The sequence below is a fragment of the Pseudarthrobacter leeuwenhoeki genome, assembly GCF_055412885.1.
The window spans coordinates 1-55225 of the sequence record NZ_JBVAYY010000009.1; the positions used below are offsets into that span (position 1 = coordinate 1).

Annotated in this window: 54 protein-coding genes and 3 tRNA genes (1 of these 57 cut by a window edge); 35 read left to right on the forward strand and 22 right to left on the reverse strand. The window is 66.8% G+C overall.

The window, feature by feature from the left end:
- Positions 1–121: 121 nt before the first annotated feature.
- Positions 122–715 carry a copper resistance CopC family protein gene (locus ACZYX4_RS09435; protein WP_463875323.1) on the forward strand — a complete coding sequence of 198 codons (594 nt, stop codon included), beginning with the start codon at positions 122–124 and terminating at the stop codon, positions 713–715.
- A gap of 134 nt (positions 716–849) precedes the next feature.
- On the opposite strand, the gene ACZYX4_RS09440 is transcribed toward ACZYX4_RS09435, so the two are convergent.
- A complete protein-coding gene (locus ACZYX4_RS09440) occupies positions 850–1476 on the reverse strand; it encodes an FAD-binding protein (protein WP_463875563.1) in 627 nt (208 codons plus the stop codon).
- A 481-nt stretch (positions 1477–1957) separates the two neighbouring features.
- Here ACZYX4_RS09440 and ACZYX4_RS09445 point away from each other — a divergent pair, with 481 nt between their 5' ends.
- The 4 genes from ACZYX4_RS09445 to ACZYX4_RS09460 all read left to right on the forward strand — a co-directional run bounded on the left by ACZYX4_RS09445 (position 1958) and on the right by ACZYX4_RS09460 (position 6252).
- Positions 1958–2995 (forward strand): universal stress protein, encoded by a 1038-nt coding sequence (locus ACZYX4_RS09445; protein ID WP_463875565.1) that lies wholly within the window; start codon positions 1958–1960, stop codon positions 2993–2995.
- A gap of 180 nt (positions 2996–3175) precedes the next feature.
- Positions 3176–4336, forward strand: a complete 1161-nt coding sequence (locus ACZYX4_RS09450) for a LolA family protein (RefSeq protein WP_463875324.1) — start codon at positions 3176–3178, stop codon at positions 4334–4336.
- A gap of 19 nt (positions 4337–4355) precedes the next feature.
- The gene (locus ACZYX4_RS09455; RefSeq protein ID WP_463875325.1) at positions 4356–5327 is read left to right on the forward strand and encodes an ABC transporter ATP-binding protein; all 972 of its coding nucleotides are present in this window, start codon (positions 4356–4358) and stop codon (positions 5325–5327) included.
- 175 nt (positions 5328–5502) lie between these two features.
- Complete coding sequence (locus ACZYX4_RS09460; protein WP_463875567.1) at positions 5503–6252, forward strand: ABC transporter permease; 750 nt, start codon at positions 5503–5505, stop codon at positions 6250–6252.
- A 28-nt stretch (positions 6253–6280) separates the two neighbouring features.
- On the opposite strand, the gene ACZYX4_RS09465 is transcribed toward ACZYX4_RS09460, so the two are convergent.
- The 4 genes from ACZYX4_RS09465 to ACZYX4_RS09480 form a co-directional block, all read right to left on the reverse strand.
- On the reverse strand, positions 6281–7195 hold the full coding sequence (locus tag ACZYX4_RS09465; RefSeq protein ID WP_463875326.1) for a cation diffusion facilitator family transporter: 915 nt from the start codon (positions 7193–7195) through the stop codon (positions 6281–6283).
- Between the two features lie 10 nt (positions 7196–7205).
- Positions 7206–7667 (reverse strand): metallopeptidase family protein, encoded by a 462-nt coding sequence (locus ACZYX4_RS09470; protein WP_463875327.1) that lies wholly within the window; start codon positions 7665–7667, stop codon positions 7206–7208.
- 21 nt (positions 7668–7688) lie between these two features.
- Positions 7689–8681: a DMT family transporter gene (locus ACZYX4_RS09475; RefSeq protein ID WP_463875328.1), complete on the reverse strand. Its 993-nt coding sequence runs from the start codon at positions 8679–8681 to the stop codon at positions 7689–7691.
- Positions 8682–8779: 98 nt separating this feature from the next.
- Entirely contained in the window at positions 8780–9661 is an 882-nt protein-coding gene (locus tag ACZYX4_RS09480) for an ArgP/LysG family DNA-binding transcriptional regulator (protein WP_463875329.1), read from the reverse strand.
- A 69-nt stretch (positions 9662–9730) separates the two neighbouring features.
- Here ACZYX4_RS09480 and ACZYX4_RS09485 point away from each other — a divergent pair, with 69 nt between their 5' ends.
- The 15 genes from ACZYX4_RS09485 to ACZYX4_RS09555 all read left to right on the forward strand — a co-directional run bounded on the left by ACZYX4_RS09485 (position 9731) and on the right by ACZYX4_RS09555 (position 19003).
- Entirely contained in the window at positions 9731–10333 is a 603-nt protein-coding gene (locus tag ACZYX4_RS09485) for a LysE/ArgO family amino acid transporter (protein WP_463875330.1), read from the forward strand.
- 56 nt (positions 10334–10389) lie between these two features.
- Positions 10390–11028: an FMN-binding negative transcriptional regulator gene (locus ACZYX4_RS09490; RefSeq protein ID WP_463875331.1), complete on the forward strand. Its 639-nt coding sequence runs from the start codon at positions 10390–10392 to the stop codon at positions 11026–11028.
- A 158-nt stretch (positions 11029–11186) separates the two neighbouring features.
- Positions 11187–11259: transfer RNA gene (locus ACZYX4_RS09495), tRNA-Glu, on the forward strand.
- A 96-nt stretch (positions 11260–11355) separates the two neighbouring features.
- Positions 11356–11429: transfer RNA gene (locus tag ACZYX4_RS09500), tRNA-Asp, on the forward strand.
- A gap of 48 nt (positions 11430–11477) precedes the next feature.
- Positions 11478–11553: transfer RNA gene (locus ACZYX4_RS09505), tRNA-Phe, on the forward strand.
- Between the two features lie 206 nt (positions 11554–11759).
- Complete coding sequence (locus tag ACZYX4_RS09510; protein ID WP_463875332.1) at positions 11760–12224, forward strand: Asp23/Gls24 family envelope stress response protein; 465 nt, start codon at positions 11760–11762, stop codon at positions 12222–12224.
- Positions 12221–12412, forward strand: coding sequence for a hypothetical protein (locus ACZYX4_RS09515; protein ID WP_463875333.1), 192 nt, complete (start codon positions 12221–12223; stop codon positions 12410–12412). The genes ACZYX4_RS09510 and ACZYX4_RS09515 overlap by 4 nt, the downstream gene beginning before the upstream one ends.
- A complete protein-coding gene (locus tag ACZYX4_RS09520; protein ID WP_463875334.1) occupies positions 12409–12789 on the forward strand; it encodes a hypothetical protein in 381 nt (126 codons plus the stop codon). The genes ACZYX4_RS09515 and ACZYX4_RS09520 overlap by 4 nt, the downstream gene beginning before the upstream one ends.
- A 107-nt stretch (positions 12790–12896) precedes the next feature.
- On the forward strand, positions 12897–13460 hold the full coding sequence (locus ACZYX4_RS09525; RefSeq protein WP_463875569.1) for a DUF6286 domain-containing protein: 564 nt from the start codon (positions 12897–12899) through the stop codon (positions 13458–13460).
- A complete protein-coding gene (locus ACZYX4_RS09530) occupies positions 13457–14068 on the forward strand; it encodes a hypothetical protein (RefSeq protein ID WP_463875335.1) in 612 nt (203 codons plus the stop codon). Before ACZYX4_RS09525 ends, ACZYX4_RS09530 begins: the two co-directional genes overlap by 4 nt.
- Positions 14069–14302: 234 nt before the next feature.
- Positions 14303–15586 (forward strand): ABC transporter substrate-binding protein, encoded by a 1284-nt coding sequence (locus ACZYX4_RS09535; RefSeq protein ID WP_463875336.1) that lies wholly within the window; start codon positions 14303–14305, stop codon positions 15584–15586.
- A gap of 7 nt (positions 15587–15593) precedes the next feature.
- Entirely contained in the window at positions 15594–16631 is a 1038-nt protein-coding gene (locus ACZYX4_RS09540) for a carbohydrate ABC transporter permease (protein ID WP_463875337.1), read from the forward strand.
- Positions 16628–17515, forward strand: coding sequence for a carbohydrate ABC transporter permease (locus tag ACZYX4_RS09545; protein ID WP_463875338.1), 888 nt, complete (start codon positions 16628–16630; stop codon positions 17513–17515). The genes ACZYX4_RS09540 and ACZYX4_RS09545 overlap by 4 nt, the downstream gene beginning before the upstream one ends.
- Positions 17516–17525: 10 nt before the next feature.
- Entirely contained in the window at positions 17526–17780 is a 255-nt protein-coding gene (locus ACZYX4_RS09550) for a hypothetical protein (RefSeq protein WP_463875339.1), read from the forward strand.
- A gap of 155 nt (positions 17781–17935) precedes the next feature.
- A complete protein-coding gene (locus ACZYX4_RS09555; RefSeq protein WP_463875340.1) occupies positions 17936–19003 on the forward strand; it encodes a LacI family DNA-binding transcriptional regulator in 1068 nt (355 codons plus the stop codon).
- A 73-nt stretch (positions 19004–19076) separates the two neighbouring features.
- Here ACZYX4_RS09555 and ACZYX4_RS09560 read toward each other — a convergent pair whose 3' ends face one another.
- Both ACZYX4_RS09560 and ACZYX4_RS09565 read right to left on the reverse strand, forming a co-directional pair.
- The gene (locus ACZYX4_RS09560) at positions 19077–20018 is read right to left on the reverse strand and encodes a DUF8083 family protein (protein ID WP_463875341.1); all 942 of its coding nucleotides are present in this window, start codon (positions 20016–20018) and stop codon (positions 19077–19079) included.
- Positions 20019–20049: 31 nt separating this feature from the next.
- On the reverse strand, positions 20050–20856 hold the full coding sequence (locus ACZYX4_RS09565; protein ID WP_463875342.1) for an exodeoxyribonuclease III: 807 nt from the start codon (positions 20854–20856) through the stop codon (positions 20050–20052).
- Between the two features lie 163 nt (positions 20857–21019).
- On the opposite strand from ACZYX4_RS09565, the gene ACZYX4_RS09570 reads away from it, so the two are divergent.
- The 5 genes from ACZYX4_RS09570 to ACZYX4_RS09590 all read left to right on the forward strand — a co-directional run bounded on the left by ACZYX4_RS09570 (position 21020) and on the right by ACZYX4_RS09590 (position 27041).
- Entirely contained in the window at positions 21020–22519 is a 1500-nt protein-coding gene (locus tag ACZYX4_RS09570) for a CoA-acylating methylmalonate-semialdehyde dehydrogenase (protein WP_463875343.1), read from the forward strand.
- Positions 22519–23592, forward strand: a complete 1074-nt coding sequence (locus tag ACZYX4_RS09575; protein ID WP_463875344.1) for an enoyl-CoA hydratase/isomerase family protein — start codon at positions 22519–22521, stop codon at positions 23590–23592. The genes ACZYX4_RS09570 and ACZYX4_RS09575 overlap by 1 nt, the downstream gene beginning before the upstream one ends.
- Positions 23585–24562 carry a 3-hydroxyisobutyrate dehydrogenase gene (mmsB, locus tag ACZYX4_RS09580; RefSeq protein WP_463875345.1) on the forward strand — a complete coding sequence of 326 codons (978 nt, stop codon included), beginning with the start codon at positions 23585–23587 and terminating at the stop codon, positions 24560–24562. The genes ACZYX4_RS09575 and mmsB overlap by 8 nt, the downstream gene beginning before the upstream one ends.
- A gap of 63 nt (positions 24563–24625) precedes the next feature.
- Entirely contained in the window at positions 24626–25405 is a 780-nt protein-coding gene (locus ACZYX4_RS09585; RefSeq protein WP_463875346.1) for an enoyl-CoA hydratase, read from the forward strand.
- A gap of 238 nt (positions 25406–25643) precedes the next feature.
- A complete protein-coding gene (locus tag ACZYX4_RS09590) occupies positions 25644–27041 on the forward strand; it encodes an MFS transporter (protein ID WP_463875347.1) in 1398 nt (465 codons plus the stop codon).
- A gap of 95 nt (positions 27042–27136) precedes the next feature.
- Here the strand turns inward: ACZYX4_RS09590 and ACZYX4_RS09595 are convergent, their stop codons facing one another.
- From ACZYX4_RS09595 to ACZYX4_RS09605, 3 genes are all read right to left on the reverse strand, one after another.
- Positions 27137–27991, reverse strand: coding sequence for a LuxR C-terminal-related transcriptional regulator (locus ACZYX4_RS09595; RefSeq protein ID WP_463875348.1), 855 nt, complete (start codon positions 27989–27991; stop codon positions 27137–27139).
- Positions 27992–28066: 75 nt separating this feature from the next.
- A complete protein-coding gene (locus ACZYX4_RS09600) occupies positions 28067–28573 on the reverse strand; it encodes a MarR family winged helix-turn-helix transcriptional regulator (RefSeq protein WP_463875349.1) in 507 nt (168 codons plus the stop codon).
- Between the two features lie 41 nt (positions 28574–28614).
- Positions 28615–30357 (reverse strand): AMP-binding protein, encoded by a 1743-nt coding sequence (locus ACZYX4_RS09605; RefSeq protein ID WP_463875350.1) that lies wholly within the window; start codon positions 30355–30357, stop codon positions 28615–28617.
- 265 nt (positions 30358–30622) lie between these two features.
- On the opposite strand from ACZYX4_RS09605, the gene ACZYX4_RS09610 reads away from it, so the two are divergent.
- Positions 30623–31756, forward strand: a complete 1134-nt coding sequence (locus ACZYX4_RS09610; protein ID WP_463875571.1) for an acyl-CoA dehydrogenase family protein — start codon at positions 30623–30625, stop codon at positions 31754–31756.
- On the opposite strand, the gene ACZYX4_RS09615 is transcribed toward ACZYX4_RS09610, so the two are convergent.
- Both ACZYX4_RS09615 and ACZYX4_RS09620 read right to left on the reverse strand, forming a co-directional pair.
- Positions 31753–32106, reverse strand: coding sequence for a response regulator transcription factor KdpE (locus tag ACZYX4_RS09615; protein WP_463875351.1), 354 nt, complete (start codon positions 32104–32106; stop codon positions 31753–31755). The genes ACZYX4_RS09610 and ACZYX4_RS09615 overlap by 4 nt on opposite strands.
- A 138-nt stretch (positions 32107–32244) precedes the next feature.
- A complete protein-coding gene (locus ACZYX4_RS09620; RefSeq protein WP_013599688.1) occupies positions 32245–32448 on the reverse strand; it encodes a cold-shock protein in 204 nt (67 codons plus the stop codon).
- A 158-nt stretch (positions 32449–32606) separates the two neighbouring features.
- On the opposite strand from ACZYX4_RS09620, the gene ACZYX4_RS09625 reads away from it, so the two are divergent.
- On the forward strand, positions 32607–33290 hold the full coding sequence (locus tag ACZYX4_RS09625; RefSeq protein WP_463875352.1) for a glycosyltransferase family A protein: 684 nt from the start codon (positions 32607–32609) through the stop codon (positions 33288–33290).
- Here the strand turns inward: ACZYX4_RS09625 and ACZYX4_RS09630 are convergent.
- The 4 genes from ACZYX4_RS09630 to ACZYX4_RS09645 form a co-directional block, all read right to left on the reverse strand.
- Entirely contained in the window at positions 33287–33520 is a 234-nt protein-coding gene (locus ACZYX4_RS09630) for a hypothetical protein (RefSeq protein ID WP_463875353.1), read from the reverse strand. The genes ACZYX4_RS09625 and ACZYX4_RS09630 overlap by 4 nt on opposite strands.
- Before the next feature lie 356 nt (positions 33521–33876).
- Positions 33877–36582: a PEP/pyruvate-binding domain-containing protein gene (locus ACZYX4_RS09635; RefSeq protein ID WP_463875354.1), complete on the reverse strand. Its 2706-nt coding sequence runs from the start codon at positions 36580–36582 to the stop codon at positions 33877–33879.
- Positions 36583–36591: 9 nt separating this feature from the next.
- Entirely contained in the window at positions 36592–36783 is a 192-nt protein-coding gene (locus tag ACZYX4_RS09640) for a hypothetical protein (RefSeq protein ID WP_463875355.1), read from the reverse strand.
- Between the two features lie 191 nt (positions 36784–36974).
- On the reverse strand, positions 36975–38030 hold the full coding sequence (locus ACZYX4_RS09645) for a zinc-dependent alcohol dehydrogenase family protein (RefSeq protein WP_463875356.1): 1056 nt from the start codon (positions 38028–38030) through the stop codon (positions 36975–36977).
- 334 nt (positions 38031–38364) lie between these two features.
- On the opposite strand from ACZYX4_RS09645, the gene ACZYX4_RS09650 reads away from it, so the two are divergent.
- On the forward strand, positions 38365–38820 hold the full coding sequence (locus ACZYX4_RS09650) for a 3-hydroxyacyl-CoA dehydrogenase family protein (protein WP_463875357.1): 456 nt from the start codon (positions 38365–38367) through the stop codon (positions 38818–38820).
- A 65-nt stretch (positions 38821–38885) separates the two neighbouring features.
- Here the strand turns inward: ACZYX4_RS09650 and ACZYX4_RS09655 are convergent, their stop codons facing one another.
- The gene (locus ACZYX4_RS09655; protein WP_463875358.1) at positions 38886–39215 is read right to left on the reverse strand and encodes an SDR family oxidoreductase; all 330 of its coding nucleotides are present in this window, start codon (positions 39213–39215) and stop codon (positions 38886–38888) included.
- Positions 39216–39381: 166 nt separating this feature from the next.
- On the opposite strand from ACZYX4_RS09655, the gene ACZYX4_RS09660 reads away from it, so the two are divergent.
- The 5 genes from ACZYX4_RS09660 (at position 39382) to ACZYX4_RS09680 (ending at position 47312) form a co-directional block, all read left to right on the forward strand.
- On the forward strand, positions 39382–41304 hold the full coding sequence (locus ACZYX4_RS09660; protein WP_463875359.1) for a hydantoinase/oxoprolinase family protein: 1923 nt from the start codon (positions 39382–39384) through the stop codon (positions 41302–41304).
- A 49-nt stretch (positions 41305–41353) separates the two neighbouring features.
- Positions 41354–41794: an acetone carboxylase subunit gamma gene (locus ACZYX4_RS09665; protein ID WP_463875360.1), complete on the forward strand. Its 441-nt coding sequence runs from the start codon at positions 41354–41356 to the stop codon at positions 41792–41794.
- A 27-nt stretch (positions 41795–41821) separates the two neighbouring features.
- Positions 41822–43948: a hydantoinase/oxoprolinase family protein gene (locus ACZYX4_RS09670; protein ID WP_463875361.1), complete on the forward strand. Its 2127-nt coding sequence runs from the start codon at positions 41822–41824 to the stop codon at positions 43946–43948.
- Between the two features lie 64 nt (positions 43949–44012).
- On the forward strand, positions 44013–46367 hold the full coding sequence (locus ACZYX4_RS09675) for a hydantoinase B/oxoprolinase family protein (RefSeq protein WP_463875362.1): 2355 nt from the start codon (positions 44013–44015) through the stop codon (positions 46365–46367).
- A 123-nt stretch (positions 46368–46490) separates the two neighbouring features.
- Complete coding sequence (locus tag ACZYX4_RS09680) at positions 46491–47312, forward strand: hypothetical protein (RefSeq protein WP_463875363.1); 822 nt, start codon at positions 46491–46493, stop codon at positions 47310–47312.
- Positions 47313–47323: 11 nt separating this feature from the next.
- Here ACZYX4_RS09680 and ACZYX4_RS09685 read toward each other — a convergent pair whose 3' ends face one another.
- The 4 genes from ACZYX4_RS09685 to ACZYX4_RS09700 form a co-directional block, all read right to left on the reverse strand.
- Entirely contained in the window at positions 47324–50137 is a 2814-nt protein-coding gene (locus ACZYX4_RS09685; RefSeq protein ID WP_463875364.1) for a LuxR C-terminal-related transcriptional regulator, read from the reverse strand.
- 213 nt (positions 50138–50350) lie between these two features.
- On the reverse strand, positions 50351–51547 hold the full coding sequence (locus tag ACZYX4_RS09690) for an acetyl-CoA acetyltransferase (RefSeq protein WP_463875365.1): 1197 nt from the start codon (positions 51545–51547) through the stop codon (positions 50351–50353).
- Positions 51544–52230 (reverse strand): CoA transferase subunit B, encoded by a 687-nt coding sequence (locus tag ACZYX4_RS09695; RefSeq protein WP_463875366.1) that lies wholly within the window; start codon positions 52228–52230, stop codon positions 51544–51546. The genes ACZYX4_RS09690 and ACZYX4_RS09695 overlap by 4 nt, the downstream gene beginning before the upstream one ends.
- 33 nt (positions 52231–52263) lie before the next feature.
- Entirely contained in the window at positions 52264–53016 is a 753-nt protein-coding gene (locus ACZYX4_RS09700) for a CoA transferase subunit A (protein WP_463875367.1), read from the reverse strand.
- Between the two features lie 197 nt (positions 53017–53213).
- Between ACZYX4_RS09700 and ACZYX4_RS09705 the strand changes: the two genes are divergently transcribed.
- Positions 53214–53990, forward strand: coding sequence for an IclR family transcriptional regulator (locus ACZYX4_RS09705; RefSeq protein WP_463875368.1), 777 nt, complete (start codon positions 53214–53216; stop codon positions 53988–53990).
- Between the two features lie 75 nt (positions 53991–54065).
- On the opposite strand, the gene nadE is transcribed toward ACZYX4_RS09705, so the two are convergent.
- The gene (gene nadE / locus ACZYX4_RS09710; protein WP_463875369.1) at positions 54066–54887 is read right to left on the reverse strand and encodes an ammonia-dependent NAD(+) synthetase; all 822 of its coding nucleotides are present in this window, start codon (positions 54885–54887) and stop codon (positions 54066–54068) included.
- A gap of 198 nt (positions 54888–55085) precedes the next feature.
- Between nadE and ACZYX4_RS09715 the strand changes: the two genes are divergently transcribed.
- Positions 55086–55225, forward strand: the 5' end (the start) of a protein-coding gene (locus ACZYX4_RS09715) for an FAD-dependent oxidoreductase (protein ID WP_463875370.1). 1102 nt of this gene lie beyond the right edge of the window; 140 of the gene's 1242 nt are visible here — the first part of the coding sequence; its start codon is at positions 55086–55088; its stop codon lies off the right edge, out of view.

A 55225-nucleotide genomic window follows, 5' to 3' on the forward strand; every position in this document is an offset into this window, starting at 1 on the left:
TCAGCCGGTGGAACAGTGCGTCAACAACACTATTTTCCCAGCTCAGAAGCACCTTTCGTTGCTTTAACACACCCGACCGGCCCCACCCTCATGAAAACCCCGGGCTAGGAGCAGCTTTTCCATGCGCCTCATCCGACAGCTGTTAAGTGCCCTTCTGGGCGCCGCGATCCTCGCCGCCGCCCTGCTGGGCGCGGCTGCTCCAGCCTCGGCGCACGATGCCGCCGCATCCACCAGCCCGGCCTCCGGCGCAACGGTGGCGGCGCCGCCGGAGCAGGTATCGGTTACCTTCAACAAGAGTCCGCTCGCGCTGGGGGCGCAGATGCAGGTAAATGATGCAGCCGGCACCAACTGGTCCGACGGCGCCGTCGACATCGTCGACAACGTCGCCTCGCAGAAGCTCAAGTCCGGCGCCCCGGCCGGGGCCTACACCGTGGTGTGGCGCGTCGTCGGCTCGGATTCACACCCGATTGAAGGCAGCTTCACGTTCACGGCCACAGCCGGAGCCGCAGGCGCGACGGCGGCTGCCGCGGCTCCCACGATGGGAACCGCCCAGCCGGGCATCACGCAGGCGCCGGCGCAGCCGGCCAGCTCCGCGGAACCGTTCCCCTGGAGCATTGTGGTCTTTGTGGGAACGGCCGTCGGCATCCTGGTGGTCCTGGGCCTGATGGCAAAGAGCAGGCTCAAATCGGGCTCCGGCAGGGATGCCCGAAGCTGACCGGAAGCAACGCGGGGTCACTCCGGGCCCATCCGGCGCCCTTTGATGGGCCGTAACTGACCCCGCGTTGCTTCCGGTCGCCGCGTGACTTCGAGGCGGTGCGCCCAGCCTTGATCCGAGCCGTGATCCGAGCCTTAGGCCGGCGCGGCGACGGTGTAGCACCCCGGGAGGACGGCGGGAAAGCCGTCGGGGTAGACCTTGGCGGAGATCGCCTGGCCAACAACCTTCGCCTGGCGCAGCACTTCCTTGGGCGTCGGCGTGATGGGCTCGCCCACGCCCACGAGGTACATCCCCAGGGCGTGCATGGCCACCATCAGGTTTTCCCCCGCGGTCAGACCCAGCTCGGAGAGCAACCGGCGCAGCTGGCTGTGGGCACAGCGGGTCAGGACGAGGTGATCCGCCAGGAGGACGCCGCCTGGGGTACGGACGGCCCAGCGCTGGGTGGGTCCGGTGGCGCCGGCGTCAACGTGGTCCAGCTGCAGGGCCCGGATAGTGTTCCGGACGTCCAGCTTGTGGCTGGCAGCGTAGTTTCGCAGGTGACGGAGAATCTCGTTGCGCTCCCGCAGGCTGGCGGCGTCGGCAGCGTCGCAGCGTTGCAGGGAGGAAGTGTTGGCCGGATTCCCGGCGCCCAGCAGATCGAGTCCGTCCACAATGATGGAGTCCACGCCACGCCGCCGCAGCTCGCTGGCAACCGCCAGCCCGGACAGGCCGGTGCCGATGACGACGGCTGCGGTCCGTTCGATACCACCGGACATAGGCATGGTCGACACTGCAGGGTCCCTCCTCGAATGGTGCCAGCCGCGGGGCCGATGCCCCGGACGCATTCCGCTGCCCGCCCCCCAACACCTGCTCTCAACGCATCATAAGCAGCATCCGCGTTCTGAAACACGAGTCTCGGTTCAGCAACGCCTCGTAGACTACCTAACATTTCCTGCCTTGGATAGAGCAGACGCCACATGGGCGGCCCCGGAATTCCTGGGCTTTTCGGGCGGCCCCGAGGGCTTCCAGCACGGCCTCCGGGGCCGCCGGAGGCCGTGTCAACACTGGGTGAAACATGCATGACGATTGTCATCCCAGAGCTCCTCCCGCGCGCTTGCCAGTTCCCCGGAAACCGAGAATAGTTGTAAAGACCAGGGGTTCCAGCCGCAGATTCTTAGGGCGCGTCGCCAATGGACGCTGCACGCGCACACGTCTGGCAGAATGGCCGCAACATCAGGCAAGAATCGCGAGGAGGCGGACCCCATGGGCCGAGAACAGGTGCATCCGGATCCGGCAGGGGACACCCCCGGCGGATCGGCAGCTCCCCGGGGGATCGTGGTCGGCGTCGACGGTTCAGACCACAGCAAGTGCGCCCTGGTGTGGGCCGCCCGCGAAGCCGAACGCCGCAATCGCCCGTTGCACATCGTGACTGCCTATTCCGTTCCGATCTTCGCGGCGTCAGGGCTCGACGGCGGTTACGCCACCGTTGATGATTCGGTGATCCGCGAAGGCGCGGAGGCGATCCTGAAGCAGGCCGTGAACAAGGTCGCCGGATACCTGATCGACGTCGACGCCTCCGTCGAGAACGGCGATGCCTCCGGCGTCCTGCTGGAAATGTCCGAAACCGCGGAGCTGCTGGTCTTCGGCACCCGGGGCCGGGGCGGTTTCGTCGGCCGGCTGCTCGGTTCCGTCAGCAGCGCCCTCCCCGCACACGCCAAATGCCCCACGGTCACCGTGCCCCTGATCTGCGCCGACCGCCTCGGCGAAACCACCGACGACAAGCATGTTCTCGCGGAGCGGGCGAAGTCCGGTCACGTCCCGGTCGACAACGTGGTGGTGGTGGGGGTCGACGGTTCCGAACAGGCACGGGTGGCGGTGTTGGAGGCAGCGACGCAGGCCGAGCGCCTCTCGGCACCGCTGCGGGTGGTGTGCGCCGTCCCGCAGTACAACGGTTCGCTCGCCTGGGTACCCGCGCCGATGGACCGAGACGCGCTTTTCGCCGACATCAGGGTCCAGCTCGAGGCCGGCACTGCCTGGATCAGGAGCCACTTTCCGCACCTCACCGTGGAAACAGAGCTCGTGGATGGCTCACCCGTGGACATCCTCGTCGAGGCCAGCCGGCATGCGGAACTGGTGGTCGTTGGCACCCGCGGCCGTGGCGGCTTCGCCGGGATGCTGCTCGGGTCCACCTCCGACGGGATCCTGCACCACGCCAAGGGCCCCGTCATGGTGGTCCCGGACCGGGATGATCCCCGGCTGGCGGACCGGGTGAACTTTGGACCCATCCTCGGTGATTCATAGCCCGGAGCGGGCCGGGACCCGGCCCCAGACCCGGACCTCGGACGGGAAGGAGCCTGAGGCGCTGCAGGCCGGCACGTCGTGCCCGCCGGCCGCTTGAACCAATCTGCAAGGGAGGGGTGAAATGGGCCGCTTCCGGGCGTAATGTTAAGTCATGAGCTACGAGGTTGGAGCGCTGTCGCAATGACGCGGAAATGGTTGCGTTGGATTCCCGCTGTGGCGGTGCCTGCCGTGATCGCGGCCAGCGCCCTGTCCGGATCCCTTCCCGCGAGCGCCGGGGACCCGCTGCCGGAGAAGTCCCCGCAGCAGGTCTTGCTGATGATCGCCCAGCACGGCGAGAAATCCCTGTCCGGGACGCTGGAACAAAGCTCCGAGATCGGCCTGCCGGAACTTCCGACATCCCGACCCGGTGCGGGATCCCCGGAGACGGCCTGGCTCGAGCTGCTGACCGGACCGCACGCCGCCCGCGTCTACCTGGACGGGAAGGAAAAGGCCCGGGTGCAGATCATGGACCGGATGGCGGAACGGGACGCGGTCCGGAACGGTGACGAGCTCTGGTTCTACAATTCCAAGGACAACACGGCCGCCCACGCCCTGCTGCCCGCCGATGCTGACGGCCGCCACGAAGCCCGCCCCGGAACCGCCGCGACCCCCGAGGACGTGGCCGACAAGCTGCTCGCCAAACTCGACGCGAGCACCGCGGTGACCGTCGGACCGGATGTCCAGGTCGCCGGACGGGCAGCCTACAATCTCATGCTGACCTCGACGTCGGATGCCACCCTGGTTGATTCGGTCGCCATTGCGGTCGACGGCGAAAGCGGACTTCCGCTCGGCGTCGAAGTGATGGCGCGGGGACAGGCCGAGCCGGCCTTCAGCGTCGCCTACACGAGCCTCACACTTGAGGCCCCGGATTCCGCCATCTTCAACTTCACCCCGCCGCCCGGGGCCACCGTGGAGGAGATCCCGCTGCCGGACCACACGGCCGCCGCCATGCCGCCGTCGGACGCTGCCGCGGCGAAGGCTGCGAAGCGGCCCACCGTCACCGGCACGGGGTGGGCCTCGGTGCTCGAATTCCCGGCCGGGGCCATGGCGCTGCCTGGCCAGTCCCCGTCTCAGGATGGAGCCCCGGACCCTGCGGCCGCCAACCCCCTGCGGCCCGGCCCCTCCGACCTGGAAGGAACCCGGTCCGGTGCTGCCGCCCTGCTGGAGCAGGCCGCGGTCGCCGTCCCCGGCGGGCGGCTCGTGTCGACGTCGCTGGTGAATGTGCTGATCCTCGACGATGGGCGTGTCCTCGCCGGTTCCGTGCCGTTGGAGCGGCTGCAGGCCGCGGCCACGCCGCGGTGAACCACCCGGTGACCAACGAGTGACCGCCGCCGCGCCGGCGACAGAACTGAGCATCGAGACCACCGGTCTCAGCAAGCGCTTCGGCCACCAGCTTGCCGTCGACGGCGTTGATTTGGCCGTGCCCAAGGGCTCGGTTTTTGGCTTCCTGGGTCCCAACGGCTCAGGAAAAACCACCACGATCCGGCTCATGCTCGGGCTCGCCGCGCCCACGGGTGGCTCCGTCCGGCTCCTCGGCGAGGAAATGCCGCGGCAACTGCACGGGGTGCTGCCCCGGGTGGGTGCCCTGGTTGAGGGACCGGCCTTTTATCCTTTCCTCTCCGGCGCGGCCAACCTGCACCGTTTCGACGCCGCCGACCAGCATGTTCCCGCCGCCACGCGGAAGGCGCGGGTCCGCTCGGCGCTGGAACGGGTGGGACTGACGCATGCCGCCGACAAAAAGGTCAGGGCCTATTCGCTGGGCATGAAGCAGAGGCTCGGCATCGCCAACGCCCTGCTGGCCCCCCGGGACCTCCTGATCCTGGACGAACCCACCAACGGGCTGGATCCGCAGGGCACCCGCGAGGTCCGAAGCCTGGTCCGCTCGCTCGCGGCCGACGGCGCCACCGTGTTTGTCTCCAGCCACCTGCTGGCCGAGGTGGAACAGATCTGCACACACGCCGCCATCATGAGTGCGGGCCGGCTGGTGGCGCAGGGAACCCTTGCGGAACTGCGGCAGGGCGGGCAGGCGCGGATCCGGGTCTTGACGCCTGACCCGGGGACCGCGGCCGAAGTGCTGGCCCGGTTTGGCCTGAGCACTGCACTCCCCGGCGGCGGCGAAGTGCTCTACGCGCCGCTTCCCGCGGCGGCAGAGAATGGAGCCGTGGCGCCGGAGGCGGTGGTGGCCGCCCTGGTGGCTGCCGGCGTCCGGGTCCGGGGCTTCGCCACCGAGCAGGTCAGCCTCGAGGAACGCTTCGTGGCGCTGACGGGGGAGGGCTTTGACGTTGTCCAGTAAGGAATCCAGTCCCGGCGAATCAGCCCCGGCCGGTGAAAGCAGCTGTGACGGCACCGGCGGAAAACCCGGCGGAAGTCCCGCGGCTGCGTCCGCGTCCACGCCGCGGGGGCAGCGGGGCCGCGGTCTGCTCGCGTCCGAGCTCGGCGTGCTCTTCCGCCGCCGCCGGACCTGGGCCATGCTGTGCGCGCTGGCGGCCATTCCGATCCTGATCGCTGTGGCAGTGCGGCTGTCCTCTGCGGTGCCGCCAGGGCGGGGACCGGCGTTTCTGGACCGAATTTCGCAGAACGGCTTGTTTGTTGGCGTTACCGCCATGCTGGTCTCCGTCCCGCTGTTCCTTCCGCTGACCGTGGGGGTGGTGGCAGGGGATACCGTGGCCGGCGAGGCCGGGCTGGGTACGCTGCGGTACCTGCTGGTGGCGCCCGCGGGCCGGATCCGGCTGCTGCTCGTGAAATACGCCGGGGCCGTGGCCTTCGCCATCGCGGCGCCGCTCGTGGTGGCGCTGGTAGGGGCCGGCATCGGTGCAGCGCTCTTCCCGGTGGGGCCGGTCACGCTGCTCTCCGGGGATTCGATCGGGGCAGCTGAGGCACTGCAGCGTCTGCTGCTGATCGCCGCCTATCTTGCCGTGTCGCTGATGGGACTGTCGGCGATCGGGCTCTTCACGTCCACGCTCACGGACGTCCCCGTGGGTGCGATGGCGTCCACGGTGGTGCTTTCGGTGGTCTCGCAGGTCCTCGACGCCCTGCCGCAGCTGGAATGGCTGCACCCGTGGCTGTTCACCCACTACTGGCTGGACTTCGCGGACCTCCTGCGCCAGCCCATTGCCTGGGATTCCTTCCTCAGCAATGCGCTGTTACAGGGCGGCTACGTCGCCGTGTTCGGTGCGCTCGCCTACGGCCGGTTCATCACCAAGGACGTGCTTTCCTAAATCCGGCCTCCGGCCCGTGATCCAGGGCTCAGGCGTGCTGGTGTGACTCGTGCTCCGCGTGGGAGACCGGCTCCAGCTGGAAGGTGCAGTGTTCGGTGTCGAAGTGGGAGCCCATGCAGCTGACCAGCTTGTCCAGGATCTGGTCGGCGCCGCGGGCACCCAGGGCCGTATCCTCCACCACCACGTGGGCGGAAAACACGGGCACACCGGAGGTGATGGTCCAGATGTGGATGTCGTGCACGGACACCACACCCTCCACGGCAAGGATGTGCTCGCGGATCATCTGCACTTCCACCCCCTTGGGGGTCGCCTCGAGCAGCACGTCCACCACGTCGCGGAGCAGGTGCCAGGCCCGCGGCAGGATCATCAGCGCTATGACGATCGAGGCGATGGTGTCCGCCGCCTGGAAGCCCGTGACCATGATGACCACGGCGGCGGCGATGACGGCGAAGGAACCGAGCAGGTCGCCCAGGACCTCCAGGTACGCGCCGCGGACGTTGAGGCTCTCCTTCTGGGCGCCGCGGAGGATCAGCAGGGACACGAGGTTGGCGACGGCGCCGAGGACGGCGGCGTAAAGCATAACGTCGGTCTGCACCTCGGGGGTGGAGCCAAACCGGCGGATCGCCTCGGTGAAGATGACCACCGAGATCACGATCAGCACCAGGGCGTTGGCCAGGGCAGCCAGCACCTCGGCACGCTGGTAGCCGTAGGTGCGCTGGTCGCTGGCCGGCCGGGCGGCAATCCAGGCGGCCATCAGGGCAATGGACACCCCGGCCGCGTCGGACAGCATGTGGCCGGCGTCGGCCAGCAGGGCCAGGGACCCGGAAACCAGCGCCCCGACGATCTGGATCAGGACGACGGAGAGCGTGATGGCCAGGACGGCGACCAGACGCTTCCGGTGCTTGGCAGTGCCGGTAAGGCCGTGTGAGTGGTCGTGTCCCATGCCTACAAGGCTAGCCCCAGCCGAGCTCGTGCAGGCGATCGTCGCTGATGCCGAAGTGGTGTGCGATCTCGTGGACCACGGTGACGGTCACCTCGTCAATGACGTCCTCACGCGTTTCGCAGATGTCCAGGATCGGCTGGCGGTAGATGGTGATGCGGTCCGGCAGGGAGCCGGCGTCCCACCATGAGTCCCGTTCGGTCAGTGGCACGCCCTCGTAGAGGCCCAGCAGCACGGTGTCCGGATCGTCGCCGGGCTGGGGCGTGTAGTCGTCCTCGATGAAGATGGCCACGTTGTTCATCGTCTTGGCGAGGTCCGGCGGGATCCGGTCCAGGGCGTCGTTGACCGCGGCTTCGAAGTCGGTCTCGGACATCGGGAACGGCGTGATGTCATGGCCGGCGCCGTTCCCGCCGTCGTCCGGGCCGTCCGGGCCGGTCGGAATGATCGGGAGGCCTGGCGGCAGGGAGACGGGCATAGCTGAAACTCTAGCGCCGAATCAGCGGGACCGGCGCCGGGTGAGCCCCACCCCCACGAGGCAGACGGCGCCGCCGACCAGCCCCCAGGCGGTGGGGATCTCGCCGAGCACCAGCCAGGAGATCAGGATGGTGGTGCCGGGCACCAGATAGGTGGTGGCGGCGAGCCGGCCGGCGTCGATCAGCGACAGCGCGTAGGCCCAGGTGGTGAAGGCGATAGCGGTGGGGAAAACGCCGAGGTAGACCAGGCCCAGGGTGGCCGGCAGCGGTGCCGCCTGCAGTTCCGCGATCAGCTGGCCGCTGAAGGGCAGGCAGCAGACGGCGCCGACCATGATCCCGAACCAGGTGGCCTGGGCGGCGGGGATCTTCCGCAGCACCGGCTTCTGCACGATCACACTCACCGCGGCGAGGGCCGCCGCCAGGAGGCACAGCAGCACCCCGGCGACGTCGGCCGCGGACCGCTGGCCGGAGCCCAGGGCGATCACCGCGACCCCGCCAAAAGCCACAAGGCTGCCGATAATCAGCCAGCGCGGGAAGCCCTCCTTGAGGATCACGCCGGCCATGATGGCGACCAGGATCGGGTTGACGTTGATCAGCAGGGCGGCCGTGCCGGCGTCGAGAAGGTGCTCCGCGGCGTTCAGCGCCACGTTGTAGCCGCCGAACCACATCACACCGTAGGCCAGGATGGGCCACCATTCACGGCCCCGGGGGAGGTGGCTGTTCCCCAGAAGTTGCGGCAGCACCACCAGGCCCAGAACGACGGCGGCAATCGCCAGCCGGCCCAGGGTCAGGGAGCCGGGGGAGAAGCTCGGCCCCACGGCCCGGATGCCCACAAAAGCGGACGCCCACAGCACCACGGTGACCACGACGGCGGCGATGCCGAGCCTGCTGATCTGGCCCGGCGGCAGGGTCCTGGGCGGGGGAACGGGGGCGGGAGCGTGCGGCGGCACTTCGTGGGTGCCGTCCGGGTGCGTGCTGTCCGGCTGGGGGGAGCCTGTCTGGGCGGTTGTGGCCATGCTGCCAATCTAGTCCGGACAGCGCCCCGGGGACTGGCGGAAATCGGCCATGTCCAGCCGAGTTCCTGCCAACCGGGGACCCAGCCGCGCCCGGCGGCTCACCGGAGCGGGCGGGCGGCGGCCTGGATTGCGGCTGCGACCTCGTCGAGGGCAGCCGATCCGTGCCGCCACTGCTGCCAGTGGAGCGGCACGTCGACGTGCGCGGCGGGGTCCGGGGAGACCAGTGTGCGGCGCTTCAGTTCCTCCGACACTTCGATTTCGGGGAGCAGCCCCCAGCCCATCGACCAGCGGATGGCCTCGCCGAACTCGTGGGCTGCCGGGACATAATGCCGGGGCGGCTGGAGTGCTGCGCTGCCCACTGACCGCAGGTACCGGTCCTGCAGGTCGTCCTTGCGGTCGAAGATGATGACCGGGGCGGCGGCGAGCGTTTTGGCCGTTGCCCCGCCGGGGAACCACCGGGCTGCGAAGTCCGGGGTGCAGACCGGCAGGTAGCGCATCACACCCAGACGCCGGGAGGAACAGCCCGGCGCCGCCTTCGCCGTGGTGGTGATGGCTGCGGCTGCGGCGCCGCTGCGGAGGAGCTCCAGCGAGTAGTCCTGATCCTCGCGCAGAATCTCCAACTGGACCCTGTCTGCCACCGCGGCCAGCCCGGGCAGCGCCCAGGTGTGCAGGGAATCGCTGTTGATGATCAGGGTCAGCCGGACGCCGGCGTCCCGCGCGCCGGGCTGCAGCTCTTCGGCCAGATCGGCGGAGAGCATGTCCAGCTGCCGGGCGAAGCGCACCACCGCGTGGCCGGAGGAGGTGAGCTCGACGGGGCGGGTCCGTTTCAACACCGGCCGGCCGACGGCCACTTCGAGGGCGCGGACTCGCTGGCTCACCGCCGACGCCGTGACCCGGAGGTGGCCGGCGGCGGCCTCGAAGCTTCCGTGCGCCACGATGGCTGCCAGGGTCCGGGCCTGGTCCGGATGAATATCGATCATTAGCTCATCTTATGTTGGCCAACAATTATTAACTGGTTTCATGGTCCGGGGTTCTCTAGCGTGGAACCCGTGATCCTCTCTCTCCTTTCGGGCCTGGCAAGCGGGCTGTCCCTCATCGTCGCCATCGGTGCGCAGAACGCGTTCGTGCTCCGCCAGGGCGTCCAGCGCTCGCATGTTCTGCTGGTTGTAGCCGTGTGCGCCCTCTCCGACGTCGTGCTGATCGCGCTGGGCGTGGCCGGGGTGGGCGTCCTCATCGAGCTGGCGCCCGGCGTCCTCGAGGTCGTGCGCTGGGCCGGAGCCGCCTTCCTCCTGGCTTACGGGCTGATGGCTGCACTGCGGGCCGTCCGCGGAACGCAGGCGTCCCAGCCGGTGGCCGGGCAAAAGGGGACCTGGGTGGCCGCGCTGGGGACCTGCCTCGCGCTGACCTGGCTCAACCCCCACGTCTACCTGGACACCGTCCTGCTGTTGGGGTCCCTGGCCGGCACCCACGGCGCGGACGGGCGGTGGTGGTTTGCCGGCGGAGCTGGTCTGGGCAGCATCGCGTGGTTCGCCGCGCTCGGCACCGGCGCCCGGTTCCTCGCGCCGGTGTTCGCCCGGCCGGGCAGCTGGCGCGTGCTCGACGGCGGCATCGCCCTGGTCATGGTCGCCCTGGCTGTCATGCTCGTAGCCTGAGCCCGTCAGTCGTCCCGCCCAACAAAGCACAACACAACTCGACAAAGGAAGCTCCCATGTACGTCCCCTCGCATTTCGCCGCCGACCAGGGCGCCATCAACGAACTTCTCGCGAACCCGGGTGCGGCCAACCTGGTGACCTCGACGGAGCGCGGGCTGCTCGCTACGCTGCTGCCGTTCGTCCATGACCCGGAAGCCGGCGACCACGGGGCACTGCTGGGCCATCTTGCCCGCAACAACGACCAGTGGCAGCTGCCGGTACTGGGCGAATCCCTGGTCATCATCCACCGCCCCGATGCGTACATTTCTCCGGCGTGGTATCCGTCCAAGGCCGAACATGGCCGGGTGGTTCCCACCTGGAACTACACCACGGCGCACGTCTATGGCCGTCTGGTCATCCATGACGACCCGGTCTGGGTGGAAGACCTGGTCCGGCGGTTGACCACCATGCATGAAGCAGCGTCGGCAAAGCCCTGGACCGTGGACGATGCGCCGGCGCGATTCATCGCCGGGCAGCTCCGGGCCATTGTCGGCATCGAACTTGCCATCACGCGGGTGGAAGCGAAGCGGAAGCTGAGCCAGAACCGGCCGGCCGCCGATGTTGACGGGGTCATCGCTGGCCTGCGGGCCAAAGGTGATCTCGATTCGGCTCGCGACGTGGAGCGGGCGCAACAGGATCCGGGCCGCCGGAGCTGAACGCCCAGGAGGCGGCAACCGCCGATTTTGGATAATCCGGGGGTCTGCCCTTATAGTTTTATAGTCCAGTTCGGAGGAACCCGAAAGGACAAAAACGATCGGCTTCGGCCCGTGAATTTTTGTTCTTGTTTTCGTGTGTTTACCCGAATGGCGTTCTGGCCCCCATCGTCTAGCGGCCTAGGACACCGCCCTTTCACGGCGGCGGCACGGGTTCGAATCCCGTTGGGGGTACGCAAGGAACTGGTTAGGCCGGATGTGAAAGTCTGGTAGGCTAAAGGCCTTGAAAAATTGCGGTAGCGATACTGCAGCGAAGCAAGAAAACAGTAAGGCCCTGTAGCGCAGTTGGTTAGCGCGCCGCCCTGTCACGGCGGAGGTCGCGGGTTCAAGTCCCGTCAGGGTCGCTCTGATTGCCAGAAGAAATTCCGGCTCTCATGGTGACATGTCACCTCGGCTCTGTAGCTCAGTTGGTAGAGCGTTCGACTGAAAATCGAAAGGTCACCGGATCGACGCCGGTCGGAGCCACCACTGGGAAGCATCAGTTCTTCGGAACTGGTGCTTTTCTTCTTTAACCCCTTCCATTGCTCCGCAGCTGCCCTTCCGGCGGGGCAAAGGGCGTTTATGGAGCAACCGATGCCAGGTCGACGGCGTCGACGGCGGCTAATCCCCCTCCCCAGCGGCCACCTTGTCGGTGGCAGGTACTAGGGTGGTTCCAAAGAGAAGGGGAGTGCCTCATGGAATACCAGAATTCCCAGCCAGCAGCGGCCCCGGTGCCCGGGCTGGCCGCCGACCTGCCGCTGCCCGGTGCCGGCCGCACCGTCATTTCCGACACCGCCGTCGCGAAGGTCGCGGGCATCGCCGCCCGCTCAGTCCCCGGCGTGCACTCCCTGGGGACGGGCCCGTCCCGCGCGCTCGGCGCCTTCCGGGACGCCGTCGGCAGCTCGGACCACGCCGCCGGAGTCCGCGCCGAGGTCGGTGAAACCCAGGTAGCCGTCGACATTGACCTGGTGGCGCTTTACGGCACACCCCTTCACGCACTGGCGGACCAGATCCGCGCCGCCGTGTACACAGCGGTCGAGGAACTCGTCGGGCTCCAGGTCATCGAAGTGAACATCGAGATCAACGACGTCTACGTGCCCGGCCCGGCGAAGCCCGGTGCTCCGGCCGAGACCCGGCCTTCAAGGGAGCCAATCCAGTGAATCTGACGGTTGCGGGAATCGCAATGGGCGCCTTCGTCGCGTTCATGTCCTTCCAGTTCGGCGTATGGGGTTTCCTGGGCGCCCTGCTGTTCATGGGGATCGGGGCCCTGCTGGGCCGCGCCGCGGAAGGGAAACTGGACCTGCGCAGCGTGCTTGATGCCCTCACAGGCCGGCGTTCCTCCTCATGAGCGGGACAGCTGGTGCGGTCCACGCCGCCGCGATGGCTGGACATACCCGGATCAGCACCCAGGCGCTCACCAGCGTGGCCCGGGCCGCCGCGGCAGAAGCCTTGGGCGTCACGCCGCATGAGGTGCGGGCCGAGTGGTCCGACGACGACGGGCTGTTGGCGCTGTCCCTGGTCTCGCCCATCACCCTCCCGCCCCTGACCGCGGTCCTGCGGGACTCCGGACGCGTCGCGGGCTTCGGCGGCTCCGTCTGGGACCGGTCCGTGGCCGCCAAGGCTGAGATCCTGCGCCGCGTGACCGAGCTGAGCGGTGCCCGGCTGAGCCGGGTCGACATCCGGATCAGCGGCGCCAGCGTGAGTGAAGGACGGCGGGTCCATTGAGCCACTCCACCGACCGGCGCTCCAGCGGCGGACACCACGTACCGCCCGCTCCCAGCGCCGCGCCGTCCGCCGGCAACCCGTCAGCTGCCGGGACGGACGTCGAGGGGATGGGCCAGGTCCTCAGACGCGAGACCCACTCCTCCCGGGCCGTGGCCTCGATCATCGCCGCCGTGCTCGTCATTGCGCTGTGTGTCTACGCCCTGCTGGAAACTGCAGTCCGGGCCTTGGGCCAGCCGCCCTGGCTCGTGGATCCGCAGACAGCCGCGGAGCAGGCCGTGGCGCTCCCGAACGGGGTCCGGCCGCTCTTGCTTGGCGTCGTGGGCGCGGTGCTGGTTATGGCAGGGCTGTTCTTCGTCCTGAACGCGGTGCTGCCGGGACGACGTGCCCGCCACCTCCTGCGGGACAACCGCGCCGCCGTCGTCGTGGACGACGAAGTGATAGCCTCCGCGCTCGCGCGGCGGGCACGGCTGGCCGCCAACGTGAGCCAGGAACAGGTGATGGTGACAGTGTCCCGACAGCGGGTCGAAGTCAACGTCCGTCCCACCTCCGGCATCCCGCTGAGACGGGATGCCGTCCTCGCAGCCGTCCAGGATGAGCTCCGGGACATGGGATTGTCGCCGACGCCGGAGGTCCGGATCAACGTGGCCTCGGCTGGGGTGGTCGGCGCATGAACGGCACCCCCAGAACCCTCAACCGGATCCTGATCGGCGTCCTCGGCTTCAAGCTCCTGGCCATCGGAATACTGCTCATCCTGCTGGCGAGCGTGCCCGCGGTCGCCGAATGGTGGCAGGGCTGGGCTGCCGGCGTTTGGAGCATCTGGCGCGACCTTTTTGAGCGCACGCGTTTCCCCGGGCGCGCGGAGAGTTGGCTGTGGATCTTCGTGGTCCTGGTGCTGCTGCTCGTGATTGGTGCCATGGTGGCCTGGGTTGCCCAGCAGGGCAAGGGCCGGGCCAACTTCCTGGTAACGGACGAGGATCCGGGCGAGGTGCCCGGAAGCGTCAGGATCGGCAGTGGAGTAGCCGAGCAGGCACTTCGGGCCGCGCTGGCAGACCGTCCGGACCTGGCCGGCACGAGCGTTGCCACCTATGAATTCCGCGGCGAACCGGCCCTGCGAATCAGGATCCAGCCCCGCCATGGAGTGGCCCCGCACCGGCTCGCAGCCGAGGTGTCCGCCCTTGTGGAGGCGCTCGACGTTGCGCTGGGAAAACGCACCCTGGTACTCATCCATATCGCCTCGGGTGCCCGGTCCAGGTTTGGTCGGGCCGAGCGGGTCCGCTGACCGGCGTGAGCTTCCGGTAGCATTTTTTGCCGGGCACTGTGGGGGCGCCCCGACGTCGGATTCCGTTGAATCGGCGCGGGCTGGCACACAAAACCGGCTGTGGCACAAGAGTCTCCTTCCAGTAAAGGTCCATGTAAACGCTTGCATTTCACGCCGGGTGGTGATTATTGTGATGGGCACCACACGAACGCACGGCCGTTTTATTGTCCGGTACTCAGCGAGGAGCCCCCAAGTATGAAAACACCGAAGTTCTTACTTCCCGTCGCCGCAGCAGGCGTCCTAGCCCTGACTCTCTCCGCCTGTGGCGGCGGAGCAGGCGGCACGACCGCCGCCGGCGCCGACGCCGAGCAGGGCCTCGACAGCCGCGGTCCCATCACCTACGTCCAGGGCAAGGACAACAGCAACGTGGTTCGTCCGCTGATCGAGAAGTGGAACGCGGCCCACCCGGATGAGAAGGTCACGTTCAAGGAGCAGACCGACCAGGCCGACCAGCAGCACGATGACCTCGTCCAGAACTACCAGGCCAAGAACCCCAACTACGACGTCGCAAGCGTCGACGTCGTGTGGACTGCAGAGTTCGCCGCCAAGGGCTGGCTGCAGCCGCTCAAAGACAAGATGGCCGTAGACACGGCGGGCATGCTGGAGCCCACCGTTGACGCAGGCTCCTACAAGGGGACGCTCTACACGGCCCCGGTGTCATCCGACGGCGGCATTCTCTACTACCGCACGGACCTCGTCCCCACGGCTCCCAAGACCTGGGACGAGATGATGGGCATGTGCTCCATCGCCGAGGAGAACGGCATCGGCTGCTTCGCCGGCCAGTACGCCAAGTACGAGGGCCTCACCGTCAACGCCTCCGAGGCCATCAACTCCGCCGGCGGTTCCGTGCTCGACGCGGACGGCAAGCCAAGCCTGAACACCCCCGAGGCCAAGGAAGGCCTCGAAAACCTCGCCACAGCCTACGCGGACGGCAACATCCCCAAGGAGGGCATCACCTTCCAGGAGGAGCAGGGCCGCCAGGCCTTCCAGGACGGCAAGCTCCTCTTCCACCGGAACTGGCCCTACGTCTACAACCTGGCCGCCACGGAAGGATCCTCGCAGGTCAAGGACGTCCTCGGCATGACCGCACTGCCCGGCAAGGACGGCCCCGGCGCCTCGACGCTGGGCGGACACAACGCAGCCATCAGCGTCTACTCGAAGAACAAGGCCACGGCCCTGGACTTCGTAAAGTTCCTCGTCAACGAAGAGAACCAGAAGTTCTTCGCCACCCAGGGCTCACTGGCCCCGGTCCTGGAGTCCCTCTACGCCGACCAGGAACTCGTCACCAAGCTGCCGTACCTCCCGGTGCTGAAGACCTCAATCGAGAACGCCGTGCCGCGTCCGGTCACCCCCTTCTACCCGGCAGTAACCAAGGCCATCCAGGAAAATTCCTACTCGGCCATCAAGGGCGAGAAGACCGTGGACGCGGCTTTGTCCGATATGCAGAAGTCCATCGAGTCCGCGAGCGCGGGACAGTAGCCTAGCCATGGCAACCGAATTGGGCCCGGCGCCGGTCAAGGAACCGGCGTCGGGCGGTACCCCGACCCACCACGCACCCAAGGGCGTGGGGGAGGACAACGCGATTGCGAGCCAGGGCAAGTGGGCCTCCTGGCTCCTGGCGCCCACCATGGTCGCGCTGGCCATTGTGATCGTTTACCCGATCATCAGCGCCATCGTGATGTCTTTCCAGAAGGACGCCGGCCTTGACCCCGACACGGGGCTCTTCACCGCCGGCGGCCCGGCCGGATTCTCGAATTACGTCAACTGGATTTTCCAGCAGTGCGCTGCTCCGGGCGGCGGAACCGTGGCGTGCCCGCCGGGAACCCTCGGTGCGCAGTTCTGGTCCGCCACCGGGACGACCTTCTACTTCACCATCATCACGGTGACGCTGGAGACGATCCTCGGCTTCTGGATGGCGATCATCATGGCGCGGACCTTCCGGGGCCGCAGCCTGGTCCGCGCAGCTGTTCTGGTGCCGTGGGCCATCCCCACCGCCGTCACGGCCCAGCTGTGGCTGTTCATCTTCGCTTTTGAAGGCATTGGCAACAAGCTGTTCAACACCACGATCCTGTGGACGGGCAGCGAAATCCCTGCCCGGTGGGCCGTCATCATCGCCGACACCTGGAAAACGACGCCATTCATGGCACTGCTGATCCTGGCGGGGCTGCAGATGATTCCAGCAGATGTCTACGAAGCGGCCAAGGTCGACGGCGCCTCTGCCTGGCAGCGGTTCCGGATGATCACCCTGCCGCTGGTGAAGCCGGCGCTGATGGTCGCAATCCTTTTCCGGACCCTGGATGCCCTGCGGATGTTCGACCTCCCGTACATCCTGACGGAAGGCTCCAACAACACCACCACGCTTTCCATTCTGGTGGTCAACCAGATCAGGCAAGGCTTCAACGCCGCCGCCGCCCTGTCCACCATCACATTCATCATCATCTTCATGGTGGCCTTCATTTTCGTCCGCTTCCTCGGAGCAAACGTCGTGGAGCAGCAACCCGGCACAGGTAAGGGGAAGAAATGACCGCCGCGACCGAACTCCGGGCCCGGCAGGACCAGGGCCGAAAAGCAGCCCAGAACCGCGAGAAATGGGCGAGCGTCCGCACCTATATCAGTGCGGCCGTCATCCTGATCTGGTGCCTCGCACCGGCGTACTGGATGGTGGTGACGGCGTTCCGCGACGTCGGCTTCACCTACGACACCTCGCTCCTGCCCACCCACGTGACGCTCGACAACTTCGTTACGGCCTTCGATACCTCATTCGGCAACCGGTTCGGCCAGGCGCTCCTGAACAGTGTGTTCATCGGTGTGACGGTGACGCTGATCTCGCTGGTGCTCGGCGTTTTCGCGGCCTATGCCCTGGCCCGGCTGAACTTCCGGTTCAAGTACCTGGTGCTGGGCTTCATCCTGGGGGCGTCCATGTTCCCCGGCGTCGCCCTCATCACCCCGCTGTTCCAGCTGTTCACCAATATCGGCTGGATCGGCACCTACCAGGCACTCATCATTCCGAACATCTCCTTCGTCCTCCCGCTGACGGTCTACACCATGACGTCATTCTTCCGGGAAATGCCGTGGGAGCTTGAGGAAGCGGCCCGGGTGGACGGCTGCACCCAGGGGCAGGCGTTCCGGCGGGTGATCATGCCGCTGGCGGCACCGGCCATCTTCACGACGGCGATCCTGGCGTTCATTTCCTCCTGGAATGAGTTCCTGATTGCCAGCCAGCTCTCCAATGATGCGACCCAGCCGGTGACGGTGGCCATTGCCAACTTTGCCGGGGCCCAGCCGCAGCAGATTCCCTACACGGCGATCATGGCCGCGGGAACGATCGTCACAATTCCGCTGGTCATCCTGGTGCTGGTCTTCCAGCGTAAGATCGTCGCGGGCCTCACCGCCGGCGCTGTGAAGTGACGGCCTGGCCATGAACACCAACCCGGGCCACGGTCTGGTCCGCAACGAACACCGCCGCGTCCGCTCCGCGGAGGATTTCGACATCATCATCGGTCTCCTCGGGTTCTGGGCACTTGTGCTGCTGGTCATCACCGTCTGGATGGAGGTGACCGCCCAGCCTGCGCTTGGCTGGGCTCTGGGCCTGCTGGCCATGGTGCTGGTCCTGTACGGCTTGATCCGGCTGCGCCGCCGCCTGCCGGAAAGGACGGCAACCCGCCGCAAGTGAACGCGGGGTCACTTTGCGCCCATCCCGAGGGGGTTTATGGGCGGCAAGTGACCCCGCGTTGCTTGGGAGGGGCATTTGTTGCCGTGCGGAGGCGGGGTAATGGAGTGCTTCGGAGGCCGTGAGTTGCCTCAGGAGCCAGTCGACAAGGGGACACGGTGGCAAAGGCAGCAGACAGGGCACAGCGCGGAGGACACTCCGGCGTCAGCATCGAGGATGTGGCCGCCGCCGCCGGAGTGTCCACTGCCACCGTGTCCCGCGCCGTCCGCGGCCTGCCCAGGGTTTCGCCGGCAACCCGGGAGAAAATCCTGGGCATCGCCGAGGACCTGGGCTACGTCGCCTCCTCCTCGGCGTCCGGGCTGGCCACCGGGCGCACCAAAACCATCGGCGTGCTGGCCCCCTTCGTCAGCCGCTGGTTCTTCTCCAAGGCCATCGAGGGCGCCGACCGTGAACTGCACGCCCGGCAGTACAACCTCTCGCTCTTCAACCTGGGCGGCCACGGCAGCCACCGTGAGCGGCTCTTCAGCAAGACCATGGTCTACAAGCAGATCGACGCGCTGCTGGTCCTGTGTATGGCGCTGACCCATGAGGAAATCGAACACCTGCAGAAGATCGACATCCCGTTGGTCGTCATCGGCGGCCACGTCGAGGAATGCCCCTACATCGCGATCGACGACTACGCCGCCGCCGCCACGGCCGTGCGGCACCTGATCGACCTCGGCCACACGGACATCGCCCTGCTGCACGGCGACGACGAAACCGACCTCAACTTCGACGTCCCCCGGGTCCGGATCAAGGCCTACCAGGACATCATGGCCGAAACCGGGCTGGACATCCGGGAGGAATGGGACGAACGGGGGGACTTCACGGTCCGCAGCGGCCAGGACGCCTTCCACCGGCTCTGGGACAGGCCCGGACCGAAGCCCACGGCAATCTTCTGCGCCTCGGATGAGATGGCCCTGGGGATCATCTTTGAAGCCACCCGGGCCGGGGTGAAGGTCCCTGAGGACCTCTCCGTCATCGGGATCGACGACCACGACTTTTCCGAGGCCATGGGTCTCACCACGGTCGGGCAGCGCCCGGACGAGCAGGCCGAACTGGGCACGAAAATGCTGCTGGACGAGCTCGACGGGATCGCCGGATCAGTGCGCTCCACGATAGCCCCGCACCAGCTGATTGTCCGAAGCACGACGGCGCCGCCCAGGAGCGCGGGGCGGCAGTCCTGAAGGGTGCCGCGCCGGGGATCCCCACCGTCACGCCGGCCGCCCGTGGCACCCGCCGGCCGGGCCCGGTGGCCTGTCAGGAAGCGCGGGCGAGCTGCCGGATCGGGATCCAGCGCGATGCCAGCCTGCGGTAGGCGGCGGCGGCCCCGGTCATGTCCCCTTCGGCCAGGCACTCAATGCCCAGCCGGACATCCATAGGCGAGTCATCCGGGTAGACCTTGTCCGCCACGCCGCCGTAGTCCAGTTCCACCACGGACTCCGGGTGGAAGAGCTCCAGCCATTCGGTGAGCTGGGTCAGGTCATCGAGCATGTCCAGGTCCGGCGCGGCCAGGGCCAGATGGGCCACAGCGTAGCCGACCCGCTCCAGGGCCTCCCCGATCGTCGCGCGGATGCGCACGGTAAGGATTCGCCCCTCGGATTCCACCACGTCCGTGGGGTCCGATTCCTTGAACAGACAGAACCAGCTGAAGGGGATGCCCCACGTGGACGCCCGGGTGTGCACGCGGCCCAGCCCGGAATGCGCCTGCACTTCATCGATGCGCTCCTGGTGCTTGTCGCGCTGCTCCTCCGGGATGAGCAGCTGGGCCAGCGGCCCGTGGATGCCTTCCATCAGGGCGTTCGCCGCCAGCCCGGCCCGGAGCACCAGCTGGCTGGGGCAGTACAGCAGCCGCTCCGGCGGTCCGGCGTCCGGAGCCCCGGCGTCGGGAGCCCCGGCGTCCGGAGCAGGGCCTGCCTCCGGGGCCGTGCCGCCGGGGGCAGTGCCGTCGCTCCGCGGGACGGCAACGACCCTGACCAGATCCGTCGCCCCGGTGGGGAACGGGTCCCCGCCCGGGCGGGTGATGCGGCCGAGGGAGGCCAGCAGCTCGGCTTTTTCGACGGCAGCCCGGGAAATGCTCCGGTCCCACGCCGCGCGCAGGGCATCGTGCTGGTCCGCCGGAAACGCCTCGAGGGGTTCGTAGACCCGCAGCGTGGAGGAGAACGGCAGCCCGGCCTGGCCGCGGTAGAGGTTTCCCGTCATTGGACCACGTCGCTTCCCTGGGCTGGACCCATCAGTCGCTCAGCTCGACAATCACGGGGGCGTGGTCCGAGGCGCCCTTGCCCTTGCGTTCCTCGCGGTCGATCGCGGCGCCGGTGACCCGGGCGGCCAGTGCGGGCGAGGCCAGGACGAAGTCGATCCGCATGCCTTCCTTTTTCGGAAAGCGCAGCTGCGTGTAGTCCCAGTACGTGTAGACGCCCGGCCCGGGGGTGTGCGGGCGGACAACGTCCTGGAAACCGGCGTTCTCAAACGCGTGAAAGGCCGCCCGTTCCGGTTCGCTCACATGGGTGAGGCCCCCGGTGCGGAAGTAGTCGATGTCCCAGACGTCGTCGTCCTGCGGGGCAATGTTCCAGTCGCCCATCAGGGCAATCTGCGCTTCGGGGTCCTCCTGGAGCCAGCCCTCGGCATGGGACCGCAGGGCATCCAGCCAGCTGAGCTTGTAGGGCATGTGTTCATCGTCGAGGGCCCGGCCGTTGGGAACATAGAGGCTCCAGACCCTGATCCCGCCGCAGGTGGCGCCGATGGCGCGGGCCTCCTGCACGGCGTCCTTGCCGTTCTTGCCGAAGACGGGCTGGTCCAGGAAGGTGCGTTCGACGTCGTCGATCCCCACCCGGGAGGCGATCGCGACGCCGTTCCACTGGCTCAAGCCGAAGTGCGCCACCTCGTAGCCCATGTTCTCGAACAGCTCCCAGGGGAAGTTCTCGTCCTTGCACTTGGTTTCCTGGATGGCCAGGACATCACAGTCGGTGCGCTGAAGCCAGGCTTCAACACGGTCGGCACGGGCGCGGAGCGAGTTCACATTCCAGGTAGCTATCTTCACAATCCCTAACTTACCGAACTTGGCTGCCGGACGAAGCTGCGTGCCGGCGACGCCCCTCTGGAATTTAGTAGGAAGTCCGAGTATATTCGGGAGCAGAAGATGGCGTGGGTCACACGCCCTGCCGTCACTTCGGCAATCACACGGTGCAAAGGAGCATTCCATCATGGTTCGCGAACTATCCCATTACATTGACGGACAGCATGTTGAAGGCACTTCGGGGCGCTTCAGCGATGTCTACGATCCGTGCACCGGCGAGGTCCAGGCGAGGGTTCCCCTGGCCAGTGCCGAGGAAGTCCGCAACGTGGTCTCCAACGCGGAAAAGGGCCAGCTCGAATGGGCGGCCCTGAACCCGCAGCGCCGCGGGCGGATCCTGCTCAAGTTCGTCGACCTGGTCAACCAGAACCTGGACGAACTCGCCACGCTGCTGTCCTCGGAACACGGCAAGACCTTCCTCGACGCGAAGGGTGACATCCAGCGCGGCATCGAGGTCGTGGAATTCGCCGCAGGCGCCCCGCACCTGCTCAAGGGCGAATTCTCGGACAACGCCGGAACCGGCGTCGACGTCCACTCGCTGCGCCAGCCGCTCGGCGTCGTCGCCGGGATCACGCCCTTCAACTTCCCGGCGATGATCCCGCTCTGGAAGTCCGGCCCGGCGCTCGCCGCGGGCAACTCCTTCATTCTCAAGCCGTCCGAGCGGGACCCCTCCGTGCCGCTGCGTCTCGCGGAACTCTTCACCGAGGCGGGGCTGCCCGCCGGTGTCTTCAACGTCGTCAACGGCGACAAGGAAGCGGTCGATGCGCTGCTGGAGGACCCCCGGGTCCAGGCCATCGGCTTCGTCGGCTCCACGCCGATCGCGCAGTACATCTACACCACCGCCGCCGCGAACGGCAAACGCGCCCAGTGCTTTGGCGGGGCCAAGAACCACATGGTCATCATGCCCGACGCCGACCTGGACATGGCCGCGGACGCTCTGATGGGCGCCGGTTTCGGCTCCGCCGGCGAACGCTGCATGGCGATCTCGGTGGCCGTGCCGGTCGGCAAAGCCACCGGTGACGCGCTGGTCGCCAAGCTGGAGGAGCGGATCGCGGACCTCAAGGTCGGCCACAGCCTCGCCAAGGACTCGGACTTCGGCCCCGTCGTGGCGGCCTCCGCCAAGGAACGGATCGAAGGCTACATCCAGGCCGGCATCGACGAGGGCGCCACCCTGCTGGCCGACGGTCGCGGCCTCAAGGTCGAGGGCTACGAGGGCGGCTTCTGGGTCGGCCCCACCCTCTTCGACAACGTCACGAAGGACATGACGATCTACAAGGAAGAAATCTTCGGCCCGGTGCTGAGCGTCCTCCGGGCGGAGGACTACGACGAGGCCCTGCGCCTGTGCAGCGAGCACGAATTCGGCAACGGTGTGGCCATCTTCACCCGCGACGGCGACTCCGCCCGCGACTTCGCCAGCCGGGTCCAGGTGGGCATGGTGGGCATTAACGTCCCCATCCCGGTGCCGATCGCCTACTTCACCTTCGGCGGCTGGAAGGCCTCCGGCTTCGGTGACCTCAACCAGCACGGGGCGGACGCCTTCCGCTTCTACACCAAGACCAAAACGGTCACCACCCGCTGGCCCTCCGGCATCCGCACCGGTGCCAGCTTCGTGATGCCGGAAGGCAGTTGATGACGGGCAGGCATTCCTCCGACGCCACGTCGGAGGAGGTGCTGTTCGAACGGCGCGGCGGCCTCGGTGTGGTCACGCTCAACCGGCCCCAGGCCGTCAACGCGCTCACCGCGGGCATGGCATCGGCCATGCTGGTCCAGCTCACCCTCTGGGCAGATGACGACGCCGTGGCGGCGGTGCTGGTCCGCGGCGCCGGTGACCGGGGGCTGTGCGCCGGCGGCGACATCGTGGCCATTTACCGGGACATGCTCGAGGGCGGCGACGCGACGGCTGACTTCTGGGCCGAGGAATACCGGATGAACGCGCTCATTTCGGGCTACCCGAAGCCGTACGTGGCGTTCATGGACGGACTGGTCCTCGGCGGCGGAGTGGGGATCTCCGCGCACGGCTCGGTCCGGATCGTCACCGAACGGACCCGGATGGGCATGCCGGAGACCACCATCGGGTTTGTGCCCGACGTCGGCGGAACCCTGCTGCTCTCCCGCTCGCCGGGGGAGTCCGGCACCCATGCGGCCCTCACCAGCGCGCACCTGAGCGGCGCCGACGCCCTGTTCCTGGGGCTCGCGGACCACTTCGTTCCGTCCGCGAAGCTCGCGGACCTTGCCGAGGCGCTGGAGAGCGAAGCAGCGGACGACGCCGTCGCGCGCTTCGCCGAGGAGGCCCCGCCCTCCGTCCTCGCAGCCCAGCAGGAATGGATAGACGCCTGCTATTCGAGTGACGACGCCGGGGAGATCGTGCGCCGGCTGCGGGCAGTGGGCGGGGAAGCATCCGATGCCGCCGACACCATCGAAGCCAAGTCGCCGACCGCCGTGAAAGTCGCGCTGGAATCCCTGCGCCGGGTCAGGGGACTGGGCCTCGAGGAAGCCCTGGAACAGGAGTACCGGGTGGGCCTGCGGTTCCTCTCCGGTCCCGACTTCCGCGAAGGCATCCGCGCCCAGGTGGTGGACAAGGACCGCAGCCCGCACTGGCAGCCCGCCACGCTGGCGGACGTCAGCCGCGACGACGTCGAATCCTATTTTGCTCCGCTGGGCGACCGTGAACTGATGCTTTCGAAGGAGCGCAACAATGTCTGAACCATCGACGGCTGAACCGGGCCGGCCCGGGGCGCAGAGCGGCCCCGTCGCCTTCCTCGGCCTGGGCCACATGGGCGGGCCGATGGCCATCAACCTGGTCAAGGCCGGCTACACCGTGACCGGCTTCGACGTGGTGCCGGCCGCCCTGGAAACTGCCCGGGCGCACGGCATCGCCACTACGGACACCGCCGCCGAGGCCGTGGCCGGCGCAACCGTCGTCCTGACCATGCTGCCCAGCGGCAAACACCTGCTGGATGCCTACCGCGGCACCCCGGGACAGCCGGGACAGCACGGCCAGCCGGGCCAGCCCGGCCTGCTCGCCACCGCAGCCCCCGGCACCCTCTTCCTGGACTGCTCCACCATCAACGTGGATGAGGCCCGGGAGGCGGCCGAACTCGCCGTGGCGGCGGGGCACCGTGCCGTCGATGCCCCGGTTTCCGGCGGGGTCGTCGGGGCCGAAGCGGGTACCCTGACCTTCATGGTGGGGGCACTTCCGGCGGACTTCGAGGCGGTCAAGCCGATGCTCGAGGTGATGGGCAAGCGTGTGGTCCACTGCGGGGAACATGGCGCAGGACAGGCTGCGAAGATCTGCAACAACATGATCCTCGGCGTCTCGATGATCGCGGTCAGCGAAGCCTTTGTGCTGGGCGAGAAGCTGGGACTGACCCACCAGGCACTGTTCGACGTCGCCTCCGCGGCCTCGGGCCAGTGCTGGGCGCTGACCACCAACTGCCCCGTGCCAGGGCCGGTGCCGGCGAGCCCCGCCAACCGCGACTACCAGCCCGGCTTCGCCGGGGCCCTCATGGCGAAGGACCTCAAGCTGGCACTCAACGCGCTCCAAAGCACGGGCGTCGCCGCCAGGCTGGGTCCGCTCGCGTCCGAAATCTACGATAGCTTCGCCGCGGACGGCGGGGCGGGCCGGGACTTCTCCGGCATCATCACCGACATCCGGGACAAATCCGGACACTAGCCGGGTCTGATCACCGGGAAGCCGGACACCAAATATTTCTGAACAGCAGCTGAGGGGACAGGCATGACGGAGCAGTACACAAACATTCTGGTGGAGCGCCGTGGCCGGGTGGGGCTCGTGACGCTCAACCGGCCGGAGGCGCTGAACGCCCTCAACAAGGCCACCATGGACGAACTCGTGGCCGCCGTGTCGGCCATGGATGTGGACCCCGGGGTGGGGGCGGTCGTGCTGACCGGCTCCGCCAAGGCCTTCGCGGCCGGGGCGGACATCAAGGAAATGCAGTCCAAGGGCTACATGGACATGTATGCAGAGGACTGGTTCCGCGGCTGGGAAGACTTCACCCGGCTGCGCATCCCGGTGGTCGCGGCCGTGTCCGGGTTCGCCCTGGGCGGCGGTTGTGAGCTCGCGATGATGTGCGATTTCATCATTGCCGGGGACAACGCCAAGTTCGGCCAGCCGGAAATCAACCTGGGCGTGCTGCCCGGCATGGGCGGCTCGCAGCGCCTCACCCGCGCTGTGGGCAAATCCAAGGCGATGGACATGATCCTGACCGGACGCTTCATGGACTCCGCAGAAGCCGAACGCGCAGGCCTCGTGTCCCGTGTGGTGCCGGCCGCCGACGTGGTGGACGAGGCCCTGAAGGCCGCCGCGGTGATTGCCTCCAAGTCCAAGCCGGTGGCGATGGTGGCCAAGGAAGCCGTCAACACCGCCTTCGAGACCGGGCTGGCCCAGGGTGTGCTGTTTGAACGGCGGGTGTTCCACTCGCTGTTCGCCACCGAGGACCAGAAGGAAGGCATGGCAGCCTTCGCGGAGAAGCGCCAGCCGGACTTCACACACCGCTAGCCAGGGACGCACGGACCTTCCTGCGATGCGGGAAGCCGTCCATGATGCGCAAAAGCCCTGCCGCCGCCGGATTCCGGTAGCGGCAGGGCTTTTGCGCGTCGTCAGGCCGGATCCGCCGCGTGCGCCCCGCGCTCTCCGCGGCTACCTCTTTTAGGAGGTAGTTGGATGTCCATGCTTTTCGTTACCGTGAGTTTAGTCACAAATCCGTGCATCGAGGCTGACATCAAAGGAGATAGTTATGACTTCAGTTTCACCGACTTCACCGGCCGGGCCGCAGGCGCCGCCCAGCAAGAAGACGCTGCGCAAGGTTGCCTTCGCCAGCGCCGCCGGAACCACCATCGAGTTCTACGACTTCTTTATCTACGGCACCGCCGCCGCCCTGGTCTTCCCGGTCGTGTTCTTCCCGGCGCTGGGACCCGCGGCCGGCACCATCGCCTCCTTCGGCACGTTCGCCGTCGCCTTCTTCGCCCGTCCCGTCGGCGCGATCATCTTTGGCCACTACGGAGACCGGATTGGCCGGAAGAAAACCCTAATCACCACGCTGCTCATGATGGGCATCGCCACCGTGATGATCGGACTCATTCCGGACGCCAACACCATCGGTGTGGCAGCGCCCATCATGCTGGTGGCGCTCCGCTTCGTGCAGGGCCTCGCTGTTGGTGGCGAATGGGCCGGCGCCACGCTCCTTGTTGCCGAATATGCTCCCGTGGGAAAACGGGGGCTGTTCGGCTCCTTCCCGCAACTCGGCCCCTCGGTTGCCTTCGCCCTGGCCAGCGGCACATTCCTCCTCACCAACCTGACGCTGGGGGACAAGTCCGAAGCCTTCTTGACGATCGGCTGGCGCGTGCCGTTCATCCTCAGCGCAGTGCTCGTCCTCGTGGGCCTGTGGGTGCGGCTGAGCATCGAGGAAACCCCGGTCTTCAAGAATGCCGCCAAGGTCACCAGTACCAGCACCAAGTTGCCCATCTTCGAATCCATCAAGCGCCAGCCGCGAGAAATCCTCCTCGCCGGCGGCTCCTTGACGCTCCTGTTCGCGTTGTTCTACATTGGCACCGCCTACCTCACCAGCTTTGCCACGAGCCCCACCGGCATGGGTCTGAGCCGGGTGGAAGTGCTGAGCACCGGCATCGTCGCATCGCTGTTTGTCGCCGTAGCCACCCTGGCCTCCGGCGTCCTCTCGGACCGCTTCGGCCGCAAGAAGGTCATCGCCACCTCCTGCATCCTGGCCGTGCCGTGGTCCCTCATGCTGTTCCCGATCCTCAGCGCGAACACCGTCTTCGCCTTCGGTCTCGGCCTCACCGTCACCCTGGTGATCTTCGCCATCGCCTACGGCCCCGCCGGGGCTCTTCTGCCGGAGCTCTTTGAGACCCGCTACCGCTACACCGGCGCCGGCATGGGCTACAACCTCGCCGGCGTTATCGGCGGAGGCATTGTCCCCCTCGTGGCGGCCCAGCTCGCCGTCACGACCGGTGCGTGGTCCATCGGGATCCTGCTCGCCGGGATCGGCGTGTTCAGTGTGCTCTGCACCCTGGCCCTGCCCAACCGCGAAAAGCAGGGGCTGGACGACGGCGGTCCGCAGACCTCCTCGAAGCACGTGGAAGAGGCAGCATTTATCGAGCCCGTCGCCGGTCCCTAGGGATCTGAGCCGGGGTCAATCGAGACTGCGGGTTCCGGGTATTGGGGGATCCGCGGGCGGGGGCGGGGTTGCCGGTGAAAACCGGCAGCCCCGCTTTACGGGATGAGTCCGAGCCGGCGGGCCGCGGACACGGCCTCGAGCCGGTTGTGCGCGGAGAGCTTGGCCATCGCGTTTTGCAGGTAGCTCTTGACCGTCACCGCTTTCAGGCCCAGGCGTTCCGCGGTTTCCTGGTAGGAACAGCCCAGCGCCACCTGCGCCAGCACATCAAGTTCACGGCGGGCCAGCGTAGCCGTCGGATGGATGCCGACGGCGGACGGCGGCGCCAGATGACCGCCGATGATGTCCAACTGCCGCGCCAGGTCAGGATCGGACACCGTGCCGGCCAGGGACCGCAGCTCGGCATGGGCTTCCCGGACGTGCTCCAGCCAGATCCGGTCCAAGGCCTGGGCAGGCTCGGCCCGTGCCGTATTGATAATCGAGACCCGCCGGTCCACCTCGTCCCGGACGCGGAGCTCAGCAGCGATCTCGGCGGCCGCCTCCATCGCCTCGCACAAAGCGTTCTCGCCCAGCGGGGCGCTGTCCCTGCTGGCGATGTACAGCACCGCGCGTGACCGGCCCTGGACCACCACAGGGACGGCCGCCATTGAGGTCAGGCGTTCCCGCCGGACGGCGAGGTCGTATTCATGGGTGATTCCCTCGGAGGCGATGTAGTCCTCGACGTGGTAGGGCCGCCGCTGGGTGAAGACGCGGCCGCCGAGGCCCGTGCCGGGGACGACGACGAGCTGTTGCAGGCTGGACGTGGCGGTGCCAAGGAAGTCCGTCAGCTGCAGCAGTTCGCCGCTGGCCAGCCCGGCGAAAAGCACGGCGGGCCGGAACTTGCCGGAGAGCAGGCGCAGGGAGGCGCGGAGCAGCTCCCTGTCATCGGGGCGGGAATAGGCGTTCGGCTGCATGAGTCCTCTCCTGGTGCCGCTAAGCCCGTCACTGCGATGTGGCGGGAAGTCAGTGTTGAGGCCTGCCGGCCCGGGCTAGTCGCTGAAATCGCCGGCGTTGCGGCGGAAGGTGCCCAGGATCCGGATCAGCTGGTCGACATCCTGCGCCGCGAAGCCGGACTGGGCGAAGACCTCGGCGTTCAGTGCCGCCGTCGCCCTTTTAGCCAGCGTACGCCCTTCCTGGGTGAGTTCAATGAGGGTGGTGCGTCCGTCCGTGGGATGCGGCGAGCGGTTCACCAGCCCGGCGCCCTGCAGCCGGTCGACGGCGTTCGTCACCGAGGTGGGATGGACCTGCAGCAGCGCGCTTGCCTTGTTCATGGGCAGCGCGCCGCTGCGGGCGAAGCTCAGCAGGGCGAGCAGTTCGTAGCGGGCAAACGTCAGCCCGAACGGCTTCAGGATGCCCTCGATCCGGGCCAGCAGGATCTGCTGGGTCCGCATGATGGCGGTGATGGCCGCCATCGGTGCGGCGACGTCGGACCAGCCGTGACGTTCCCAGTTCAGCCGGGCGTCAGCGATTGGATCACGCGGCAGCGGCGTTGACACGGAGCCCCCAGCTTCTCATCCTGCATCTCATGGGATTCAGCCTAGCTTCCGGCGGGGCTTTTCAGGCCGGGGAAGTCGGCTTCGGAGTACTCGGTGCCGAGGCCGGCCGGGACGGTCCCGCCGCCGTGGCGCAGTTCTTCGCTGTTGCGCAGCTCGACACGCCGGATCTTGCCCGAGATGGTCTTGGGCAGTTCGGCGAATTCCAGCCGGCGGATCCGCTTGAACGGGGCCAGATGGTCGCGGCAGTACCGCAGGATGTCCTCGGCAAGTTCCGGGCCGGCCTCGTGCCCGGCCGCCAGGACCACAAACGCCTTGGGCACCGAGAGCTTGAGCGGGTCCGGGGAGGGGACGACGGCGGCCTCGGCCACCGCCGGGTGCTCGATCAGCACGCTTTCCAGCTCGAACGGGGACAGCCGGTAATCGGAGGACTTGAAGACGTCGTCGCCGCGGCCCACATAGGTGATGATGCCGCGCTCGTCCCGGCTCGCCATGTCACCGGTGTGGTAATAGCCGTCGCGGAACGCATCCGCCGTCTTTTCGGGATCACCGTAGTACGCCTTCATCAGCCCGACGGGGCGGGGGTCAAGGCGCAGGCACAGCTCGCCGTCGTCGCCCTCCTCACCCGTCGCCGGGTCCACGAGCACGACGTCGTAGCCGGGCAGCGGCTTGCCCATGGCGCCGATCTTGATCGGCTGGCCGGGGGTGTTGGCGATCTGCACCGTGGATTCGGTCTGGCCGAAGCCGTCGCGGATGGTCTGTCCCCAGGCGCGCTGGACCTGGTCGATCACCTCGGCGTTGAGCGGCTCGCCGGCGGAGACCACCTTGGTGGGCGGGTTCTTCAGCAGGGTCAGGTCGGCCTGAATGAGCATGCGCCAGACCGTGGGCGGGGCGCAGAAGCTGGTCACGGACTCGCGGTCCATCTGCTCCATGAGTGCCTTGGCATCGAAGCGTTCGTAGTTGTAGATGAACACACAGGCTTCGGCGATCCAGGGCGTGAAGACGTTGGACCAGGCGTGCTTGGCCCAGCCGGGCGAGGCCACGTTCAGGTGCACATCGCCGGGCTCCATCCCGATCCAGAACATGGTGGACAGGTGGCCCACCGGGTAGGAGGTGTGCGTGTGCTCCACGAGCTTGGCCTTGGAAGTGGTTCCCGAGGTGAAGTAGAGCAGCAGGGTCTCGTCGGCCCGGGTCGGCGCGTCCGGGGTGAAGGCCTCCGGCGCGCCGGAGGATTCGCTGTACTGCAGGTCGGCTTTGTTGACGGCGGTGTTGCCGGGGTCACCGCTGATTTCGATCAGGGTGTAGTCGCCCGGGACCTCGTCGAACTTCTCGATATTGGCACTTCCGACGGCGGCCCAGTTCGCGCCGCCGCGCTCCACCCGGTCCTTGAGGTCCGCCGGCCCCATCAGGGTGGTGGTGGGGATCATAACGATGCCCAGCTTGATGCCGGCGAGCATCAGTTCCCAGAGTTCCACCTGGTTGCCGAGCATGATGATCATGCGGTCACCGCGCCGCACACCCTGGTTGCGCAGCCAGTTTGCCACCTGGGCCGAGCGCCGGGACAGGTCCTCGTAGCTGCGCCGCGTGGCAGAGCCGTCCTGCTCCACGATGACGAGGGCCGGGTTGTTCGCTTTGGCCGGGTCCGCCGCGATCTGGTCGAACCAGTCCAGGGCGAAATTGAAGTGCTCAAAGCGCGGCCACTGGAACTCCCGGCGCGCCGACTCGTAGTCCTTGCGGAGGTCAAGCATGCGGTCGCGTGCTACGCGGAATTCCTCAGTGACTGTCATGGTGCACCTTTCAAAGTCTGGTGGCGCAGCCGCTTCAAGCCCGGCGCCGTTGCCCGGAGATCACGAATTGTCTAGTGATCCCCATCACTGTGCAATATACTAGGACATCCAATGGTTTGGAAGCGCCGACCCGGTTCATGACCGGATCACTACGAAGGGATACATGCCCGTGCAGCCACAAGGACGTGCCAGCGGACAGAGTTTTACTAAGGATGACGCAGCGCCTGAAGGCGTGGCGGCACCGCCCTACCCGGATGCCGATCTGATGTACATCGTCGACCTGCTGCCACCGGAGGAACAGTCCCGTTACCTGGAGATCCGTGACTTCCTCCAGTCCCGGATCCGGGCGGCCTCGATCGATTACTGGAACCGTGAGGAATTCCCTTTTGGGCTGCTCGCCGAGCTTGGCAAGTACGGCCTGGGCAACCTGCAGACGGACGGGTCGTCCAAGCTGTTCAAGGGCCTCATGTACGTCGAGGTGGCCCGCGCCGATGTGTCCCTCTCGGCCCTCGTGGGGATCCACAATGAGCTGATCGTCGGCATCATCGACCAGCTCGGCTCTGAGGAACAGAAAGCGCGCTGGCTCCCGGGGCTTACCGCCCTGACGCAGATCGGCGCCTTTGCCCTGACCGAGCCGGACCACGGCTCGGACATAGCGGGCGGGCTGGCCACCACGGCACGGCTGGAGGGCGGAGAGTGGGTCATCAACGGCGCCAAGCGCTGGATCGGCGCCGGCACCATTGCGGACTTCGCCGTGGTGTGGGCGAGGGACGTCGCGGACCAGCAGATCAAGGGCTTCATCGTCGAGACGGACCGCCCCGGCTACACCGCCACCAAGATCTCGAATAAAATCGGGCTGCGGATCATGCAGAACGCGGATATCGTGCTCGACGAGGTCCGCATCCCGGAGTCCAACCTGCTCCCCGGGGCCACGGACTTCTCCAAGGCCAATGAGCTGTTGCGCGATTCGCGCGCCTGGGTGGGCTGGCAGGCCGCCGGAATCCAGCTGGCCGCGTTCGACGTCGCGCGTTCCTATTCGCTGGAGCGGAAGCAGTTCGGCAAGGAACTGGCGCGCTTCCAGCTGATCCAGCAGCAGCTGGCCGAGATCCTGGGCAACGCATCCTTGTCGCTGTCGCTGATGGCGCAGCTGGCCAGGATCCAGGAGGACGGCAAGCTCGAGATGGTCCAGGCAGCGATGGCCAAGTCCACCACCACCCGGCTGGCCCGGGCATCGGTGGCGATGGGCCGCTCGCTGTTGGGCGGCAACGGGATCAGCAGCGACTACGAGATGGGCAAACTCTTCGGCGATGCCGAGATCCTGTACACGTATGAGGGCAGTTACGAGATCAACTCGCTGATCGTGGCCCGGGCCGTGACGGGGAAGTCCGCGTTCGTCTAACGCAATGAGGTGCCGGCCGGGATGATCCTGACCGGCATCTCAGTGCCGCAGGGTCCCCGGGTCCCGCGGGACCCGGTCAGGGCAGGAACCGATTTCTCCGGATTCCGGACCAGCACCTCCAGCATTTTCCATTCCGTCGGAGTGAGCCGGATGTCTCGGCCGTCGCGGGCGACACGGTGCTTTCCGAGATCCATGGTGAACGCCTCTGTTGTGACGCCCGGTTCCTGGTCCGGGCCGGCGCTGCGGCGCACAAGGCGCGCAGCCGCGCCGGAGTTCATCCAGCCGAAAGGCTTCGTGATGCAGTCGTCGGCGCCGGCGTCCAGGGCGTCCATGGACCCGTCGTCGCGCACACGATCGCATCGTTCCGGCTGACCTCACCGCGCCCCCAAACAACGACAAACGCCCCTCCCGAGGAATCCTCGATCGGGGCGTTTGTGGACTTGGGGAAAGCATGGCGGCCGGCTGGCCGGTGCTGCTATCCGGAGTATTTAGAGCGGGCGGATGTTCTCGGCCTGCGGGCCCTTCGGGCCCTGGGTGACGTCGAACTCGACCTTCTGGTTCTCGTCCAGCGAGCGGTAACCGCTGCTGGCGATTGCCGAGTAATGCGCGAAAACGTCGGCCGACCCGTCATCCGGGGCAATGAAGCCAAAACCCTTTTCAGCGTTGAACCATTTAACTGTGCCTGTAGCCATGCCATATCCTTCTGAAATGCTGCTGATCTCCGGCGGCCCTGAGGCCAACGGCTGCGGAGACATTCGTCCGCTGTTGCCAAACCTACGGGGCCGGGGGCCGCGGTGCAAGGGTCCAACGGGGGCATTTCGTCCCGTCCCGGGACTATAGTCGGGGCAATATGACAACAGTGTCGGTGGTTATCCCGACCCGGAACGACGCCGAGATGCTCGCTGTCTGCCTCGCCGCACTCGCCCGGCAGACCCGGCCGGCCGATGAAATCGTCATCATTGACTACGCCAGCACGGACAACACCGCGGAGCTCTGCGCCGCCGCCGGGGCCCGGCGGATCGCCGTCGAACTCCCGGGTATCGCCGCCTCCACGGCGTACGGATTCGACGAGGCGCGCTTCGAGCCGATTGCCAGGCTGGACACGGACTCGATCCCGCCCGCGGACTGGCTCGAACGGGTCGTAGCCGTCCTGGAAGAGGCAGGCCCGCTGTCCGCCGTGTACATTCCCAGGTATTTCTGGGCCATCGGAGGACTGCTGGGTCATCCTCCGCTGTTCGGCTCGAATTTCGCCCTCCGGTCCGACGTCTGGGACCGGATCCGGGGTTCCGTGCATCGGGGCCTTCCGCCAGTGCACGATGATCTGGACATTTCCTACCAGATCCCGCCCGAAGTCACGGTGGTCGCCGACCCCACCCTGCGCGTGCAGGTCTCGGCCCGGCCGCTGGCGAGCTGGCACTCCTTCGGGCGCCGGCTGTCGATGGCGTGGACCACTTTCGGTGTCGAGCTCAAGCAGGAGGCCCCGTTCCGGCGGCGGCGGCGCCGCCGTCTTTGGGAACGCGACCACCGGCGCTAGGCGGGTCCGTAGTGCGCGATCAGGTCGCGGCTCATCTGGTGCGGCGAGGTCTCACTCGGGCTGCCGCGGTACACCGCGATGCGGGCGCCGATGGACTGCGCGAAGCGACGGTGCAGCGCCAGCGGCCAGAGGTCGTGTTCTCCGACAGCGACGAGCTTCGGCAACGCCGCCGCCGCCAGCACCGCTCCCAGATCCGGCGCGTGCTGCATCAGTCCGACGATGTCGCGCACGGAACTCCGGCGGGTGAAACGCGCCCACGAAGTCGATGTCGTGAAAGTACTCGACGCCGGTAATCGGGTCGACGTTGAAGAGGGAGTTCTCGCTGGCCTTCACCGAGTGCATCAGCACACGCCAAGTCCACACCGGAACCCGCCCCAGGACGTTCCGCGCCCGGCGGGCCACAGCGAAGCTGCCACCCGGTTCTTGCGGCCGGTGCCGGGACAGCTGAAAGGACGGCTGGTGGTGCGTTGGCTGGCGGGCCGGTGGGGTCATATTCCCATTTTATCTGGCACAACTGTGCTACAGCTGTAAGGCGGGCCTGCTCTGGCCCGGGGCCCGGTGCGGGCGGCGGCACGGCATGCCCGGGTCACGGCTCCTCGCGGATGGTGCCGGCCGCGCCGTCGACGGTGACCGTCTGGCCGGTCCGCAGCCGGGTGGTGGCGTCCGGGACGCCCACGACGGCCGGGATGCCGTACTCGCGGGCCACCACGGCCCCGTGGGATATAACCCCGCCCATTTCCATGACGAGCGCGCCGGCCGTGAGGAACAGCGGCGTCCAGCCGGGGTCCGTCGAGGGGGCCACCAGGATTTCGCCGGGTTCCAGGTGGGCGCCCACCGGGTCCATGATCACCCTGACCCGTCCGGTGGCGGTGCCTGCCGAGGCCGGTGTTCCTGCCATGGCCCCGGACTCCGGTGACTTCGCCATCATGGCGGCCTCGACGTCGGTGCCGTCCGAGAGCAGCAGCCGCGGGATGCGCCGGCGTCGCAGTTCAACGTCGTACAGCCGGCGGCGGTCCGCGATGATGCCGTGCAGGTCCGCGCCGCGCAGACCCACACGGATCTCGTCGAAGTCGAGGAAGAATACATCATCGGCGGCGGCGATGGTGCCGGTCGAGGCCATGTCCGCCCCGATCCGCTGCAGCTGCCGGTGCATTTCGCCGAGCACCAGCACGATGTCGAACTTGGGAAGTTCGCGCAGTCCGGCCAGTTGCCGCACGCGGCGCAGGCTGAACTCCAGCGCCCGGGCGCGCCAGGGGCTCCGGGCCCGCGCCTTCTCCACCAGGCTGCGGATCCTGTCCTCCGCATGCTCAGCGGCCCCGGCAAACTGCCGGTCGGGAGCCTGCTCCGGATCCTCGACCCGGAGGTAGTTGGAGATCACGCCGAGGATGTGGTCGGGCTGCTCGGACCAGCGGGGCATGCCGAGGTCTATTTCCGCCACGGCGCGGTGGCCGTAGCGGGCGAGGAAGCCGCGCACCCCGGCCTGGGCCTGGGGCGGCAGCGCGCCGGCGAGATATGCGGCGGACAGCTCCTCGGGGCGCTTCGCCAGGAATTCCCCGCGCGACACCGGGTCATCGCCGATGGCAACGGCGAGCTGCCACAGTTCCAGGTCCATTTCGGTCGTGATGTTGTGGGGCAGGCCGCGCAGGACAGCTTCCAGCTCCCGGGGTGGCGCGATGCCGCGCAGCAGCCGCCGGGCGACGGCCAGCATGATGTAGCCAACGGACGGGCCCGGGAGGGTGGCCCGGATCAGTCCGTCAACCGTCCGGCCCATGATCTGCTCGGTGAATTCGAGCCGCCGGGCGGAACTGGCGGGTTCGGCCAGCCGGAGCGCGGATTCGAGCTCCCTGCTATAGTTCTTCGCCCGCCGCAGCTCAGCGGCGGGCCGGCAAGCGGCCCGGATCATGGCGGGAATGAGCCCCGCGATGAGGCCGAGGCTGCCTTTTTTTTCGGTGCTGCCGGTGCGCCCGGGCGGTGGCGGGAGGCTGCGCCGGGCCCCGGCCTTGCGCAGGGTTCGCAGGAACGGGCGTTCGACAATGCCGAACCTCGGATCTTCGAGCAGGGCCGGGAGCACGGCACCGGATCTTCCGTCCGCGAGGGGGAGCATCCGCAGGAGGTAGGCGCGGCCGGACTTGCTGCGGACCACCGGCGTCAGGTCCACGTACATCCGCATCCCAGGGTTGACGTACCGCCACGGCCCCTTGCGGTTCCGCATCACGCCGAGGACGGCCAGACCCAGCGGCGTGATCGGCCGGGTCAGCCCCTGGAAGAGGGTGCCGCAAAGGTACACCCGGGTGGGGGCGCCCGCGCCGGCGGCGGCGTCTTCGGGCGCGGGCTCGGGCAGCGGATACAGCGTGGTGATGGCGCGTGACTGGGTGAGCCAGCTCCGGCCGTCGGTGCCGACCGCCCATTCGACGTCCTGGGGCGCCCCGAGGAGGTGCTGGACGCGGGTTCCCAGCGCAGTGAGTTCCTGCAGCTGGGTCCCGCTCAGGGCCGGGGCGCGTCCGGGGACCGTCCTTCCCGGCGTTCGAAGCCTGACCGCGCCGGAGGCCGTGTCCAGCACGAACTGGTCCGGGTTGACCGCTCCCGAGACCACGGCCTGCCCCGAGCCCGGGCTCGCTTTGATGACGGTCTCCGTCCGGGTCCCGGTGACGGGGTTTGCGGTGAACAGCACTCCGGCCGAGGCGGCGTCGACCATGGCCTGGACGACGACGGCGAGCCCGACGTCGCGGTTGCTGATCCCGCAGGCGGACCGGTACGCCACCGCCCGGTCGCTCCAGAGGGACGCCCAGCAGCGCCGGACCGCGGCGACCACGGCGTCGGCGCCGATCACGTCGAGGTAGGAGTCCTGTTGGCCGGCGACGCTGGCGAAGGGCAGGTCTTCCGCCGTGGCGGAGGAGCGGACGGCCACCGCCAGGGTTCCGCCCATGTCCGCGTAGGCGGCGCGGACGGCGGCATCCACCGCGGGCGGGATCGGCGCTTCCTCAATCAGCGCCCTGGCCCGCGCGGCAACAGTGCCCGGCGCTGCCCCGGATGCCGGGGTTCCCGCCCCAGACCGCGGCGCGTCGAGCTCGGCTGCGAGGGCTGCGAGTCCGGGTGGTTCGGCCAGTTCGTAGGCAACGGTGGTCAGGCAGAACCCGAGCGGCACCGGCAGTCCGGCCGCCACCAGCTTGCCGAGGTTCAGGGCCTTGCCGCCCACCAGTTGCAGGGGCGCCGTGCCGGTCCCGCTGAGGTCCAGCACGAGGTGTCCTCCGCGGGAACTGCTGGCCGAGGGATCGGGATGTGGAGAATGCATGGCGGGCCCCTACGAAACGTCCGTTGGACTGCCGGTGTCCTCCCACAATACGTCCGGGTTCCGGTAAACCGGCGGCCCATCGCGGCGGGCAGCCATCCGTGCGGCGCAGACGGAGGCCTCGGTCCTGGCCGGCCGGCCCAGCGCTTCAATATCCTCGATGCGGGAAGCCTGGATTTCGATGATCTGCGCGAACCTGGCCATGACGGCTCCTCGACGGCGGCGGATGCTGATGCGCTTCACGCTAGACCCCGCGCCCAGGCAGAACAAGAGGCAGAAGCCCAGGCAGACCAAGAGCAAGGACAGGCGGCGGTACAGGGCCTGCTCAGGAGGCCGCGCCAGGGCCGGCGCAGGGGCCGGGCAGTTTTCCGGCGCGGCCCCTGTCGGGCATGCCCTTAGGGGGTCAGCAGGACCTTGATGGCGCGTCGTTCGTCCATGGCGCGGTAGGCCTCCGCGGCTTCCTCCAGCGGCATAACGACGTCGAAGACGCGGCCGGGGTTGATCGTGCCGTCGAGGACGTCCGCCAGCAGTTCAGGGATGTAGGTGCGTGCCGGGGCCATGCCGCCGGCAATGGAGATGTTCGTGTCGAAGAGGTAGCGCAGCGGGACCTCGCCGCCGCCGGTGGGGACCCCGACAAAGCCCAGTGCGCCGCCCGGGCGGGTGCTGTGCAGAGCCTGTTCCATGGATTCCTTGGTCCCGACGCACTCAAGCACGGAGTCGGCCAGCACTCCGCCCAGGAGCTCACGGACCTTGGCGACGCCGGCGTCCCCGCGCTCCTCCACGATGTCGGTGGCCCCGAATTCGCGGGCGATCGCCTGGCGGTCGGCGTGGCGCGACATCGCGATGATCCGTTCCGCCCCGAGCCGCTTGGCGGCCAGGACACCGCAGAGTCCGACGGCGCCGTCGCCCACCACCACGACGGTCCGGCCCGGACCGGCCTTCGCGGCGAGGGCCGCGTGGTGGCCGGTGGCCATCACGTCGGACAGTGTGAGCAGGCTGTTCCGGAGGGCGTCATCCGGCTCGGTGATGCCGGGAACCTTGACCAGGGTGGAGTCGGCCAGCGGGACGCGGACCGCCTGGCCCTGCCCGCCGCCGATGCTCAAGCCCGTGTCGTCCTTGCCGCCCCAGCCGGCCAGATGGGCGCAGGCCACGGTGACGCCGTTGAGGCACTGGGGGCAGGCCCCGCAGCTGATCACGAACGGTGCGATCACGAGGTCACCGACGGCAAGGCCGGTGATCCCGGAGCCGATGCTCTCCACGGTGCCGATGAACTCGTGGCCGATCGCGGTGGGCCTGCGGGTGGGCCGCACGCCCCGGTAGGGCCACAGGTCCGAGCCGCAGACGCAGGAGGCGGTGACCTTCACAACGGCGTCGGTGGGCAACTGGACCGTGGGGTAGTCGCGGTCTTCAACCCGGATGTCGCCGGGGGCGTGGATGATTGTGGCGCGCATGGAGGCTCCTCGCATGGGGGTGGGCGGTCTTGGACCGAGTTTAGTCCTCCGGCCCGCCGGGGTCCCTGCGGGTCCCTGGCCTGCGGCGCGGCCCTTGTGCTTGCCGCTGTCCCTGCCCTTGTATTGACGCCAAGGGCACCAGCATGAACCGCATCCACCTGGCCGCCGCCTCGTTGGCCGCCTCCTGAAAGGAACTGGCATGACCTACACGCTCCCCGCCAACATCGTGGAACGGCCCATTACCGTCATCGGCGGCGGAACCCTGGGCCGGCGCATCGCTTTGATGCTTTCGCTCCAGGGCGCCGAGGTGCGCGTCTAAGACATAAGCCTCGCCGTGGCCAGGGCCGCGCTCGAGTACGCCGCCACGCAGCGCTACCGGGCTGTGGAAGAGCTCGGGGGCAACCCGGCGGTCCGGCTCGCGGCGACGGACAATCTCGTGGATGCCCTGCGGGATTCGTGGCTGGTTGTCGAGGCGGTCCCCGAAAAGCTTGGGCTCAAGCAGGCAATTTTCGCTGACCTTGCGATCAAGCGCGAATCGCTGCTGGTCGTGGCCGAAGGCGTAGCCGAGCCGCGGGACGTGGACGCTTTGTTCGCCGACGTCTTCAAATCCGAAACCACTCCTTTCCGCTTCATGGACGAGGTGGGCCTGGACGTGGTCCTCGACATCGAAAACCACTACTGCGAGCTGGCCGGGGTTGAGAACAAATCAGCCCCCATGCTGCAGGAATACACCGCCAAGGGCTGGCTGGGGGTCAAAAGCGGCCGCGGCTTCTACAACGATTACGCCTGAGCCCCGTGGCTGCTTCCCCGCGAGGTCTCCCGCCCCCGACGGCCCGCACCACAGCCAACGCGGGGTCAGATACGGCCCATTAAGCCGCCCGGCATGGGCCGTATCTGACCCCGCGTTGCGTTTTGGAAACCGAGACTCCGGAACCAGGTCCCCGACGAAATTCCGCCGTCCACGCGCAGCTCAATGCCCGTGATGTACGCGGACTCGTCGCTGGCCAGGAAGACGGCGGCGGTGGCCACGTCCCAGGCGGTGCCCATATGGCCCAGGGGGCCTAGGCGTGCCGCTTCCTGAGCATTTCCCCGCGCTGCCCGTCCGCGTAGGCTCCGGCAGGCGTCGCTTAGCAGGCGCAGGGACCCACGGTGCCGCGGGCTTCCACCAGCCACTCCGCCACCCACCCGGGTAGTCGCCCATGCCCCGAATAGTCCACCCGGTCAGGTGGTTGCGGGCCACTCCGGCTGCTGAGCCACACTGAAACCAGTCCTCAATGTGGCTTGGATCACAGCCGCAAGACGAGGAATGCGCCGCTGGTGTCACCGCGCCTCAACATACAAAGGAGTATCAATGGAACGGCTCATTAACATCGACAACGGTGGGACGCTGACCGATATTTGTGTCTGGGACGGTGAGAATTTTTCGTTCACGAAGACCCTCACAACGCCCTTTGACCTCTCCCAGTGTCTCTTCGACGGCATGGCCAAAGCGTCCAAGGAAATCTTCGGCGAAGAGGACCTCCCCGGTCTGCTGCACTCCACCCGTCACATCCGGTACTCCACCACCCAGGGAACCAATGCGCTCGTGGAGCGCAAGGGTCCCCGGATCGGCATCCTCACCGACAGCCCCACGCTGGCCGGCGAGCTCCGCAGCGGCGGGGCGGAGCTTTTCGAAGACCTGGTCGGCACCCGGGTGGCAGTCATCAATGCTGACCAGGACATGGAGGAGCTCTCCCAGGAAATTGTCAAGCAGGTCAACCGGCTGACGACCGACGGCGCCGCACGGCTTGTCATCGCCATGGCGGACCGGAACAAGGAGAAGGCCGCCAAAGGCGTTCTGCTCCGGAAGTTCCCCCGCCATCTGCTGGGCTCGGTTCCCATGTTGTTCTCCTGGGAATTCACGCCCGACGCCGTCCAGGCCCGCCGGGTGTGGTCCGGAATCATCAACTCCTTCCTGCATCCCACCATGGAGCGGTTCCTCTACAACACCGAGCACCGGCTGCGGGACCACAAGGTCAAGAACCCGCTCCTCATCTACCGCAATGACGGAGCCTCGTCACGGGTGGCCAAATCTGTCGCTTTGAAGACCTATTCTTCCGGCCCCCGCGGCGGGCTGGAAGGAACCAAGGCGCTCTCGGAGGCGTATGGACTCGCGCACGTTCTGATGATCGACGTCGGCGGCACCACCATAGACGTCGGCTCGGTCAAGAACTCGACCATCTCGACGGATCGCAGGGGCTCCATTCAGGGAGTTCCGGTGTCCTTCGAGATGAGCAACGTCCACTCCAGCGGCGTGGGAGGCAGTTCCATCATCGCCGTTCGCGACGGCGTCATTACAGTCGGCCCCGAGAGCGTCGGAGCCGCACCGGGTCCCGCTTGTTTTGGTTTTGGGGGCAAGCAGGCCACTATCACGGACGTAAATTTGCTTCTCGGCGTACTCGATCCGGACACCTACCTTGATGGAGGTTTCAGTCTTGACGCGGAGCGCTCCCGCGCAGTGATCACGGAAGTCATCGCTGAACCCCTGGGGGTCACCCTGAACGACGCCCTGATGCGGATGGAGGCCGCATACTTCGAACGCATGTCGCGGTCCTTTGCCGCCGACGTTGAGGCTGCGGACGCTACAACGGTGGCTGCATTCGGAGGTGCCGGACCGATGAGCGCCTGTGGCGCCGCGCGGATCGCAGGTGTCCGCCGTGTCCTGGTTCCCAAGATGGCCGCGGTCTTCTCAGCTTTTGGAATCGGCTTTTCTGACATTGCGCAGACCTACGAGGCGAATGTCGCGGGAATGGACGCGCAGAACTTCGGAGAAACCAAGGCGATGCTGCTGGCCCGGGCAACGCGGGACATGTTCCAGGAAGGCCACGAAATTGACGAATGCCAGCTCGAATGGAACGTGGTGCTCGAAGACGCCGACGGCCAGCTGGTGTCCGAGCTGCCGTACCTGGCATCGGATCCGCAGCCGGGCACCAGCGAACACAACACCATGCTGACCCTGACCGCCCGGTACGAACTGCCGCACGCATCGATCAGGCGGGCCGAATCAGTGGCGAAGACGCCCGCCGTTGCCGCCTCCACCCGCAAGGTCCGTTCCGCCGTGGACAAGGTGGACGAGGTTCAGGTCTTCGATTTGGACAGCCAAACGGCCGGGGCTTCGGCATCGGGCCCCGCAATCGTCGAAGGCCCCTACTTCACGGCCCGGGTGCCGCATGGCTGGGTCTTCGATGTGACGGTCTCCGGTGACCTCATGCTCACAGACACCATCCAGAAGTGACCCCACACAACCATCAAGAAAACAGGTGAGACACGCTATGCGAATTCCAATGACGGAATATCTGATCATCGATCTCGACACCGAGCGGTGGAACTGCAAGGTATGCAACCAGGACCTCGGCGAGGCCAGAGGCAATTACAAGGAGGGAACACTGGTCTACGACCGGGACCCCACCGAAATCCACCAGTCGATCCTGGACCCGGAGAAGTACGAATTCACGTTCGCACCGGACCCCACTTTCTGCCGGATTCTCGAGTTCTACTGCCCGGGTTGCGGTACGCAGCTGGAAACGGAGTACGTTCCGCCGGGACACCCGCCCACGGTGGACATGCTGTGGGACATCGACTCGCTCCGCGAAACATGGATCAAGCGGGGCACGAAGCCTGAGGTCGCCATCAACTACGGGCCCGGCGAAGAAGCGGTTGCCGATTTCACCCCGGCCCTCGGCTCCTACAACACCCACAACCATTCCCCCCATTCGTTCAGCTAGTACTTGGAATAAAGGAGACCACTGGTCATGAAACGAATCTCCGTCGACATCGGCGGCACATTTACCGACTGCTTTTTTGCCTGGGAAGACCAGTACGTTGAAGCAAAGGCACTCACAACGCACCACAACCTGGCCCAGGGCTTCAATGAAGCACTCGACCTCGCCTGCTCACGCGCCGGACTGGACCGGGCCCTGGTCCTGAAGGAAGTCGATTCCGTCCGCTATGCCACCACACTCGGCACCAACGCCCTGATCGAAGGCAAAGGCCCGCGTGTGGGGGCACTGGTCACCCACGGCTTCGAGGACACCATCCCGCTTTCCCGCGGCCGCGGCTACGGCGAAGGTCTGGACCCTTCCAAACAACAGAACATGCCTGATGCCACCCGCCCTGATCCGCTGGTGCCGCGCGCCCTGATCCGGTCGGTGAAGGAGCGGATCAACTCGGCCGGCAAAGTGGTCGTTTCGCTGATGGAAGACGATGTCCGCACCCAGGTGCGCGAACTCGTGGACGGCGGGGCCGAAGCGATCGTGGTCTCCCTGGTCAACTCCACCGAGAACCCGGTCCATGAGCAGCAGATCCTGGAGATCATCCTGGACGAGTACCCGGCCCACGAACTTGGGGCCATCCCCGTCCTGTTGGGAAGCCAGGTGTCAGGCCGGAAAGGCGAGTACGTCCGGGCGACGTCGACGATCGTGGACGCGTTCCTGCACGAGATCATGTTCCACGCGCTGGGGCAGCTGTCCAACAACCTGCGTGCGTCCGGCTACGACAAGCCCATGCTTGTTATCCACAACTCGGGCGGTATGGCGCAGTCCAACTCGACGGATGCCCTGCAGACCATCCATTCCGGACCCATCGCCGGCGTGGGCGCTGCCCAGCACCTGGCTCACAGTACCGGCTTGGGAAACGTGATTTCGACGGACATGGGCGGCACGTCCTTCGACATCGGTCTGGTCCCGGAGGGCGGAGTCAAGCACTACGACTTCCAGCCGACCATCGGCCGCTGGCTGGTTTCGGTTCCCATGATCCACCTGTTGACGCTGGGTGCGGGAGGCGGCTCGATTGCCAGTTATGACCGCATCCACCACGCGGTCCAGATCGGGCCGGAATCAGCAGGCTCGGATCCGGGCCCGGCATGCTACGACCGCGGCGGCCTCCGACCTACAGTCACGGACGCTGACCTGGTCCTGGGGTACCTGGATCCGGACAACTACGCCAACGGCTACATCAAACTGAACAAGAAGCGTTCCGTCTACGCAATCGACGAGGTTCTCGCTGACGACCTGAACATGGATACCATCCAGGTCGCCAAGATCATCAAGAATGCGGTCGACGAGCAGATGGCGATCGGAATGGCCAAGGAGCTGCGGGTCCGGGGATACCTTCCGGAAGACTTCACCATGCTGGCCTATGGCGGCAACGGCCCCCTGCACGCCTGCGGCATTGCCGATCACGCAGGCATCCGAAAGATCCTCGCACCGCCCTTTTCCTCGGTATTCTCGGCCTGCGGCGCCGGCAACATGAAACCCCTCCACATCCATGAGCGCGGCTCCCACGTGGTGCTGTATAACCCCACGGACCGCAGCCTCTACCGAAGCTACGACGAGCTGAACAGTGTCATCCAGGAGCTGGAAGCCAAGGGCAAGGAGGACCTGATCCGCCAGGGGTACGACGTCGCAGACATCCGCTACAGCCTCGAAATGGACATGCGCTACGGCAATCAGCTGGTGACCACGGCCGTCGTTTTCGACATCAACCGGGTAAACGGCGTCGCCGACGTGCTGCACCTGATCCGGACGTTCTCGGATATCTATGGCAAGCGCTACGGTTCCGGCAGCCAGGCCCCCGAAGCCGGCATCCGGGCCCAGACAGTGAGGGTGTCGTCCTATGTGGACGGGGACGTAGTCAAGTTCGATTCAATCGACACCGGACATGACCGGACCATGCCCCGCCCGGTCGGGACCCGGCAGGTCCACTTCGTGAAGATCGATGGAGCGGTGGATACCCCGGTGTACGACGCCGAGGCCCTCCACCACCAGCACGTCATCCACGGCCCGGCCATCGTCACCACGGAAAACACCACGTATCTGGTTGAACCGGGCTGGCGCCTGGAACCGACATCCCAGGGAGCCGTGTGGTTCCTCAAAGACTGATCCCGTGCCTCACCGATCCACATCCAGACCTTCCAGCTAACTCCATTGAAGGAGCTCGACAGCAATGACGCTTACAGCAAATGAAAACAGCACGTCCGGCCCAGCCGGAGATGCAGCCGGAGACGCAGCCGACGACGCTTCCCAGCCGCTGACTGCCCAGGAGCAGCAGTGGGTGGACCAGTTCATGGACGAAACAACCCTCTTCCTCGGCCCCGACCCGGCCATCATGCGAAGCCACCAGATCACTTCCCGCTCCGCCTACGAGGACGAGTGCATCTCCAAGGGCGTGGACCCCATCAAAGTGGACCGCATCCGCAAGCGCCTTGCCGGTGCCCTGGATGAGGGCTACGAAATGTGCGAGGCCATGGGTGCCGCTCCCGGTGCCAAATGGGGGGACCTGACGACGGCGATCTACACCGCCGAAGGGGACGTCACCTACCTGTCCTGCCACGGCGTGATTGCGTTCTCGGCGATCCTGCATCACCCGATCCGCTACATCATGAAGTACTGGAAGGACGAGCCAACGGTGGGGATCAACCCCGGCGACGGATTCATCCACAACGATGCCCGGTACGGAAACGTCCACAACACGGACCAGTCCATGATCATGCCGATCTTCCGCGAGGGAAAGATCATCGCCTGGGTCGCAGCGACCATTCACGAAGGCGAGAACGGGGCCTGCGAGCCCGGCGGAATGCCCTCAGGCTCCGAGACCCCGTTCGACGACGGACTCCGGATGTCCCCGTTCAAGATCGTTGAGAAGGGCGATCTGCGCCGGGACCTGCTGACGTTCCTGCAGCACTCGGTTCGCGACCCCAAGCTGCAATTGGCTGACCTCAAGGTCAAGATCGGTGCCGTCCAGCGCATCCAGGAACGCGTCGACAGCATTATCGATGAAGTGGGAGTGGAGACCTTCGTCGCCGCCCTGCGGGTCACTGTTGAAGACGTGGAGCAGGAAGTCAAACGCCGCATCAGTGAACTGCCGGACGGAACCGTGTCCTTCAACCAGTTCATGGACTCCACGCTCAAAGAAAACATCCTGATCAAGTTCGCCTGCAAGGTGACGGTCAAGGGTGACAAAATGACGGTGGACATGAGGGGGACGGGTCCCGAAATCCTCAACCGGGCCATCAACTCCCCGCTGTGCTCGGTCAAGTCGATGATGATGCAGGCGATCCTGGCGTTCTGGTGGCCTGACCTGCCCCGCTGTACCTCGGCGATGTCGCCCATCGACATCATCTCGGATGAACACACGTGGGCTGACGCTGGTTACGATGCTCCGATGGGACAGTCGCTGCAGGCGTCGTTCCGGGGATTCTCTGCCCTGCAGACAGCCTTCGCCAAGATGCAGTTCTCCAACCCGGAAAAGTTCTCCAATGTCCTGGCTCCGTGGTTCAACCAGATCAACACCTTCCTCTGGGGAGGGCTGACCCAGCACGGCGACCAGGTGGGAAACCTGTGTGCTGACCTCAACGGCATGGGCGGCGGCGCCAAGGCATTCCGCGACGGTGAAGACGCCGTCTCACCGTTGTTCTGCGCCATGGCAGACACTGCCGAACAGGAAGTCATGGAGGAGGAAGTTCCTTTTATGCAGCTGGTCAGCAAGCGGATCGTCCGTGACAACCAGGGCTTCGGCAAGAACAGCGGCGGCATGGGCTACGAGATGATCGTTGCCGCCGAGGGAACGCCGATGTGGGGCTTCATGACGGTCACGTCGGGATCCAAGTTCTCCTCGGTCACAGGAATGTTCGGCGGCTACGGCTGCAGCACGACACCGCTGGCCATGGTCAAGGGCATCAACATCTACGACGTGATCCGCAAGGACTCCAGCAAGTTCGATTTGTCCATGGAACGGATCATGAACGAACAGCCCTACGAGGGCGGTAAATACACCACTTCCCATATGGGGCTGCAGTTCGACGTCGCCAAAGATGGCGAGATGTACATGATCGCCCAGGGCTCCGGCGGCGGGTACGGCGACGTGCTGGAACGGGATCCGGAAGCTGTGGCCAAGGACCTGGAACTCGGCCGCATTTCACCGAAGGTCGCCACCAGCATCTATGGCGTTGTCTGGGATCCCGAGACATTCGTCGTGGACCACGAGGCAACCACCCAGTTGCGCCACGACTCACGGCAGGCCCGGATCGCCCGCGGCAAGCCGTACAAGGAGTTCCTTGAGGGCTACGTGAAAACCGAGCCCCCGAAGGACCTGCTCTACTACGGGTCGTGGGGCGACGATACAGAGGAGCTCACCGCCACCCACTTCACCAACAACGGGCCGGAACGGGTCAAAGCGACCATCGACAAGCTGCCGCTGATCATGCTTCCGGACCGCAGGGAAGTCAAGATCAGCGTACTGGAGGACCGGATCCGCGAGCTCGAACTGAAGCACGGGGAAGTTGTCCACCGCAAGTCCTAGACCGCTGCGGTACGTCCCGACCCGGGACGCAGCAACTCAAAAATCCCTCAGCGCCGCATCCTCCCCATCAAGGACGGTGCGGCGCTGAAGCCCTTTATCAGCCAAAGTATGGAGAAAGACGTCATGACCGCTTCCACTGCCACCACCCTCGCCAACGTTGTTGCTTCCCCTCCATCGGGGCGGCCGAAAGCCGTGGTGTTCGACCACCACGAGTACGCAGCTTCCGTGATTCTTCGTGGCCGGCCCGTCCCTTGGGACAACGCCACCGCGTACGCGGCTTTCTTCGCCCAGGCACAGGGGCTGCTCCGGCCGGACGTGGCGCTCCTGGACCTGAACCGGCTGTACGGTCACTTGACGAGCGGCAACACCAGGCTCGAGACCGACATGGCGGCCAGATCCCGGACAGGTTTCGCGCTGAGGACTTTGCTGGGCGACGACGACCTCAACCGGGCGGTGCTGGACTTCGTTACCGTGTTCGCCAAGACCGCCCGCCAGCCTGTGGTGCTGCGCATCCCGTCGCCGATGATGTGGCTCAGGGGTACACACCACTTCTCGGGCGCCGACGACGCCAGCGGCCTCGATGCCGACAACGCAGAGAATGCCTCCATGTATGTCAGTGACTGGCTGCGGGCGTTCGCGGGACTGCCCGTAGCGGGACTTCTGCTGGACAACCGGACGACTGCCGGCGCGTCCCGCGGTGTGCACGTTCCGCTGGAGGCCTACACCCCGATTGCCAATCTGGCCGGCAACTACCGTTGGACGCTGGGGCAGCTCGACGATGACCAGGCTCGTCTGCACGGGGACGCTGCGGTTGGCGCCTATATTCCAGCTGGGTTCTGGCTGGAGCCGGACGTGGAACTTCCGGCCGGGGACTTTTACCTGGGCGACATCCCCAGCGCCGCTTCGCCGGAGGGCGTGCTGGCCAGACTGGAAACCCTGGGGTAAGGGACCTCTGGTTACTTCGGCGGAAGCAGGCGCCGGCGTCGTGCCTCTCTGACGCAGGCCCTTCGGTCGCTGACGCCGAGAGTGTTGAACAGGCTCTTGAGATACCACTTGACGGTATTGATGCCCAGATGCAGCTCCTGGGCGATTTCACGGTTGGACCTGTCCTGCTCGACCAGACGCAGGATCGTCTGTTCGCGCTGGGACAGGTCCGGTTCCGGAACGGACGTGCTGCCCGGGCCGGTGACCGGACGGACCGGCTCAGCAGAGAACCCGGCATCCCGGTTGGTCTTCGCCTGGGCATCCAGCCGGATGAGGACGCTGAGGAAGCGCGGGAACTCGTGGCTGGCCCCCTCCGGGGCGGGCCCGCGCCGCAGCCTTGCCGAAATAGCGCGTACCAGTTCCAGGCAGCCCGCGCCGCCATCGAGCACGGGTCGGACCAGGCCCAGCCGGGAAGACGTCTCCAGGGCCGGCCATAGCGTCGTTTCGGCGTCCGTGCGGTTCCCCGCCTGTTCAAGCGCGACCGCCAGCAGGATACGGGCATTAAGTTCTGCCCTCGGCCCCAAATAGGCTGTTGCCCGGGACAGCAAGTGGCGGGCGCCTTTCACCGTGTCCGGTTTGCTGGGGGAGCCCGTGCACTCCTGCCCGGCTCCAGCCAGGGCGGACCGCAACAGCGTGGCCAGCTGGATCTGGTGCTTGGTCTCGGCCAGCCCTTCCAGCCGCGGTCCGGTGCTGTCCGCCGCTTCCCGGGCAACGGCCGCACCCAATATGTCACCGTCGGGTGCGGCGCGGATGGTCCGGGGGCTGATTCCCAACTGCACGCGTTCAAGATTCATGACCAGTTTGAGCCGGTCCAGGCCGAGACTGTCGGCCACCAGATCGCCCTCGTCGAGTATTTCCCGGGCCCGTGGAGTGTCCCCCCGGAGGGCTTTGATTCGTGCCAGCGTGGCGTACGTGGACACCATGAAGTCCACCACCCCGCCTTCGGAACCGAGCTCGCGGGTTTCTTCCAGTAGCTTCTCGGCCTTGTCGAGTTCGCCGCGTTCATAAAGGAGTTGGCCCATCATCGCTCCCGCCAGCCGCGCCGCATGCGAGTACCGCCCGGCCTTGCTCCGGCCGAGTTCCACCGCCGCCGTGAAGTGCTGGTCCACGCTGTCCAGATCGAGCAGGGCGTAGGCGGCAAGCCCCGCGAAACAATGCCCGTACACGCTACTGAAGGGGCCCGAAGTAAGGCCGTGAAACTTCGCGGCCCAGCGCTGTTGCTCCAAAGCGAGAGGGTACTCGCCGTCGTGGATCTTCTTGAACGTTGAGACGTTCGCTGCCACGGAGACGATCCAGGGCCGGAGCAGATCCGCCTGGGCAAAGCATTTTTCGTCCAGTTCATCCACATGATTCACTCTGTCGCTGTACATGTCGATGCAGCTCTGAACAACGAGGCCTTCGACGCCCAGTTCAAAACGGTCGTGATCGGTCAGGGTCGCATCGGCAGGCATGACGGCTTCAGCCCGGTCCAAGGCACTTTGCGCCGCTGCGGACTGGTGAAGCAGTGTGTGGGCCCACGCAATCGCCGTCTGGAGCCGGGCTTGCCCGGCCACATGGTCAGCCGGGATCTTGCCGACGAGAGCCAGCAGGGTCGACATGCTGGAGTGTTCCACCAGCCACATTGCGCGGAATTCCACGATCTCCGCCGCCAGCTCAACCTCCCCGGCGGCGAGGGCATGGTCCACTGCGTCGCTGGGGAATCCATTTTCCGAATACCAGCGGGCAGCGATCAGGTTCAGTTCTCTGGTCCGGCCCGGGTAATCGCGCTCCAGACGGCGGCGCAGGTAGTCCTCAAACAGGTGGTGATAGCGGTACCACGTGCCGTCCCCGTCAAGGGGCTGCAGGAAAAGATCCTGTGCCTGGATCTTCTCCAGCATGGCCTGGCCCAGTTCCACGCCCGAGAGCGCGGACGCCAGTCCCGCGCACAGCCGTTCCGGAACCGACGTCATCAGGAGGAAATCGAGCGTTTCGGGGTCGAGAGTGTCGAGGACGTTTTCGGCCAGATATTCGCCAATGGACGCGTGCCGGCCCGAGAGCCGTTCGATCAGTTCTGAGGCCTCCCGGTGGTCCCTGAGGGACAGGGAAACCAGCTGCAGCGCAGCGATCCACCCCTCAGTCGTCCGGTGGAGGCTGGCGACGTCTCCCGCATCCAGATCGAGCCGGTTGATGCCAACGAGGAAGTCCTGGGATTCCGTTTCATCGAACCGCAGCGCGACCGCGTCCACCTCGATCAGCTGGTCCCGCACCATCAGCCGGCCCAGCGGCAGGCCCGACCGGTTGCGGCTGGTGATGATGAAGGACAGATGCGAGCCACCGGCATCCAGCAGCCGTTCGACTACCGCCCTGGTTCTGGGCTCCGTGACCAGGTGCCAGTCATCCAGGGTGATGACGATGTCCCGGCCGCCGTCGTCGACGGCGTTGATCAGAGCGGGAACCACGTAGTGCTCGGCATCGCCGGGCCGCTCCTCCAGCAGCTGCTGTAGTTCCTCCTCGAACCCGGGGATGGCTTTGCGGATTGCCTGGAGAAGATGGGAAAGGAACCAGATGGTGTTGTTGTCGTCCCGGTCCAGGGACAACCAAACGGTGATGAGGTCCTGGGATGCGAGGCTTTCCATCCATTGGGCGGCGAGCGTCGACTTGCCAAAACCGGCCGGGGCGTGGATCAGCGCAAGCCGCCGTTTTCGGTCCGGGTGGAGCATCTCGGTCAGCCGTGTGCGGTGAACCCACTGGCCAACCGGCTCCGGCGCGCGGAACTTGCTTGACGCACTGGGCGGTCCTGTCGGCATCCGCCACCTCCTTGTGGTCCGGCGGTCGCCGGAAAATGCACCTGGCCCGCTGAAATCCTATGGGAATAGCGGCATCAAAGACAGTGGTGACCCCTGGCTGCTTCCCCGCGAGGTCTCCCGCCCCCGACGGCCCGCACCACAGCCAACGCGGGGTCAGATACGGCCCATTAAGCCGCCCGGCATGGGCCGTATCTGACCCCGCGTTGCGTTTTTCTAGACGGTTTCGAGGACGCTGACGTAGTTGGCGATGCCGACCCCGCCCATATTCTGCACGGCGCCGCGGCGGGCCGTGGGCAGCTGCATGTCGCCCGCCGTGCCGCTGAGCTGCATTGCCGCGATAACGTGCTGCGAGACGCCGGTCGCACCCACGGGGTGGCCCTTGGCCTTGAGCCCGCCGGAGACGTTGATGGGCAGCTTGCCGTCCTTGAAGACCCAGCCTTCCTGCACGGCACGGGAACCCTGCCCCGGTTCGGTCAGTCCCATCGCCTCGTACATGAGCAGTTCGGCGATGGTGAAGCAGTCATGCACCTCGGCGAAGTCGAGGTCATCGAGCCCGACGCCGGCCATCCCCAGTGCGCGCTGCCACGAGGCCCGCGTCGCGTTGAAGGCGGTGGGGTCGCGGCGCTCGGTGGGGAAGAAATCGTTCGCGTGGCCGAATCCGGCGAGCCGGACCGGGGCGGTGGCCCCGCCCGTGGGGGCGACGCTCAGCACGACGGCGGCGGCGCCGTCGGACACGGGCGAGCAGTCGGTGCGGCGCAGCGGGTCGGCGACCATCGGGTTCTTTTCCGACACGGTCCGGCAGAACTCCTCGCCAAGGTCCTTGCGGAGCTGGGCGTAGGGGTTGTCCACGCCGTTGCGGTGGTTCTTGGCCGCGATGGTGCCCAGCACATCCGAGAGGTTCCCTGCGCCAGCGCCGTAGCGCTTCTCGTAATGCTTGGCGACCTCGGCAAAGAGGCCGGTGAAACCGGTGCTGGAGGCCTTGCCGGCCATGTCATAATCCGCGCCGAGCAGGGCCGCCCCCACCACATCGGCACCGGCGTGCGTCATCTTTTCGGCGCCGATCACAAGGACGGTCTTCGCGGTCCCGGCCAGCAGCGACTTGGTGCCCTGCTGGAACGCGGCCGATCCGGAGGCGCAGGCGTTCTCGACCCGGGTGGACGGGACGTTGGCCAGCTGCTCCGAGACCTGCAGGGCCAGCGAGGACGGGAACGCCAGCGGCATCATGCCGGAGTTGAACTGGCCGAGGTAGATTTCGTCGATCTGGCCCGGCTCGATCCCGGCGTTGCCGATCGCCTCCGTGGCGACCTGGACGATCAGGGATTCGAGGGTCTCGTCCGTGAGTTTGCCGAACCGGCTGTGGCCCCAGCCGGTCAGCAGGACGTCTTTGCCGAACTGTTCGCGCAGGCTCATGCTGTAGCTCCTTCGAGGGTGGGGGTTGCGTCCAGGGACGGGGCGACGTCGAAGCGGGCTTCGGTTTTCCCGCGGAGTTCCTCCACGGTGACGCCCGGGGCGAGCCGGGTCAGCGTAAGCTGCCGGACGCCGTCGACCTTATCGAGGTCAAACACCGCGAGGTCGCTGATGATCCGGTCAACGCAGCTGAGCCCGGTGAGGGGCAGGGTGCATTCCGGAACGATCTTGGCGGTGCCGTCCTTGGCGTTGTGCTCGGTGAGGACTACAACGCGCGGGGTGCCGGCGACGAGGTCCATGGCGCCGCCCATGCCCTTGACCATCTTGCCGGGGATGGTCCAGTTGGCGAGGTCGCCGTTCCCGGAAACCTGCATGGCGCCCAGGATGGCGACCTTGACATGCCCGCCGCGGATCATGCCGAAGGACGCGGCGGAGTCGAAGATGCTGCCGCCGGGCAGGACTGTGACGGTCTGCTTGCCGGCGTTGATGAGGTCCGCGTCCTCCTCGCCCTCGTAAGGGAACGGTCCCATGCCGAGCAGGCCGTTCTCGCTCTGCAGCACGACGCGGACGCCCTCGCGCAGGTTGTTGGCGACCAGCGTGGGGATGCCGATGCCGAGGTTGACGTAGTCGCCGTCGTTGAGCTCTTCGGCCGCGATCGCAGCCATTTCATTCCGGGTCCAAGCCATGATGATTCTCCTGAAGAAAGTAGGGGCCGGCGCTCAGGCCGGAACGGATGCGGCGACGTCGGAGGCAGCTGCTGTGCCGGCCGCTTCGGCGCGGGGTCGGACCGTGCGCTGTTCGATGTCCTTGACCCGGTCGCTGGCCTGGACCAGGCGCTGGACGAAGACGCCGGGGGTGATGATGTGGTGGGGGTCCAGGACGCCGGGTTCAACGATGACCTCGGCCTCCGCGACGGTCACGGCGCCGGCAGCCGCGACGACGGGGTTGAAGTTCTGCGCGGTGTAGCGGTAGATCAGGTTGCCGTCGGTGTCGGCGGTGTGGGCGTGCACCAGGGCGACGTCGGCCTTGATGGCGCGTTCCTGGACGAACGTCTCGCCGTCGAACTCCGCGAGCGGTTTGCCTTCAGCGACGAGGGTCCCGACGCCGGTCTTGGTGTAAAAAGCCGGGATGCCGGCGCCGCCGGCGCGGAGGCGCTCGGCCAGGGTGCCCTGCGGGGTGAACTCCACCTCCAGCTTGCCGGCGAGGTACTGCTCGGCGAAGAGCTTGTTCTCGCCCACGTAGGAGGCGATGACCTTCCGGACCTGGCCGGCTTCAATCAGCACGCCGAGGCCCTTGCCGTCCACTCCCATGTTGTTGGACACCACCGTGAGGTCCTTGACGCCCGAATCGCGCACCGCCTCGATCAGGTCTGCCGGGATGCCGCTGAGGCCAAAGCCTCCGACGGCGAGCGTCATGCCGTCCCGCAGTACGTCCTGCAGCGCGGCGGCCGCTCCGGATTTCAGCTTTGACATTGCATCTCCTCATTGAGCACTTGACGCAATCCACTTTGTGGACTGTTTCCCTGGTTTTGGAGCCTACGGTGCCGAAATGGGGCTGTCAATGAATGATTCGGGCCTGTCCCGGGGCATTTTTACAGTGTGGACGGTAGGCTCTGGACTATCCACAATGTGGATAGTTTAGGAAGATCCGAGTCGAGTTACGAGGAAATATGACGTCACCACCGGTCCAGGGCGCACAGGTGGTCAGCCGCGTCGCGTCGCTGCTGCGCATTGTCGGACGGAAACCCGAGGGCTCCCCGCTCGTGGAACTTGTCAGGGAATCCGGGCTCACCCGCCCCACCGTGCACCGGCTGCTTTCCTCGCTGGCCTCCGAAGGCCTGCTGGACCAGGACCCGGTCAGCGGCAACTGGGTCCTGGGCCCCGAGATCCTGCTGATGGGGTCGGTGGCCTCGGCGCGGTTTCCGCTGGAAGACATCGCCCGGCCCAGCCTCCGCCGGCTGGCCGAGGAGACCGGCGAGAGCGCGTTTTTCTCCATCCGGCGCGGTGCCGAAACGGTGTGCCTGCTCCGGGAGGAAGGCAGCTTCCCGGTGCGGTCCTTCGTGCTGCACGAGGGTGTCCGCTTCCCGCTTGGGGTCGCCTCCGGCGGGACCGCCATTATGGCGTTCCTGCCCGCGGCGGAGCAGGAGGAACTTCTGGCGGACTGGCCCACCCACGCGGGCGATTTCGCGGCAGCCCACACCGAGGGTCTGGTCCGCGCCAACCTGGCTGCGACACGGCAGGCCGGCTACTCGGTGAACCCGGGGCTCGTGCTGGAGGGCAGCTGGGGGATGGGGGCAGCAGTTTTCGACCAGCGCGGGCGCCCGGCCTGGGCGCTGTCGCTGACCGGCATCGAACCGCGCTTCAAAGAGGAACGCCAGGCAATGCTCGGCCGTCTCCTGATGGATGAGGCCCACCGGATCTCCACGCTGCTGCAGGGCACCACATAGGCGCCTGGGCACTGGCGCCGAAACGGTCCGGCAAGGGCGCAAAGTGCCCCCGGACGGACTAAATCCTGGGGCCGGTTACTTCCACCAGGTGTCGAAGATGGTGACCGGGACGGTGCGCTTGTGCCGGGTGCGGAGGTATTTCTGTTCGATCAGCCCGGCTGCGGCCACGGGGATGTCGCGGCCCTCAAGGTAGTCATCGATCGTGTCGTAGCTGAGGCCCAGTTCGTCCTCGTCGGTGCGGCCGGGCTGGCCGTCGAGGAGGTCGGCCGTGGGCACTTTCTCCCAGATCCGGGCCGGGGCGCCCAGCTCGGCGAGCAGGGCACGGTTCTGGCGCTTGTTCAGTCCGAACAGCGGCAGGATATCCGCACCGCCGTCGCCGTACTTCGTGAAGAATCCGATGACCGATTCCGCGCCGTGGTCCGTGCCGATGACCAGATAATTGTGCTCGCCGGCGAGGGCGTACTGCGCGATCATGCGGGTGCGGGCCTTGGTGTTGCCCTTGTGGAAGTCGGAGATCCCGTTGCCCACGGTCTTCTCGAATTCGTCCTCAAAGCCATCCACGGCCGCGGAGATGTTGAACGTCCACTCGGTCTTTGCCTGGATGAAGTCCAGGGCCGCCTGGGCGTCGTGCTCGTCGTACTGCACGCCGTAGGGGAGGCGGACGGCGACGAAGTTGGCGTCCACCCCTTCGGCCGTGAGCTCGTCGACGGCAAGCTGGGCCAGCCTGCCGGCGAGTGAGGAGTCAAGCCCGCCGGAGATCCCGAGGACGAATCCCTTGGTGTGGGTCGCTTTCAGGTAATCCTTGAGGAACGTGACGCGTTTACGCACCTCCCCGGCGGGGTCAATCCGGGGCAGCACGCCCATTTCTTCGATGATCTTCGCCTGGAGTTCACGCATGACTTAAAGCCTAGCCAGCAGTGTCAACCGCGCTCAACTATTGCACCGGGGCGGGCGCCGCGGATAGCGGATGGCGCTTCCTAAAACACGTGGCGCTACGCTTTCGGACCGGCGCTACGCGGATCTCCGCCGCGCGGGTCCGAAACCGCCGCGAAAAGACCCTCCCGTGGCTCCCCGCGCAGGCGTAGCGTATTGGCCATGGAGAGGACCGGGTGTGTGGTGGTCGGCGGCGGGCCGGCGGGCATGATGCTGGGACTGCTGCTGGCGCGGGCCGGTGTCCAGGTCACGGTGCTGGAGAAGCATGATGATTTCTTCCGGGACTTCCGCGGTGACACCGT

What these genes read in the sequence shown, in the direction of transcription:
- ACZYX4_RS09575 (WP_463875344.1), top strand. Translation starts at nt 22,519, where the DNA reads ATGACGGGCAGGCATTCCTCCGACGCCACGTCGGAGGAGGTGCTGTTC.
- ACZYX4_RS09570 (WP_463875343.1), top strand. Translation starts at nt 21,020, where the DNA reads ATGGTTCGCGAACTATCCCATTACATTGACGGACAGCATGTTGAAGGC.
- mmsB (WP_463875345.1), top strand. Translation starts at nt 23,585, where the DNA reads ATGTCTGAACCATCGACGGCTGAACCGGGCCGGCCCGGGGCGCAGAGC.
- ACZYX4_RS09695 (WP_463875366.1), bottom strand. Translation starts at nt 52,230, where the DNA reads ATGGCTTGGACCCGGAATGAAATGGCTGCGATCGCGGCCGAAGAGCTC.
- ACZYX4_RS09490 (WP_463875331.1), top strand. Translation starts at nt 10,390, where the DNA reads ATGTACGTCCCCTCGCATTTCGCCGCCGACCAGGGCGCCATCAACGAA.
- ACZYX4_RS09550 (WP_463875339.1), top strand. Translation starts at nt 17,526, where the DNA reads ATGAACACCAACCCGGGCCACGGTCTGGTCCGCAACGAACACCGCCGC.
- ACZYX4_RS09510 (WP_463875332.1), top strand. Translation starts at nt 11,760, where the DNA reads ATGGAATACCAGAATTCCCAGCCAGCAGCGGCCCCGGTGCCCGGGCTG.
- ACZYX4_RS09450 (WP_463875324.1), top strand. Translation starts at nt 3,176, where the DNA reads ATGACGCGGAAATGGTTGCGTTGGATTCCCGCTGTGGCGGTGCCTGCC.
- ACZYX4_RS09590 (WP_463875347.1), top strand. Translation starts at nt 25,644, where the DNA reads ATGACTTCAGTTTCACCGACTTCACCGGCCGGGCCGCAGGCGCCGCCC.
- ACZYX4_RS09685 (WP_463875364.1), bottom strand. Translation starts at nt 50,137, where the DNA reads ATGCCGACAGGACCGCCCAGTGCGTCAAGCAAGTTCCGCGCGCCGGAG.
- ACZYX4_RS09640 (WP_463875355.1), bottom strand. Translation starts at nt 36,783, where the DNA reads ATGGCCAGGTTCGCGCAGATCATCGAAATCCAGGCTTCCCGCATCGAG.
- ACZYX4_RS09610 (WP_463875571.1), top strand. Translation starts at nt 30,623, where the DNA reads ATGTACATCGTCGACCTGCTGCCACCGGAGGAACAGTCCCGTTACCTG.
- ACZYX4_RS09560 (WP_463875341.1), bottom strand. Translation starts at nt 20,018, where the DNA reads ATGACGGGAAACCTCTACCGCGGCCAGGCCGGGCTGCCGTTCTCCTCC.
- ACZYX4_RS09585 (WP_463875346.1), top strand. Translation starts at nt 24,626, where the DNA reads ATGACGGAGCAGTACACAAACATTCTGGTGGAGCGCCGTGGCCGGGTG.
- ACZYX4_RS09625 (WP_463875352.1), top strand. Translation starts at nt 32,607, where the DNA reads ATGACAACAGTGTCGGTGGTTATCCCGACCCGGAACGACGCCGAGATG.
- ACZYX4_RS09530 (WP_463875335.1), top strand. Translation starts at nt 13,457, where the DNA reads ATGAACGGCACCCCCAGAACCCTCAACCGGATCCTGATCGGCGTCCTC.
- ACZYX4_RS09665 (WP_463875360.1), top strand. Translation starts at nt 41,354, where the DNA reads ATGACGGAATATCTGATCATCGATCTCGACACCGAGCGGTGGAACTGC.
- ACZYX4_RS09460 (WP_463875567.1), top strand. Translation starts at nt 5,503, where the DNA reads ATGCTGTGCGCGCTGGCGGCCATTCCGATCCTGATCGCTGTGGCAGTG.
- ACZYX4_RS09620 (WP_013599688.1), bottom strand. Translation starts at nt 32,448, where the DNA reads ATGGCTACAGGCACAGTTAAATGGTTCAACGCTGAAAAGGGTTTTGGC.
- ACZYX4_RS09605 (WP_463875350.1), bottom strand. Translation starts at nt 30,357, where the DNA reads ATGACAGTCACTGAGGAATTCCGCGTAGCACGCGACCGCATGCTTGAC.
- ACZYX4_RS09670 (WP_463875361.1), top strand. Translation starts at nt 41,822, where the DNA reads ATGAAACGAATCTCCGTCGACATCGGCGGCACATTTACCGACTGCTTT.
- ACZYX4_RS09445 (WP_463875565.1), top strand. Translation starts at nt 1,958, where the DNA reads ATGGGCCGAGAACAGGTGCATCCGGATCCGGCAGGGGACACCCCCGGC.
- ACZYX4_RS09635 (WP_463875354.1), bottom strand. Translation starts at nt 36,582, where the DNA reads ATGCATTCTCCACATCCCGATCCCTCGGCCAGCAGTTCCCGCGGAGGA.
- ACZYX4_RS09435 (WP_463875323.1), top strand. Translation starts at nt 122, where the DNA reads ATGCGCCTCATCCGACAGCTGTTAAGTGCCCTTCTGGGCGCCGCGATC.
- ACZYX4_RS09475 (WP_463875328.1), bottom strand. Translation starts at nt 8,681, where the DNA reads ATGGCCACAACCGCCCAGACAGGCTCCCCCCAGCCGGACAGCACGCAC.
- ACZYX4_RS09480 (WP_463875329.1), bottom strand. Translation starts at nt 9,661, where the DNA reads ATGATCGATATTCATCCGGACCAGGCCCGGACCCTGGCAGCCATCGTG.
- ACZYX4_RS09660 (WP_463875359.1), top strand. Translation starts at nt 39,382, where the DNA reads ATGGAACGGCTCATTAACATCGACAACGGTGGGACGCTGACCGATATT.
- ACZYX4_RS09705 (WP_463875368.1), top strand. Translation starts at nt 53,214, where the DNA reads ATGACGTCACCACCGGTCCAGGGCGCACAGGTGGTCAGCCGCGTCGCG.
- ACZYX4_RS09535 (WP_463875336.1), top strand. Translation starts at nt 14,303, where the DNA reads ATGAAAACACCGAAGTTCTTACTTCCCGTCGCCGCAGCAGGCGTCCTA.
- ACZYX4_RS09465 (WP_463875326.1), bottom strand. Translation starts at nt 7,195, where the DNA reads ATGGGACACGACCACTCACACGGCCTTACCGGCACTGCCAAGCACCGG.
- ACZYX4_RS09525 (WP_463875569.1), top strand. Translation starts at nt 12,897, where the DNA reads ATGGGCCAGGTCCTCAGACGCGAGACCCACTCCTCCCGGGCCGTGGCC.
- ACZYX4_RS09440 (WP_463875563.1), bottom strand. Translation starts at nt 1,476, where the DNA reads ATGCCTATGTCCGGTGGTATCGAACGGACCGCAGCCGTCGTCATCGGC.
- ACZYX4_RS09595 (WP_463875348.1), bottom strand. Translation starts at nt 27,991, where the DNA reads ATGCAGCCGAACGCCTATTCCCGCCCCGATGACAGGGAGCTGCTCCGC.
- ACZYX4_RS09540 (WP_463875337.1), top strand. Translation starts at nt 15,594, where the DNA reads ATGGCAACCGAATTGGGCCCGGCGCCGGTCAAGGAACCGGCGTCGGGC.
- ACZYX4_RS09690 (WP_463875365.1), bottom strand. Translation starts at nt 51,547, where the DNA reads ATGAGCCTGCGCGAACAGTTCGGCAAAGACGTCCTGCTGACCGGCTGG.
- ACZYX4_RS09700 (WP_463875367.1), bottom strand. Translation starts at nt 53,016, where the DNA reads ATGTCAAAGCTGAAATCCGGAGCGGCCGCCGCGCTGCAGGACGTACTG.
- ACZYX4_RS09545 (WP_463875338.1), top strand. Translation starts at nt 16,628, where the DNA reads ATGACCGCCGCGACCGAACTCCGGGCCCGGCAGGACCAGGGCCGAAAA.
- ACZYX4_RS09680 (WP_463875363.1), top strand. Translation starts at nt 46,491, where the DNA reads ATGACCGCTTCCACTGCCACCACCCTCGCCAACGTTGTTGCTTCCCCT.
- ACZYX4_RS09520 (WP_463875334.1), top strand. Translation starts at nt 12,409, where the DNA reads ATGAGCGGGACAGCTGGTGCGGTCCACGCCGCCGCGATGGCTGGACAT.
- ACZYX4_RS09645 (WP_463875356.1), bottom strand. Translation starts at nt 38,030, where the DNA reads ATGCGCGCCACAATCATCCACGCCCCCGGCGACATCCGGGTTGAAGAC.
- ACZYX4_RS09470 (WP_463875327.1), bottom strand. Translation starts at nt 7,667, where the DNA reads ATGCCCGTCTCCCTGCCGCCAGGCCTCCCGATCATTCCGACCGGCCCG.
- nadE (WP_463875369.1), bottom strand. Translation starts at nt 54,887, where the DNA reads ATGCGTGAACTCCAGGCGAAGATCATCGAAGAAATGGGCGTGCTGCCC.
- ACZYX4_RS09675 (WP_463875362.1), top strand. Translation starts at nt 44,013, where the DNA reads ATGACGCTTACAGCAAATGAAAACAGCACGTCCGGCCCAGCCGGAGAT.